At 28.5% G+C, this 57,671-nt stretch carries 43 protein-coding genes, 3 tRNA genes, 3 riboswitches and 1 other annotated feature (1 of these 50 running past the window's edge); of the genes, 11 read left to right on the forward strand and 35 right to left on the reverse strand.

Annotated features, from left to right (window positions below; genetic code table 11):
- The coding region (locus J7M87_RS00310; RefSeq protein ID WP_291647547.1) for a mannose-1-phosphate guanylyltransferase at positions 1-865 on the reverse strand (865 nt) is incomplete at its 3' end.
- A gap of 385 nt (positions 866-1,250) precedes the next feature.
- On the opposite strand from J7M87_RS00310, the gene J7M87_RS00315 reads away from it, so the two are divergent.
- A complete protein-coding gene (locus J7M87_RS00315; protein WP_291647549.1) occupies positions 1,251-3,914 on the forward strand; it encodes a cation-translocating P-type ATPase in 2,664 nt (887 codons plus the stop codon).
- 159 nt (positions 3,915-4,073) lie between these two features.
- On the opposite strand, the gene J7M87_RS00320 is transcribed toward J7M87_RS00315, so the two are convergent.
- The 4 genes from J7M87_RS00320 to J7M87_RS00335 form a co-directional block, all read right to left on the reverse strand.
- Positions 4,074-4,760, reverse strand: a complete 687-nt coding sequence (locus J7M87_RS00320) for a DUF3298 and DUF4163 domain-containing protein (protein ID WP_291647550.1) — start codon at positions 4,758-4,760, stop codon at positions 4,074-4,076.
- A gap of 332 nt (positions 4,761-5,092) precedes the next feature.
- Positions 5,093-5,869, reverse strand: a complete 777-nt coding sequence (rluF, locus tag J7M87_RS00325; protein ID WP_291647551.1) for a 23S rRNA pseudouridine(2604) synthase RluF — start codon at positions 5,867-5,869, stop codon at positions 5,093-5,095.
- A 21-nt stretch (positions 5,870-5,890) separates the two neighbouring features.
- Positions 5,891-6,886, reverse strand: coding sequence for an anti-sigma factor domain-containing protein (locus tag J7M87_RS00330; RefSeq protein ID WP_291647553.1), 996 nt, complete (start codon positions 6,884-6,886; stop codon positions 5,891-5,893).
- Between the two features lie 14 nt (positions 6,887-6,900).
- A complete protein-coding gene (locus J7M87_RS00335) occupies positions 6,901-7,491 on the reverse strand; it encodes a class D sortase (protein WP_291647555.1) in 591 nt (196 codons plus the stop codon).
- A 378-nt stretch (positions 7,492-7,869) separates the two neighbouring features.
- Between J7M87_RS00335 and ispF the strand changes: the two genes are divergently transcribed.
- A complete protein-coding gene (gene ispF, locus J7M87_RS00340) occupies positions 7,870-8,343 on the forward strand; it encodes a 2-C-methyl-D-erythritol 2,4-cyclodiphosphate synthase (protein WP_291647557.1) in 474 nt (157 codons plus the stop codon).
- Between the two features lie 365 nt (positions 8,344-8,708).
- Here the strand turns inward: ispF and J7M87_RS00345 are convergent, their stop codons facing one another.
- The 4 genes from J7M87_RS00345 to J7M87_RS00360 form a co-directional block, all read right to left on the reverse strand.
- Positions 8,709-9,986, reverse strand: a complete 1,278-nt coding sequence (locus J7M87_RS00345) for a Na+/H+ antiporter NhaC family protein (protein ID WP_291647559.1) — start codon at positions 9,984-9,986, stop codon at positions 8,709-8,711.
- Between the two features lie 115 nt (positions 9,987-10,101).
- Positions 10,102-10,208: riboswitch (SAM riboswitch) on the reverse strand.
- 350 nt (positions 10,209-10,558) lie between these two features.
- A tRNA-Lys gene (locus J7M87_RS00350) sits at positions 10,559-10,634 on the reverse strand.
- A 3-nt stretch (positions 10,635-10,637) separates the two neighbouring features.
- Positions 10,638-10,711 (reverse strand) — tRNA-Gly (locus J7M87_RS00355).
- A 63-nt stretch (positions 10,712-10,774) separates the two neighbouring features.
- Entirely contained in the window at positions 10,775-11,449 is a 675-nt protein-coding gene (locus J7M87_RS00360) for a hypothetical protein (protein ID WP_291647561.1), read from the reverse strand.
- A 292-nt stretch (positions 11,450-11,741) separates the two neighbouring features.
- Here J7M87_RS00360 and J7M87_RS00365 point away from each other — a divergent pair, with 292 nt between their 5' ends.
- Entirely contained in the window at positions 11,742-12,152 is a 411-nt protein-coding gene (locus J7M87_RS00365; protein WP_291647563.1) for an HNH endonuclease signature motif containing protein, read from the forward strand.
- Between the two features lie 319 nt (positions 12,153-12,471).
- Here the strand turns inward: J7M87_RS00365 and J7M87_RS00370 are convergent.
- Together J7M87_RS00370 and J7M87_RS00375 are read right to left on the reverse strand one after the other, a co-directional pair.
- Positions 12,472-12,555 (reverse strand) — tRNA-Leu (locus tag J7M87_RS00370).
- A 191-nt stretch (positions 12,556-12,746) separates the two neighbouring features.
- Positions 12,747-20,096, reverse strand: a complete 7,350-nt coding sequence (locus tag J7M87_RS00375; protein WP_291647565.1) for an NPCBM/NEW2 domain-containing protein — start codon at positions 20,094-20,096, stop codon at positions 12,747-12,749.
- 160 nt (positions 20,097-20,256) lie between these two features.
- Positions 20,257-20,340, reverse strand: a riboswitch (cyclic di-GMP riboswitch).
- 226 nt (positions 20,341-20,566) lie between these two features.
- Positions 20,567-20,779 (forward strand) — a binding site (T-box leader).
- A gap of 62 nt (positions 20,780-20,841) precedes the next feature.
- Between J7M87_RS00375 and thrS the strand changes: the two genes are divergently transcribed.
- On the forward strand, positions 20,842-22,779 hold the full coding sequence (gene thrS, locus J7M87_RS00380) for a threonine--tRNA ligase (protein ID WP_291647567.1): 1,938 nt from the start codon (positions 20,842-20,844) through the stop codon (positions 22,777-22,779).
- 284 nt (positions 22,780-23,063) lie between these two features.
- Here thrS and J7M87_RS00385 read toward each other — a convergent pair whose 3' ends face one another.
- The 9 genes from J7M87_RS00385 to J7M87_RS00425 form a co-directional block, all read right to left on the reverse strand.
- Positions 23,064-23,624, reverse strand: coding sequence for a sugar O-acetyltransferase (locus J7M87_RS00385; protein ID WP_291647569.1), 561 nt, complete (start codon positions 23,622-23,624; stop codon positions 23,064-23,066).
- A 123-nt stretch (positions 23,625-23,747) separates the two neighbouring features.
- Entirely contained in the window at positions 23,748-23,930 is a 183-nt protein-coding gene (locus J7M87_RS00390) for a hypothetical protein (protein WP_195266783.1), read from the reverse strand.
- A 204-nt stretch (positions 23,931-24,134) separates the two neighbouring features.
- Entirely contained in the window at positions 24,135-24,914 is a 780-nt protein-coding gene (locus J7M87_RS00395) for a ZIP family metal transporter (RefSeq protein WP_291647572.1), read from the reverse strand.
- A 529-nt stretch (positions 24,915-25,443) separates the two neighbouring features.
- Complete coding sequence (locus tag J7M87_RS00400) at positions 25,444-26,727, reverse strand: O-acetylhomoserine aminocarboxypropyltransferase/cysteine synthase family protein (protein ID WP_291647573.1); 1,284 nt, start codon at positions 26,725-26,727, stop codon at positions 25,444-25,446.
- A gap of 119 nt (positions 26,728-26,846) precedes the next feature.
- A riboswitch (SAM riboswitch) is annotated at positions 26,847-26,965 on the reverse strand.
- 55 nt (positions 26,966-27,020) lie between these two features.
- The gene (locus J7M87_RS00405) at positions 27,021-27,593 is read right to left on the reverse strand and encodes a 5-formyltetrahydrofolate cyclo-ligase (RefSeq protein ID WP_291647574.1); all 573 of its coding nucleotides are present in this window, start codon (positions 27,591-27,593) and stop codon (positions 27,021-27,023) included.
- A gap of 33 nt (positions 27,594-27,626) precedes the next feature.
- Entirely contained in the window at positions 27,627-28,037 is a 411-nt protein-coding gene (locus J7M87_RS00410) for a helix-turn-helix transcriptional regulator (protein ID WP_291647575.1), read from the reverse strand.
- 114 nt (positions 28,038-28,151) lie between these two features.
- Entirely contained in the window at positions 28,152-29,171 is a 1,020-nt protein-coding gene (locus tag J7M87_RS00415; RefSeq protein ID WP_291647576.1) for a homoserine dehydrogenase, read from the reverse strand.
- Positions 29,172-29,505: 334 nt separating this feature from the next.
- Entirely contained in the window at positions 29,506-30,456 is a 951-nt protein-coding gene (locus J7M87_RS00420) for a metallophosphoesterase (protein WP_291647579.1), read from the reverse strand.
- Positions 30,457-30,810: 354 nt separating this feature from the next.
- The gene (locus tag J7M87_RS00425) at positions 30,811-32,505 is read right to left on the reverse strand and encodes a PTS transporter subunit EIIC (RefSeq protein ID WP_291647581.1); all 1,695 of its coding nucleotides are present in this window, start codon (positions 32,503-32,505) and stop codon (positions 30,811-30,813) included.
- A gap of 1,144 nt (positions 32,506-33,649) precedes the next feature.
- Here J7M87_RS00425 and J7M87_RS00430 point away from each other — a divergent pair.
- Genes J7M87_RS00430 through J7M87_RS00445 form a run of 4 tightly spaced genes read left to right on the forward strand, consistent with a single transcriptional unit; the run spans position 33,650 to position 36,352 of the window.
- Positions 33,650-34,315: a DUF969 domain-containing protein gene (locus tag J7M87_RS00430; RefSeq protein WP_291647583.1), complete on the forward strand. Its 666-nt coding sequence runs from the start codon at positions 33,650-33,652 to the stop codon at positions 34,313-34,315.
- A 9-nt stretch (positions 34,316-34,324) separates the two neighbouring features.
- Complete coding sequence (locus J7M87_RS00435) at positions 34,325-35,254, forward strand: DUF979 domain-containing protein (protein WP_291647584.1); 930 nt, start codon at positions 34,325-34,327, stop codon at positions 35,252-35,254.
- Positions 35,255-35,276: 22 nt separating this feature from the next.
- A complete protein-coding gene (pcp, locus tag J7M87_RS00440) occupies positions 35,277-35,918 on the forward strand; it encodes a pyroglutamyl-peptidase I (protein WP_291647586.1) in 642 nt (213 codons plus the stop codon).
- The gene (locus tag J7M87_RS00445) at positions 35,918-36,352 is read left to right on the forward strand and encodes a gamma-glutamylcyclotransferase family protein (RefSeq protein ID WP_291647588.1); all 435 of its coding nucleotides are present in this window, start codon (positions 35,918-35,920) and stop codon (positions 36,350-36,352) included. The genes pcp and J7M87_RS00445 overlap by 1 nt, the downstream gene beginning before the upstream one ends.
- 208 nt (positions 36,353-36,560) lie before the next feature.
- On the opposite strand, the gene J7M87_RS00450 is transcribed toward J7M87_RS00445, so the two are convergent.
- The 5 genes from J7M87_RS00450 to J7M87_RS00470 form a co-directional block, all read right to left on the reverse strand.
- Positions 36,561-37,061, reverse strand: coding sequence for a DNA topology modulation protein (locus tag J7M87_RS00450; RefSeq protein WP_291647589.1), 501 nt, complete (start codon positions 37,059-37,061; stop codon positions 36,561-36,563).
- Between the two features lie 33 nt (positions 37,062-37,094).
- Positions 37,095-37,283 (reverse strand): hypothetical protein, encoded by a 189-nt coding sequence (locus J7M87_RS00455; RefSeq protein ID WP_291647591.1) that lies wholly within the window; start codon positions 37,281-37,283, stop codon positions 37,095-37,097.
- Between the two features lie 213 nt (positions 37,284-37,496).
- Positions 37,497-38,357, reverse strand: coding sequence for an AraC family transcriptional regulator (locus J7M87_RS00460; RefSeq protein WP_291647592.1), 861 nt, complete (start codon positions 38,355-38,357; stop codon positions 37,497-37,499).
- Positions 38,358-39,032: 675 nt separating this feature from the next.
- A complete protein-coding gene (locus J7M87_RS00465) occupies positions 39,033-40,139 on the reverse strand; it encodes a DUF4179 domain-containing protein (RefSeq protein ID WP_291647594.1) in 1,107 nt (368 codons plus the stop codon).
- Positions 40,123-40,698, reverse strand: a complete 576-nt coding sequence (locus J7M87_RS00470) for a sigma-70 family RNA polymerase sigma factor (RefSeq protein WP_291647607.1) — start codon at positions 40,696-40,698, stop codon at positions 40,123-40,125. Before J7M87_RS00470 ends, J7M87_RS00465 begins: the two co-directional genes overlap by 17 nt.
- Positions 40,699-40,947: 249 nt before the next feature.
- Here J7M87_RS00470 and J7M87_RS00475 point away from each other — a divergent pair, with 249 nt between their 5' ends.
- The gene (locus J7M87_RS00475) at positions 40,948-41,682 is read left to right on the forward strand and encodes an NAD-dependent protein deacylase (protein WP_291647608.1); all 735 of its coding nucleotides are present in this window, start codon (positions 40,948-40,950) and stop codon (positions 41,680-41,682) included.
- A gap of 35 nt (positions 41,683-41,717) precedes the next feature.
- Here the strand turns inward: J7M87_RS00475 and J7M87_RS00480 are convergent, their stop codons facing one another.
- Complete coding sequence (locus J7M87_RS00480) at positions 41,718-42,401, reverse strand: GTP pyrophosphokinase family protein (RefSeq protein WP_291647609.1); 684 nt, start codon at positions 42,399-42,401, stop codon at positions 41,718-41,720.
- A 236-nt stretch (positions 42,402-42,637) separates the two neighbouring features.
- Here J7M87_RS00480 and J7M87_RS00485 point away from each other — a divergent pair, with 236 nt between their 5' ends.
- Positions 42,638-43,621, forward strand: a complete 984-nt coding sequence (locus J7M87_RS00485; RefSeq protein ID WP_291647610.1) for a P1 family peptidase — start codon at positions 42,638-42,640, stop codon at positions 43,619-43,621.
- Positions 43,622-43,758: 137 nt separating this feature from the next.
- On the opposite strand, the gene J7M87_RS00490 is transcribed toward J7M87_RS00485, so the two are convergent.
- Genes J7M87_RS00490 through J7M87_RS00505 form a run of 4 tightly spaced genes read right to left on the reverse strand, consistent with a single transcriptional unit; the run spans position 43,759 to position 46,896 of the window.
- Positions 43,759-44,073, reverse strand: coding sequence for a PTS lactose/cellobiose transporter subunit IIA (locus J7M87_RS00490; RefSeq protein ID WP_008681058.1), 315 nt, complete (start codon positions 44,071-44,073; stop codon positions 43,759-43,761).
- A 23-nt stretch (positions 44,074-44,096) separates the two neighbouring features.
- A complete protein-coding gene (locus J7M87_RS00495; protein WP_291647614.1) occupies positions 44,097-45,284 on the reverse strand; it encodes a malic enzyme-like NAD(P)-binding protein in 1,188 nt (395 codons plus the stop codon).
- A gap of 24 nt (positions 45,285-45,308) precedes the next feature.
- Complete coding sequence (locus tag J7M87_RS00500; protein WP_291647616.1) at positions 45,309-45,917, reverse strand: copper homeostasis protein CutC; 609 nt, start codon at positions 45,915-45,917, stop codon at positions 45,309-45,311.
- 16 nt (positions 45,918-45,933) lie between these two features.
- Positions 45,934-46,896, reverse strand: coding sequence for a N(4)-(beta-N-acetylglucosaminyl)-L-asparaginase (locus J7M87_RS00505; RefSeq protein WP_008681064.1), 963 nt, complete (start codon positions 46,894-46,896; stop codon positions 45,934-45,936).
- Positions 46,897-47,145: 249 nt separating this feature from the next.
- Here J7M87_RS00505 and J7M87_RS00510 point away from each other — a divergent pair, with 249 nt between their 5' ends.
- On the forward strand, positions 47,146-48,753 hold the full coding sequence (locus tag J7M87_RS00510) for a sigma 54-interacting transcriptional regulator (protein ID WP_291647618.1): 1,608 nt from the start codon (positions 47,146-47,148) through the stop codon (positions 48,751-48,753).
- Positions 48,754-48,908: 155 nt separating this feature from the next.
- Here J7M87_RS00510 and J7M87_RS00515 read toward each other — a convergent pair whose 3' ends face one another.
- From J7M87_RS00515 to nifJ, 5 genes are all read right to left on the reverse strand, one after another.
- Positions 48,909-50,297 (reverse strand): aspartate ammonia-lyase, encoded by a 1,389-nt coding sequence (locus tag J7M87_RS00515; RefSeq protein ID WP_291647620.1) that lies wholly within the window; start codon positions 50,295-50,297, stop codon positions 48,909-48,911.
- Between the two features lie 309 nt (positions 50,298-50,606).
- Positions 50,607-51,992, reverse strand: a complete 1,386-nt coding sequence (gene pepV, locus J7M87_RS00520; protein ID WP_291647622.1) for a dipeptidase PepV — start codon at positions 51,990-51,992, stop codon at positions 50,607-50,609.
- A gap of 22 nt (positions 51,993-52,014) precedes the next feature.
- Positions 52,015-53,355: a PTS sugar transporter subunit IIC gene (locus tag J7M87_RS00525; RefSeq protein ID WP_291647624.1), complete on the reverse strand. Its 1,341-nt coding sequence runs from the start codon at positions 53,353-53,355 to the stop codon at positions 52,015-52,017.
- A 26-nt stretch (positions 53,356-53,381) separates the two neighbouring features.
- A complete protein-coding gene (locus J7M87_RS00530) occupies positions 53,382-53,702 on the reverse strand; it encodes a PTS sugar transporter subunit IIB (RefSeq protein ID WP_008681074.1) in 321 nt (106 codons plus the stop codon).
- A gap of 544 nt (positions 53,703-54,246) precedes the next feature.
- Positions 54,247-57,671, reverse strand: partial view of a pyruvate:ferredoxin (flavodoxin) oxidoreductase gene (nifJ, locus tag J7M87_RS00535; RefSeq protein WP_291647627.1) — the 3' portion only. Its footprint extends 103 nt past the window's final position; the window shows 3,425 of its 3,528 coding nt (coding positions 104-3,528); its start codon lies off the right edge, out of view; the stop codon is at positions 54,247-54,249.

The following is a 57,671-nucleotide window of genomic DNA, read 5'->3' on the forward strand; positions in this document are numbered from 1 at the left end:
TATTATCTTTCTTCTCTTCTAAATACCTGCTTAATGCTGAAAAACTTCCTATGTCATCCCATATAAAGTCACTTTTTATAACAAAACCCCTTCTGGTCTTTTGCATAACACCAAAATCTATTGATATCCCATCTATTAATGAATACTGCTCATTTATAACTTCCTCTTCATCATCTTCTCCAATGTGTTTATATATCTCCATTAATGATTTATATAATTGAGGAAGATACTTTTCTATCTCTCTTAATATTGCATCTGCTCTAAATACAAACATTCCTGAATTCCATAAATAAGTTCCTTTTAGTAAAAAATCTTTTGCAACTTCTATATTAGGCTTCTCTGTAAATCTAGCTACTTTATAAGTCGGTATCTCTGATGATTGTATTCTTTGCCCCATCTCGATATATCCATAACCTGTCTCAGCCCTTCTTGGAGATATACCAAGTGTTACTATTCCACGTCTTTTATTTGCAATATCCACAGCTTGTGATAATGTTTCTATATAAACCTTCTCATTTTCTATATGATGATCAGAAGGTAATACAACCATAACTGCATCTCCATCTCTCTTTAAAAGCTTAACAGCAGATAGACCTATACATGTAGCGGTTTCTTTGTTCTGTGGCTCTGTAAAGATATTATTAGGATTTATATTTCCAAGTTCTACTTTTATCTTATCCTTATACTCTTTGTTAGTAACCACATAAATATTTTCCTTCTTAATTAAAGGAGTAACCCTATCTACAGTGTTTTGGAGAAAACTTTTGTTATTTATTACTTTTAAAAATTGTTTAGGCTTACTTGATCTCGATAAAGGATAAAGCCTTGTGCCTTTTCCTCCTGCTAATATTAGCCCGTATATCAATAACTTTCAACTCCATGTAAATACTATAATATATCTTATGCCATTGCCTTTTATTTTGTGAAATGTTTAAAATTTGCATTTTTTATATTTATTATTGCTTATTTAGACAAATTTTATGTATTGACATTTCTTAAAAATAGATTTACAATTAATTCATAATTGAATATTTCCATTAAGAGGGAGTAGTAAAAAATATAACATCAACATTCGCGGCCTATTGGTCTGGTGCTATATACCATCTTGGTTACGAGACTTTTAATACAGTTTTTCACAAAGTGAAAATTGTATTAAGAGTCTCTTTTTGTTTATAGGCTCATATATTTCTAGTCTAATTTTTTTATTACAACACAAAATATTATTATTAAATAAGTTTGGAGGAGTTATTATGGAGAAGTTTTTTTCAAAACCCCATGACAAAGTATTAAAAAGTTTTAATGTATCTAAAAGTGGTTTAACCGAAAATCAAGTTAAAGAAAACTTAGACAAGTTTGGATATAACCAACTAACTGAAAAACAAAAACAAACTGTATTGCAAGTATTCTTAAGCCAATTTAAAGATTTACTTGTAATTATATTAATTATTGCCGCAATTATATCAGCAGCAACAGGTAATCTAGAAAGTACCTTAGTCATATTTGCTGTTATTATTCTTAATGCAATTTTAGGTACAGTTCAACACTTTAAGGCAGAAGCATCCTTGGATAGTTTAAAAGCACTATCTTCACCATCTGCAAAAGTTTATAGAAATGGTAAAAAAATAGAAGTGCAATCTAAAGAGATTGTTCCTGGAGATATATTGATATTAGAAGCTGGCGACATGGTTGCCGCTGATGGTAGAATAATTGAAAACTTTTCTCTTCAAATTAATGAAAGCTCATTAACTGGAGAATCTGAAAGTGTAAATAAATTCATTGATGTAATAGAAAAAGAAGAAATAGCCTTAGGGGATCAAAAAAACATGGTTTTCTCTGGATCTTTAGTTACTTATGGTAGAGCTTTAGTTGTAGTTACTGGTACAGGAATGAATACTGAAATAGGTAAAATAGCTCACTTAATGGAAGAAACTCAAGAAAAGCAAACCCCGCTTCAAGTTAGTTTAGATGATTTTAGTAAAAAATTAGCTATAGGAATTTTAGTAGTTTGTGCTTTAGTTTTTGGTCTTAGCCTTTATAGAGGAACACCAATGTTAGATTCTCTTATGTTTGCTGTTGCTTTAGCAGTTGCTGCTATACCAGAAGCTTTAAGTTCAATCGTTACAATTGTACTAGCACTCGGAACTCAAAAGATGGCAAAGGAAAATGCTATTATTAAAAAGCTTAGAGCAGTTGAAGGATTAGGTTCAGTATCTGTTATTTGTTCTGATAAAACTGGAACATTAACTCAAAACAAAATGACTGTAAAGAAGGTTTATCTTGATAATAAACTAGTTGATGGAGAAGATTTAGATTTAAATGACGAACTTGCAAACTACTTAGTAAATAGTTCAATTTTATGTAATGACTCTACATCTAAAGACGGCGTTGAAATTGGTGACCCTACAGAAGTGGCACTTGTTAACTTAGGACATAAGTTATCCTTAGATGAACTAGAAATAAGAAAATCTCACGGGAGATTAGCTGAATTACCTTTTGATTCAGATAGAAAACTTATGAGTACTCTTCATAAGTTTGATAATAAAAATTTAATGTTTACTAAAGGCGCTTTTGATGTATTACTAGATAGAATTGTAAAGATTAAGACATCTGAGGGTGTAAGAGAAATAACTTATGAAGATAAGCAAAATATAATAAATGCAAATAAACAATTATCTCAAAGTGGTTTAAGAGTTTTAGCTTTTGCCTATAAAGAATTTGCAAATCCTGATTATTTATCTTTAGAAGATGAAAGTAATTATACATTTATTGGTCTTATTTCAATGATAGACCCCCCAAGAGAAGAATCTGCGGAAGCAGTTAAAGATTGTATAACAGCTGGAATAAAGCCAGTAATGATTACTGGTGACCATAAAATAACAGCATCAGCAATTGCAAAACAAATAGGTATCCTTAGAGATGGTGATAGAGCTATCGAAGGTTTAGAACTTGATAAAATGTCAGATGAAGAACTAAAAAACAATATAGAACATATTTCAGTTTATGCTAGAGTTTCTCCTGAGCATAAGATAAGAATAGTTAAAGCATGGCAAGAAAAAGAACAAATAGTTGCTATGACTGGAGATGGAGTTAATGATGCTCCTGCCCTTAAACAAGCTGATATTGGAATAGCAATGGGTATAACGGGAACAGAAGTATCAAAAGATGCTGCTTCTGTAATATTAACAGATGATAACTTTGCAACTATAGTTAAATCTGTAGCTAATGGAAGAAACATTTATAAGAATATAAAGAATTCTATTAAATTCCTATTATCAGGTAATACTTCTGGTATATTATCAGTGTTATATACTTCATTAATGGCTTTACCAATGCCATTCCATGCAGTACATTTATTATTTATAAATCTATTAACTGATAGTTTACCTGCTATAGCAATAGGTATGGAAAAATCTAAAAAAGATTTATTAAAGGATAAACCTAGAGCTAGAAATTCATCTATTTTATCAAAAGACTTTATATCTGAGATTGCAGCTGAAGGATTTGTTATAGCAGTCTTTACATTAATAGCTTTCTATATAGGATTAAAAACTGATAATAATGTTGCTTCTACTATGGCTTTTGCAACACTTTGCTTAGCAAGATTATTCCATGGATTTAACTGTAGAGGTGATAGATCAATATTCTCAATTGGTTTATTCTCAAATAGATATAGTTGGATGGCTTTTGGTGTAGGTTTATTATTCTTAAATTCAGTATTATTTGTACCATTTTTACAAAACCTATTCGAAGTATCAGATTTAACAGGATCACAAATAGGCTATATTTATTTACTAGCATTTCTACCAACTTTAATTATTCAAATTGTTAAAGTTATAAGAGATGCTATTAAAGACAGAAAGCATACTAATTCATTTTCTTCTGAAGAAAAAGATGATGTTGAAAAAGTAGCATAATAACAATTGACAATTCACAATGAACATTTAACAATTAAGGTGGAAATTCATCAGAGATGAATTTCTACCTTTTTATTTATAAAAATGTTTTTGATGTAAAACTTGTGCATATTTTTGTTTATTTAAATACATTAAATAAGCTATCAATTTATATTTTCTTTATAACTTTAAATCTGTATTTATTTCAAATTCAGGCATACCAAATGCATATGGTGCTATTTCATAATAAGGAAAATGTATTATTAACCTTCCATCTTTTATATAGAAGCTTTGATCATCCTTAATTCCCTGAAATCCTTCTTTTCCTGTAAAATAATAATCTGGATGCTTATTAATTTCTTTTTGTATTTCTTCATTTATAATTTTTTTATAGTTATACCCTTCATCAAATAAATCTTTTAATTGTAACTTTTCTCCTTTATCAATACTCACATTATAAGTTTTCCTAGTAGTAATTCCATGAGCTCCACCACTAAACTGATAATAATCTATATAGAAACTTAAAATCTTTTTCTCATTAGTTAAAGTGTAATTTGCTTTCATTTCATATGGAACTGTCGGATTAAATTCTTCACTTACGTCCTTTGTATCTTTTATCCACATAGTGGTCCAATCTAATATTTCCTTGTTGATAACTTTTTCGCCATTTTTATTGCTTAAACCAATTATTTGAGGTATTTCGACATTAATATTTATAAATTCAGTGTTTTCCTTAATAGTTTTATCCACAAGTATAGGATTTTCGACAGCATTACTATTTAATTTTATCAACATCCCTTGTGGATAAATGTGGACAAGGTTTATTAAAATTATAATACCTAGTAGAGCCCTTATAACCTTCTTCATACGCAATATCTCCTATTTCTATAAATTGTATTAATTTTCAGTATTTTTTATAATTATCTTTATATTATATTATTTACAGTAGTGTGGATAATTATTAACACTACTTTCAACATAGTGTACACAACTTATCCACATGGACATGTGGATTATGTGCGTAACATACAGATTTTTACCAAAATATACCATAAACTTTTATCCCCTAGAGTTGACAAGCCCTTTATCAGAGCCACTTTAAAGCCTGTGGATAACTTTTTGGACTTTTCAACAAAAACCTTAATTTACTAATAAAAAAGTCATAGACCATTAATAATATTAGTGTCTATGACTTCCTATTAATCAAATTCTTTTGTCTTGCCAGAATTACTTATTAAATTATTTAATCCTTTAAGCTCTTTAGAAGTTAAGTTTCTCCATTCTCCTATTTTTAACTTTCCTAGAGTTATATTCATTATTCTTATTCTATTCAACTTAACTACATTATATCCTAAAGCTTCACACATTCTTCTTATTTGTCTATTCATACCCTGTGTTAAAATTATTCTAAAAGTATTTTTATTTTCTTTTGTAACAATACATTTTTTTGTTATTGTTCCTAAAATTTTTACCCCATTAGACATAGATTTTATAAACTTTTCATCAATAGGCTTATCAACAGTAACTATATACTCTTTTTCATGATTGTTTCCAGCTCTTAATATCTTATTTACTACATCTCCATCGTTTGTTAACAATATTAATCCTTGAGAATCTTTATCTAATCTTCCTATTGGAAATATTCTCTTTTTATGATTTACGAAATCCACTATATTTCCTTTAACCTTTTTCTCTGTAGTACATGTGATCCCTACTGGCTTATTTAAAACTATATAAACTAATTCATCTACTTTCTTTATGGACTTTCCATCTACTTTTACATGGGCTGATTCCTTAACCTTGGTTCCCATAACTGCCTTTATTCCATCTACAGTTACCCTACCATTTTCGATTAACTTATCTGCTTCTCTCCTTGAACAAAATCCTGTTTCACTTATGAATTTATTTAACCTTATTTCAGGGCCTCTATCGTTATGTATTATTATAAATTTATCATCATTATTCTTTTGCTTCATTTTTTATCACCTTTACAAATTTTAAGGACTTACTTTATGCTCATCTCCAGAGTTATTAAATCTAACTTGAATTTCTTGTTCCTCAATGAACTCCTCTGTTTCTGATAATGCATTATATTTCAATGGGCTTCCAGTAACAGTTATAATAATCCCATTTTCAGGAATCATATCATTGTTAAGCTCATAGTCTAATATGCTTTTTATAGAGCTATCAACAGCCGAATTATCTATCTTTAATTCATTTAACATATTAGTGCCTTTTTCTGTTTTACTGTAAGAATCTATTATCCTATTAAACTTATTTACCTCTAGTGTTATAGCCGAAGTAGCCTCTATAACTATAGTTTTGTCAATAGCTCTATAATTAAATACTACTATAGTAAGAATAACTATAATTAAACTTAACAATATTGATATTTGAAGTTTATATTTCTTTATACTTATTCCTTCTGTGCTAATAATATCTTCACCTATTTTATTATCTTTTCCAGATTTAACTTTTATAAACTCACCTTTTGAAGTTAATATAATTGCACTTTTAAATCCCTCATTAAGTATAAGCCCTCTATGTTCTGATACTTGCATTACTTGTGAAATTTCATCTACACCTAAAATATCTATTGCTTCTACAATCTGTATATATTCTTGTAAATACTTATAATTAGGATTAGAAAATATAATTACATATGCTATAATGTACTCTCTCCAGGTTTGTAAAAATTCCTTTTCAACTGGTGTTCTTTTAAGAAGTCTATTTATCGGAAACTTCTTTGTTTCACTTAAATAATCAAATAATTCAACATCTTCAATTATAAAATATGCTATATTCAAAATTTTATTTCTTATAGAGTACGACGGATCTTCATGAGCTAAATCTTTTATAAGTATTTTATAATTTAATAGTTCTTCTTTTAAATTTTCTATTTCTTCTGACCTTTTTTCAATTACATCGTCCAAAGCTACACTTGATGGAGATTTAGTAGAAAATTTATATTTGTCATTTTGAAAATCACTCATTCTTCTCCTCCACTTTATAAATCTTTAGTTTCTACAAGTTTTCCTTTTACTATAACTCTTTCTTTTGCTCCTACTGTACAAGTTATTAATGTTATAGTAGCATCATCTGTGTTATCAAGAACATCTACTCTACTTGGATCAACAATAAAGTTCTCAGTCACTTCATATTTATATTCTTTTTTATTTGCTTTTACTATTATCTCATCTCCAGCCTCAACTTTATATAAGTTAACAAAGGCTTCTGAATAATCAGATACTCTATGACCTGCAACCGCAAAATTTCCTTTTTCTCCTGGTTTTACTGAAGTCTCAAAATGTCCTAAGTAATACTGAAGAATATCATCTGTTATTCCCTCAACCAATCCTTGGGATAGCTTTATACTAGGAATTTCAATTAAAGCAATAGGCTTATATCCATTAATTGATTTTTCCTCTTCGCCTTCACTTCCCTCTTTAGGCTCTTCACTTATAACTTGTTCTAAAATATTTTGAAGTTCCTTTTGTTTTTTTGATGTCTCTACCTTTTTGTAAACAATTGATACAATTAACGCTAGTCCAACTATAATTAAAATAACTCCTATTCCTCTTCTAATCTTTTCTTTCAAATCCCTCATCCCCCAATAAACATTTATACTAATTTATCATATATTATATCATAAACACCTAGAGACTTTTACCATAATATATATTTTTTCATAGTCTATTAATATTTTAGGAGTAACTTATGAATAGAAAAGTAATTTATGTAGATTTTGTATTTAAACGCAGGAAACTTTCCTCACGAACTATGCATTTTATTTATAAGCTTAAAACTAAATTTATACTCCTTTATAATAAGATATATAAAAAGAAAAAGATAAAAATAAAAAATAGTTCCAAAGTATATCCCTTTAAAAAAGTATTATAATACTCATAAATAAAAATTTAATATAAAGCCTATATTTATGGTAAAATAATTTTATAATTAATTTAGAGGTGATAAAGTGAGGATAGGATTAGGATACGATGTACATCGTTTAGTTGAAGAAAGGGATTTAATAATAGGCGGAGTTAAGATTCCTTATGAAAAAGGGCTACTTGGTCATTCAGATGCTGATGTATTACTTCATGCAATTATGGATTCATTACTTGGTGCATCAGCACTTGGTGATATAGGAAAACATTTTCCTGATACAGATGAAAAGTATAAAGGAATTTCAAGTATAAAGCTTTTAGAAGAAGTAGGAAAATTATTATTAAGTAATGGATATTCTATAAATAATATAGATTCTACTATTATAGCTCAGAAGCCAAAAATGGCTCCTTTCATACAACAAATGCGAGAAAACATAGCAAATGCATTAAACATAGATTTAATGCAGGTTAATGTTAAAGCAACAACAGAAGAAGGATTAGGATTTACAGGAAAGGAAGAAGGGATTTCTTCACAAAGTATATGTTTACTAATGCACAATTAATAATTAATAATGTACAATTAAGAAAATAACTCAAATAAGTTAAATTATTAAAAGTGAATAGTTAATAGTGAAGAGTGAAATAGTTGCGGTGATAACTCAATCGAGTCGAGTTATAGGAAATTGAAAAATGAAAGAATGAAAATTGCATTTAAAATATGACTTTAAATATTAAATGAAATAATGATGTTATAATTTAGCCCAAGCTAAATTATAAAATTATTTTATTTAAAAATTCGGTTCACCCAAATTTCATCTTCAATTCTTTCATTTTTTTCATTATTTAATTCTTTCATAAAAAAAGTATGGCTTTTTTATTTTAGCCATACTTTTTTTCTGGTTTATATATTTAAATTTTTACAACAGCCTTATTTATTTCTCCAGTATATGTATATAGCTATTATAGCACATATTCCCATTAAATATGGATAAAATAAAAATTTCATTATTGCAAATGGTGATAATGCTGCTAGTCCTGCTGCTGATATTAACTGTGCTCCATATGGTATTATTCCTTGAAATACGCATGAAAACATATCCAATATCCCCGCAACTCTTTTTGGTTCTAAATCAAATTCATTAGAGATATCCTTAGCTATTGGCCCTACAGTTACAATTGCAACTGTATTATTAGCTGTACATATATCTACTAAACTTACCAGCATAGCAATTCCATACTCTGCTCCTCTTTTACTTTTAAAATTCTTCAGCCCCTTATTAAGAATAAACTCTATCCCTCCATTGAATTTAATAATTTCTATTGTTCCTGCTATAAGAATTGAAATTATTATAAGCTCGCTCATTCCAGATATTCCACTTGAAATAGAGTTGAATAATCCTATTATATTAAAACTTCCAAATATAAATCCAACTATTCCTGAAGATAAAATTCCAAGTAATAAAACCACTATTACATTTACTCCAAGTAATGCCGTTACTATAACTATTATATACGGTAAAATTTTAATCAAATTAAACTCTAAAGCTTCTAAATTAATTACTGTAGAATTTTTAGTTAATAACATAAACATTACTGCAGTTATTATAGCCGCTGGAAGAACTATTATAAAATTCATTTTAAACTTGTCCTTCATTTCACATCCTTGAGTTCTAGTTGCAGATATAGTTGTATCAGATATTATTGAAAGATTATCCCCAAACATAGCTCCACTAACTACTGCACCTACAGCTAATGCAGTTGCTATTCCTGTTTTATCTGCTATTCCTACAGCTATTGGTACTAAAGCAACTATAGTTCCCATTGATGTTCCTATAGATAAAGCTATAAAGCATCCTATAACAAATATTCCAGGTATTAATAAACTACTTGGTAGTAAAGAAAGACCTAAATTTACTGTAGACTCTACTGCTCCCATATCTTTTGCTACCTGTGCGAATGCTCCTGCTAATATAAATATGATTATCATAAGTATAATATTAGTATTCCCTGCACCTTTACAGAAAATTTCTAATTTCTCATCAAACTTTATTTTTCTATTCATAATCAATGCTGTTAAAGCTGCTGCTAAAAATGGAACAATTACAGATACAGCATAGAAATCTTTTGCTACTATTGACGTGCCTAAATAAACTAATAAAAATACTCCTAATGGAATTAAAGCTAGTCCGTTACCTTTGTTCTTCAAAGTCTTTTTCTCTCCTTTTATAATAAATTATTTTATATGATATAACTACCAAAATAAAAAAGCTTCTGCAGAAATACAGAAGCTTTGATCACACATATAAAAAGTTATAGTTAGCCTCTTATCTATCAGGGTTTCCTGCAGGATTTAGCACCTTAAGAATTAATTAAAACTCTTGGTTGCTGGGCTTCTCAGGGCCAGTCCCTCCACCACTCTTGATAAGACTTTTAAATTTTGCATTATAATAGTATCAATTTAACTTATAATTGTCAACATGAATTTTTTTCTTATTTATATATTATTTTGAATATTGATGTCCATAACTGTCAATACTTAAATTAGGATCTCAAAATCTCACTCCTTATGCTTTATAAAAGTGCCTTTGCGCACTTTTATTTTTTCTTTTATTTACTAAAATGATATTTAAACTTATATGAATTAGCTTGTTAAAAATAGATTTAAATTTATAAAGATCACATATCTAAACATGTCTATTCTACATAATTTTCAAATAAATATATTAATACCTTAATTTACATAAAAAAAAGAGATTAAATAAATAATCTCTTTTTATTTGGTGCGTTATCAGGGGATCGAACCCGGGACACCCTGATTAAGAGTCAGGTGCTCTACCAACTGAGCTAATAACGCATATGGAGCGGGTGATGAGAATCGAACTCACGTAACTTGCTTGGAAGGCAAGGGCTCTACCATTGAGCTACACCCGCAAATATTATTGACAATAATATTATATATTCCATAATTATTACTGTCAATAATAAATTTTTATTCTAAATTATTTCCGTAAGTGATTTTAATAAAATATCTCTAAATTTCTCTCCATCACTCTTATTTTTATCAGCTTTTTCACAAATACTTCTCCACTCAGAAATATTTATGCCAGTTCTATCTTTAAATTCTCTTTCTGTTGTTGTCATATAGCTTGAATTTATTACAAATTCACCCAAATCATTTGGAGTATTAAAAATCTTTAAATATAAAAATTCTCTATTATCTCCATACCAAGTTTTATTAAAATCCCTAGCAAACTTTTGAAGTGCTCTAATTAATTTATCCTTCGTCAAAGGCCAACAATCTTTAACCATTTTTAAATGTCTTTTCATATTATTTGCTTCTTCTTTAGATATCTTCTTATTCTTTTCTCCATCTGAAATTATTCTTTCTACTGGAATATTTGGAACACTAACAACCATTCTTTCTTTTCCATATATCCATTTATAAAATGCCTCTTGTAAAAATGAATATTGAATATATCCTAATAACATTTTTTCGTTTGGAAAATATGACCATGTATTATTAAGTCCGTTATTCTTACAAAAAACTAAGCTATGGATATATATACTTTTTTCATTAGGTAATTTATCCATAAACATATGTCCTCTTATTGTTTTATTTTCATTAATTAGTTCTTCCCAGTAATCAAATGAATCATAGCTATGTCTCACTGTATCACCTTTCTTTCAGCTCAGTAATATAATATACTATACATATATTATATAGTATATTATACCATCTTTTCAAGTATTTTTATTGAATATAACAAAGTAAACCTAAGTACATTCAAATTACAATATTCTGATAATATAATTTTACTCTTAAGTTTAGTAAAAATATACTACTTTATTATACATATACTAAATATACTATTTATTAGCTATCATAAAAATTATTATATTGTAGATTATTACCCCTAAAAAATATATAATATTATTAAAGATATAAAAAGGAGGCATGACTTTGTACCACTGTGAAATTTGTGGAGCAACAGCTGATATTCATCATATAGTTCATAAACACGAAGGTGGCTACGATATTAAGTTAAATTATAAATATCTTTGTAACTACCACCATAGAGGAAAAAACGGACCTCACAACTGTATAGAAACCGATTTAAGGTATAAACTAGAATTACAAGATAAACTTTTTAAACTATTACCAAAAGATTACTATACGGTCAAAGAACTTTATACTCTTTTAGGAATGTCTAATTCTTCTTTAAAAAAATTAATAAAAAAACTTAAATTATATAAAGAAGGATATTCAAAAAAAGATATAATAAGAACTATTATGGGTGGTAAAATTTACTCATATGTAATGCTACAAGAGCTTGAATTAGAACGTCTTTTCCATAATATTAATATTAGCTAAAACTTTCTTTTATATTCAAGTTACTATATTATTGCATAGACTTACTGAATTAATTAAATTAAATTTATATAATATAAAAAGCTCTTAACTAATATATTGTCAATAAATAAATTGGTGACAATATATTCTAAGAGCTTTTTCTTATATTAAATAATGTAAATTATCTAGTATCTTCAAAATGAGAATCTTTTCAATAAATTTAATATATTCTTATAAATCTTATTAACTAAGAAGATTGGATTCGAACCCGAAACTTTCACATTTGCAAGGTGACACTCTACTATTGAATCACTTCCGCAGATTATTCAAAATATTATGATGGTGCAGATGAAGGGAGTCGAACCCCCACGCCAATGGCGCTAGATCCTAAGTCTAGTGCGTCTGCCAATTCCGCCACACCTGCATACCTTATGCTAATATTATATAAAATATTATTTTCAAATCAACATATATTGTAAAACTTGTTTTTTTATCAACTAATATTGTAATATAATTTTTATAGATTTAATAATCACTAAGAACCTTTTTATATTAAGATCTTAGTGATTATTAATTTATGTTATGTCTTTATTTCATTGGCACTTTATATTTTTATTACTTTACATTAAATAAATAAAGTATTCTAACTTCATGGTTATCTTCTTTATTTTCATAAGTTATATAAATGCTATAAAGCCCAACTTTCAATTCAGATGTATCTATAACTATATCTCCATTCTCATCTATAGAATTTTCTACCTCTAAATTCTCATTACTTAACAAAATTTCTTTAGGTGTTAATACTTCTCCATTTTTAGAAACTACTCTTTCTTGAAGTGTAACTTTATTATTTTCTACTGTAGCCATTCCAGCTTCAATTATTTGCAGATTAGCATTTAATACTCTAAGATTTTTTAAGTTCTTTAAAGGTGATAAATCTCTTACTTCATTTTGCTCTATATTAAGTTCTTCTAAATTCTTAGCATATTCTAAGCCTTTTAAACTTGTAATTCTTCTACTACTACCAGTTAAAGTCCTTAAGTTATACATATCCTTTAATGTTATATCTCCACTTAATCCAAGAGCCTTTTGAATATCTTGTTTCAGATACTTATCTTCAATTTCAATAACTTTATTTAAATCTACTCTTTCTAAGCTATTAATCGCTTCTTTTAATTCAGTTATCATTGATTGTATTTCTTCATAAGTATATGCTTTATTTTCCATCATTTCTGTTGCTTTTTCAACAGCTTGATCTAGTACACTTAAACTTTCTTCGGTATAAGATTCTCTATCTATACTTTTAGCACTTTCAACTAATTTAGAAAGCTCTGTATAATCTATGGATTCTGAATTTGCATAATGAAGCTTAGTGTCCCCCCATGTAGCGTGATCTGATCCAATTCCATTTCTACCGTCAGTTACTACAAGTTTTAATTCTTTAGCACCATTTATATCAACTTCTACATATCTCATAGCATCTCTAGAAGTCATTACTCCACTATCAAATTTCTTTTCTCCATCTACATATACTTCGAAGGAAACTGATCCTACTGAACCAAACATTTGTCTATCTACTCCAACATATGAGCTGAAGAATGCATAATCCTTGTCACTTAAATCATATGTTATTGTTGAAGTTGCATGTGCACCTATGCCTCTTTCAAATGATACTACATTATTATCTTCATCAGTTAATCTTAAAGCATTATTACTTGTAGATATATCCTTCTTAGGAGCAGCATAGCTATTTTGAGTAGATTTCCAATCATATTCTGTCAAATACGTATAATCTTCCATGTTTACTACTGCAACAGTTCTTGATTTAGTTACTTCATTACCATCACTATCTACAACCTTATAAGTTATTGGATATTTCCCCGGCTTGTCAAAGTTCACTTCACCAGTTATCTTAACATCCTTAGTTATATCTCCATCTTCTGCATCAATTGCTGTAAATTCTTCATTTAATTCTAATACTTCTCCAACTTTTGTAGATATTGATTTTGGAATGGTTAATTTCGGTTTTGAGTTTGTTATTAAGAATTTAGCATCTCCAAAACTTCCATGATCTGATGTATTTCCATTTCCAGCATTATTAACTATTAATTCTAATTTATTAACACCTTTAACTGGTATTCTTACAACTTTAGCTTCTGTGTTATACTTCATAAGTCCGCTATTATAAACTTCCTCACCATCAGCTAATACTTTAAATATTATACTTGAATTATTTTGTTCTGCTATGTTTCTATCTACACCTATATAAGTTTCAAAATACTCATAATTAGTATTCTCTAAGTTATACACTATTTCTGAATTAGCATGTGTTCCTATACCTTTTTCAAACTCTTTAATTTCTCCATTTACTAGCAACTTTATACTGCTATTGGATGAAGACTTATCTTTTCTAACTGTTTCATAATCTGTTCTAGCTGATTCCCAATCAATGTCACTTAAATACTCAGTAGAGCTATATACTACTATTTTTCTTTCCTTAGTTGTAACATTATTATCACCATCTGTTACTGTATAAACTATAATATATTCTCCAGTTCTATTTAAATTCAAGTTATTACTATTAACTTGAACATCTTTAGTTATATCACCATCTTCTTGGTCATTTGCAGTAACACCCAAAGTTAAATCAAAATCACTATTTAATTTAACATAGGTTATATCTTCAACATCTATTGTTGGGAACTTAGCTCTTATTATTTCTTCAGCTTTAACTAAATCTTCTTCAAATAAGTTAGCTGCTGGATGATCTTTAACTTCTTCTCTTAAAGCTTGCACCTTTTCTAATGTATTATAGCTATCAGAAACTTCTGTTTTGGTGCTATCTGCAAATAAATTTTCCATTTTATCAGCTAATTCATCTGTTTTATAGAAAGATATTTCTCCTATACTCGCCCAATTTTGATTAGCCTCTATAAACTTAAATTTAACCCTTCTTGCCTCTGTTTTAGCTATTTTAAATTCAACAACATCATTAACATTTCCATTATATTCACCTTTACCAGCTAATATAAAATCATTACCTTCTGCTTCATTTGAAACATATATTTCAAACTTTTTGGCAAACCCTTTACCACCATTTCTTGCTTTATAGGCTATTCTATTGATTTCCTTACTCTCACCTAAATCAAATATAATTTCATTTTGGAATGTCTCACTGTTTTGGTTATAAGTTTCCCAGTGTGTATTTATATTACCATCAATGGCATTTCCAATAACAGTTCCTGGGTAATTTCCACCATTGTTAGTTACTGAAACTACTGGAATCTTAAATTGTTCATTATATTTATCCAAATTATCAAATTGACCAAACTTAGACTTAACAACTGTAAAATCTTCATATACTGTAACATAAGATTTCTTTTCTGTAATATTATTATCACTATCAGTTACTCTATAAACAACTTCAAACCTTCCAAGTTTATCTTTTTCATAAGAATTTGATATTATTTCTATATTAGATGTTAAGCTACCATCTTCAATATCACTAGCTGTAATACCATATTTAAAATCAACTTCTTCGCCTAACTTATAAACTTTGTCCACTGTATTTATAACAGGTTTTGAGCTCTTTTTAATAAACTTAGCATCTGCCCATATAGAGTGATCATAAGTATTTCTACTAATATCTGCATCTGTTGTTATAAGTTTTACTTCCTTAGCTCCACTTACATCAACCCTTACATATTCAGAACCTGTATCGTGCTTGAATACTTTACTATCGAACTTCTTCTCTCCATCTACCCATACTTCAAAAGTAACTGATGCTGCAGTACCTTTAACAGATTGATCTACACCTATATAACTTTCAAAGTAATCATAGCCTTTATTTTCAATATTATAAACTACTTCTGAGTTTGCATGAGCTCCTATACCTTTACTGTAAGTAAAGTCACTTCCATCCTTTAATAATGTAATAGTTCCACCTTTAATAGATTTATCCTTACGTAGTACACCATCCCCAACTCTTGAAGATACTTCTTGTAAGTCTGATACATAATCATATTCGCTTACCACTTCAACTTCTACAATTTTTTCTACTACAATGCCTTGATCATTTATTTTGTACTTAACTTGATATACACCTTTTTTACTTGTATCTACATTGTTTGTAACTTCAACATTAGAAATTATATTATTTCCTTCATAGTCTAATACTTTTATATAATCCATAGGATTAAATTCTTCTCTTAATCCTAAAGTTATCTTATCATTTTTAATGCTCATACTTGGCGTAAATGAATAAATCTCTGCAGCATCACCAGTTCCTAAATTAATGTCATAAGGTATTACTTCATATTTTGAATTCTTAGTTTTATCTGCATTTATATCTATAAAGGAATTATCTCCAGTAAATCCTATTACCTCACCATCTCTTAATATTTCATATCCTAGTAAATCCGATTTAACATTGTCATTTATATTAAATGTTAATTTAATTCCACTTTCTACTCTATTTAGTAAAAGTTCTAAGTTAGTATCTTCTGTAAATCCATTTCCTTCATAATTAACCTTCTTGTTATTTAGATACCATATTTTCTTATCTGGTTTTTGATATTTACTAGTTTCTTGTTTAGTTTCTTCATTAACTTCAAATCCATGTCTAGCAAAGTATTCGCTTAAATCTTCTCCTACTACTTCTGATGAGAATTTAATTAAATATTGCATTTTAACATTATTAGGATTTTCATTTCCTAAGCTAACATTTCTTTCCCTATATAATTTATTTAGCTTAGCCCAATAACCAGGCTTGTACATTTCTAATTGCCAATATACAGCTAAATTCTCAAAGTATTGACCTTCTGTATATTTATTTGAATTTTCACTTATTACATTTTTATAAATATCAGATTCATATGGTATTCTATTATCTATTTTATTGTAAAATGCAGACATATGCATAGGTAACATATTATTTGTAACTTCCCCATATAATCTTGTATTTACATCCATTTTATGACCTATTTCATGAGTCAATCCCCAAGATGGTCCTCTCTCCTCGAATGGAACTAAGTGATTTGCCATTACATCTCTCTGTACCCCTATATGACCAGTATATGCATACATATATCCAAATGGTTGTGCTAATCTAACATTTTCTCTTATATATTTAGGGTCATTTTGTTCATTACTTCCATCCAAACCATAGTATTTAAAAATTTCTTCCATATGAGTATTGTAAGATTTTATTGTATCTAAAGGATTTACACCTTGATCTATATAAGCTTGATATGCACCAGTTGCAGTGCCTGTCCAAACTATATGATCACTTACAAACTCAAAAACATCTAATACCTCTCTGTCTAAAACATTAGGATTTTTTTCTATATCTGCATCTATTGCCTGCTTATATTCAATTAAGTAATTTTTAAATTCTTCTATATTAGTATCCTTTGTAAGGAACGGGAACTTATTCCCTGAAGCAAATCTTAAAACTGGTGCCTTATATTGCTCTTCACTAGTATAAGGATTTACTATATATACTGCTCCACCTCTAGTTACATCATGATTATACCAATTATCTTTTGGTATTTCAGGAACTGTTATTACATTCTTACCTGGCTTTAAACTTACAGTTCTTACCCAGTTAGCAAAACTTCCCTCTTGTTGAGAAAATGCTAAGCTTGGTAGTGGCTGAGTTGGATCTGCATCTACATAAACTGTTATTTCATCACCTGGCTTTGCAGATATTCCTGTTGGTTGATTGTTATTACCAAATCCAAATTTTAAATTTTTCTCCGCATGCTGCACCATATTTCCATGTTGCTCTGCGGTAATAATTTTTACTGTCTCTAATTCACCATTAAGTATTTTATGTGCTAACTCAAATGATTCTGCAAATGAGTTTTCTAAAGGATGTCCCTTCACTTCATTTTCAAATGCCTGTAACTTATAAATAGTATTAAATTCTTCTGATAATTCATTCATTAATGCATTTGTAAATAAACTATCAACTTTATCACTTACTTTATCTTGTTTATAGAATGCTATTTCTGATAATGTAGCCCAGTTTTGATCTGAATTCTTAAACTTAAATTTTATTCTTTTAAATTTAGTTGGATTAAATTTTGCCTCAACTAATCCAGATACTTTATTATAACCACCAGTTGCTACAAGCTGATATGTATCTCCTTTAGATGTTGTAGATCCATATATTTCAAATCCCGTAGCAAATCCCTTATTATCGGATTTTCTTGCTCCGTATACTACTCTATTTAATTCGACAGTTTCTTTAAACTCTATCTCTACTTCATTTGTAAAAGTATTGTTATTAGATTTATTAGTTTCCCAATAAGTATCTAAATTACCATCTATCGCATTGGTTATTACTTGTCCTAAATAATGATTTCCATTATTTTTAATACTTTCTATATTGTCATTACTCATTTTAAATAAATTTGAATACTCTTCATTAGAATAGTGCTCAAATTGTTTTGTGGTTGCTACTGAAGCTTCTACTTTTTGTTGATTTAATAATTCTCTTGCATTTATTATATCTTCTTTAAAGTCTTCATAAAATGGATGATTTTTCACTTCTTTTTCTAAAGCATCTATTTTGTCAACACTATTAAATTCTTCACTAACAATACTCATTGTGCTATCAGTAAATAATCTTTCAATTTTTTCTGCTAATTCATCTTGAGTATATAGTCCAAATTCTGCTGCACAGGCCCAATCCTCATAAGCTTTTCTAAATACAAATTTAACTCTCTTAAATTCTGTTGGATTAAATCTAATTTCTACAGAATCTTGAGTTAATGCTGATGAACCACTTGATACTAATTCAAAAGTATCTCCCTTAGAAGTTCTTGATGTATATATATCAAATTGCTCTGCAAATCCTCTATTTGTTCCACGTGGTGCAGTATATACTATTCTATTTAATGTAGTAAGTTCATTTAGCTCTATTACTACTTCATTAGTAAAACTTGTACTATTTCTATCGTTTGAATGCCATTTTGTATTTATATCTCCGTCTATAGCTTTATCTATTGAGTTATCCGAATACTGACCACCATTTGTTGTTATTGATTTTATTTTACTAGAATCAATTTTATAATCTTCATTGTATGATGGAATTAATGCACTATTCATATCTTTAAATTTCGATACTTTTGCATCAGTATAGATAACTTCTTTATTTTCTATAATTAACTTTGCATTTTCTACATCTTCTTTAAAATCATTATATAATGGATGATTTTTTATTTCTTCTTCTAAAATATTTATCTTTTCTACACTGTTAAACTCTTCACTAACTTTACTCATTGTATCATCAGTAAATAACCTATCCATTTTGTCACTTACTTCATCTGTTTTATAGAACATAACCTCTGATGCTGAAGCCCAATCTTGATTAGCTTTTTTAAATACAAACTTTATTCTTTTAAACTTTGTTTCATTAAATTTAATCTCTACTACATCACCAGTAGATCCTGTATATTTACCAGTACTTACTAAAGTAAAGTCATCTTCTTCATCAGTTAAGGATCCATATATTTCTAACTCCTGAGCAAAACCTTTACCTTTAGCTGATGATTGCCTAGCTGCATAGACTATTCTATTTAAAGTAGTTTCTTCCTTTAATTTAAATACTAATTCATTTGTAAATTCAGAAGTATTTCGGTTACCTGTTTCCCAATGTGTATCAAAATCTTCATCTATAGCTTTATCAATAGTAGAACCTGGATAGTTCCCTCCATTGCTAGTTATAGATGCTATATTTTGATTGTCCATTTTGAATGCTTCATTATAAGACTCAAAATTATTACTATTGTGTAGGTTGAATTTACTTATAATAGCATCATTTACTCCATTAATAGATGTATTTTCTGCTATTAAAGTTTGATTTACTGATATCTCATCTGCTAAAACCTTTACTGCTGCAGATGATAAATTGGTTATTAGCGCGGCCATCAATATGATCGCTATTTTTTTCTTGTTCATACATTTACCTCCTGGTTAGTATTGCCTAGCCTTAGAAGTACATAAAAAAAGCTACTCTAAAAGAGTAACTTTATACACCTTAATAAATTAAATATCAATTATTAAAAGTAACTAATATTTACAATTAATTAAGCTTTAAAACAAAAAGTATAATGTACTCTTTGGCAACTGGCTGACTTAGTTATAAACCTTAGTCCCTATAGCTTTGCGTCCTTAGATTTCTCTAAGTTTGCCCTTTAATTTGAAATAACATGAATTTTAATATAAATTTTAATTATTTTAAAATTATATATCCTTATTTTAACATATCATTGAATATTTATCCATATATTTTAACAACATTTTCCCTGATTCTATTCTTTTTTTTACATAAACTTATCGTTAATATTCGTATTTTAAGAAAATTATTTTAGTCAATTCTTCATATTGACATTAATTAATTAAATAATTATAATAATATTTATAAATATTTTAATACGATGAAGAGAAGAGTAAACTAACTTTCATTTTCAGAGAGAGATAAGCTTGGTGAAATTATCTTATTTGAATCTAGTTGAAGACCACCTCTGAGTGACTCTAATAAAGTCCGTTTAATATCACGTTACGATATATTAAGAGGCCTTATTATAGGCAATTAAGGGTGGAACCGCGGGAAGTTTAGAACTTATGCTCTCGTCCCTTCTATTTATATGGAAGGGATGGGAGCTTTTTTATTTTTATTTATTTTAAGAAGGGAGTAATAAATATGATTAAAATTACTTTAAAAGATGGATCAGTAAAAGAATTTGAAGCTGGTATTTCTGTTTTAGATATAGCTAAATCAATTAGTGAAGGCTTAGCTAGAAATGCTTGCTGTGGAATAGTTAATGGAAAGGTTGTTGACTTACGTTATACAGTAAATGAAGATAGTGAGCTTGCTATCTGCACATTTGACTCACAAGAAGGAAAAGATGCATTAAGGCACAGTATATCTCATGTTTTAGCTTATGCAGTTAAAAGACTATATCCAAATGCTAAATTAGCTATAGGACCTGCTATAAATGATGGTTTCTACTATGATTTTGATGTAGAAAACTCATTTACTGCTGATGATTTAGTAAAAATAGAAGATGAAATGAGAAAAATAGTAAAAGAAAATCCTTCAATTGAAAGATTTGAATTACCAAGAGCTGAAGCTATCAAGATTATGGAAGATGCTAATGAGCCATATAAAGCTGAATTAATAAATGATTTAGGTGAAGATGAAGTTATTTCATTCTATAAAATGGGTGACTTTGTAGATTTATGTGCTGGCCCTCACCTAATGTCTTTAAAGCCAGTTAAAGCTATTAAGCTTCTTAGAAGTGCAGGTGCTTACTGGAAAGGTGATGAAAAGAACAAAATGCTTTCAAGAGTATATGGAACTGCATTCTTAAAGAAAGCTGATTTAGATGCTCACTTAGAAGCTTTAGAAGAAGCTAAAAAGAGAGACCATAACAAATTAGGTAGAGAACTTAAAATCTTCACTACTGATGAAAAAGTAGGTCAAGGTTTACCTCTTATAATGCCTAAAGGTGCTAAAATTGTTCAACTTCTTCAAAGATGGGTTGAAGATGAAGAAGAAAAAAGAGGCTATGTATTTACAAAGACTCCTTCAATGTCTAAAAATGACTTATTTAAGGTTTCAGGACACTGGGATCACTACAAAGATGGTATGTTTGTTTTAGGTGATGAAGATCAAGATCCAGAAGTTATGGCATTAAGACCAATGACTTGCCCATTCCAATATACAATTTACAATGCAGAACAACACTCTTATAGAGAACTACCTATAAGATATGCTGAAACTTCTACTTTATATAGAAATGAAGCATCTGGTGAAATGCATGGATTAATTCGTGTAAGACAATTTACTTTATCAGATGGTCATATAGTTTGTAGGCCAGATCAAATTGAAGAAGAATTTAAAGGTTGCGTTGAATTAATAAATCATATAATGTCTACTTTAGGAATAGATGGAGATATATCATTTAGATTCTCTAAGTGGGATCCAAACAATACTGATAAATATATAAATAATCCAGAAGCTTGGGAAGAAACTCAAGTATTAATGAAAGGTATCTTAGATCACCTTGAAATTGATTATGTTGAAGCTGAAGGTGAAGCTGCATTCTACGGACCAAAACTTGATATCCAATTCAAGAATGTTCATGGAAAAGAAGATACAATAATAACTATCCAAATTGACTTTGCTCTTGCAGAAAGATTTGATATGACTTATATAGACAAAGATGGTAATAAGAAACGTCCATATATAATTCACAGATCTTCAATTGGATGTTATGAAAGAACTTTAGCTATGCTTATTGAAAAATATGCTGGTGCATTCCCAACTTGGCTTGCTCCAACTCAAGCAATAGTTCTTCCTATTTCTGATAAATACAATGACTATGCAGAATCAATAGTTAAGGACTTTAAGAATGCCGGAATAAGAATTTCTGCAGACTATAGAGCTGAAAAGATTGGTTATAAGATTAGAGAAGCTAGACTTGAAAGAATTCCTTACATCCTAGTTGTTGGTGAAAAAGAAGCTGCTAACAACGAAGCTTCAGTAAGAAGCAGAAAGAACGGAGAAGAAGGTGCAATTCCAGTTTCTGAATTAAAGAACAGATTAATTCTTGAAATAGCTAATAAAGACAAATAATCAATGTATAATTTATAATTTATAATGTAGAATGGTGGAAAAAATCCTCTGGTCGGATTTTTATAAATTAAATAATTTTTGATAGAGAACCCTAAAATTTTTTTAGATTTTCAGGGTTCTTCTTAATTTATAATGATTTTTAATTATGAACTTCTTTTTTCCATTAAAATCATACTCCTTATTTTATATATCTCTATTATTATAATTTTGTAAAACTTTAAAGCAAAATAAATTCTTTTGTTCCCATATAAACTATTTCTTATATTTATATTTTTTATGAATTACTATTCCTTATCTAATTTTTTTATTACTCTACATGGGTTACCAACAGCTAGTACATTATCTGGAATACTCTTAGTTACAACACTGCCCGATCCAATAACTGAATTTTCTCCAATTCTTACTCCTGGATTAATAGTACTTCCCCCTCCTATCCATACTCCATCACATATTTCTACCGGCTCTGCATATTCTAAATTTTCTATTCTCTCCCTAGGTGAAAGTGCATGATTAGCTGTAAATATATTTACATTAGGCCCAATCATAACATTTTTCCCTATAGTTACTCTCCCACAATCTAATATTGTACAATTATAATTTGCAAATGAATTTTCTCCCCAATAGATATTGTAACCATAAGCACATCTAAAAGGTTGCTCTATAAAGAACTCTTTAGGTGCATAACCAAATAACCCTTTAAGTAATTCCATTCTTTTTTCTACTTCTTTTGGATGCATTGAGTTATATTCAAACATAATTTCATTAGCATGTTGCCTATCATTAAACAATTCATCTCCTAAAGAAACATACCAATCTCCTCTTAGCATCTTTTCCTTTTCAGTCATAATATTCTCCCCTCACCATAAATATAATATTTACTTATATAAAATACATATTATAATCATATTACTACTATTAAATAAAAAAAATCACTTTATATAAAATAAAAAGCCCTCATTCAAGGGCTTTTACTTATTTTCTTCAATAAGTTTTTTCATCTTATTTTGAAGTAACCATATTTTCTTTTGCTTTCTATTATAAGCAACCATCTTATCCTTATTATTAGTACTAGCTTCTAATTGCTTCGTAGTTTTTTCTTCATACATTTTTAAAGCTTCATTAAGAATTTGAAGTTCCTCTTTATTAAACATAAATACACTCCTTACATCAATGTAAATTAGTTTACTAAGTCTTAATCATCATTTTATATTATATTTTATAAAGAGCTTCTTTGCAATTAACCTCATTAAAATGAAAAGTTTATTTATATCATTCACTTATTAAAAAATTAAATTTATTTATAACTATTTTTCTAATCTTATAATTTTTAATTATAAGATTAACAAATTTTACAACTAAGACAATGCTACATCTAAAATCATCATAATTACAAACCCTACAGAAAAAGCTATTGCACTAATATCTGAAAAATTATCTTCTGCTGCCTCTGGTATTAATCCCTCTACTACAACAAAGATCATAGCTCCTGCCGCAAAAGAAAGTAGATATGGCATTATCGGTGTAATAACACTAGAAAATATTATTGTAATTACTGCAGCTATAGGTTCTACTATTCCAGATAAAGCTCCATAAATAAAGGATTTATTTTTGCTTAAACCTTCGCTTTTAAGAGGCATTGATATTATTGCACCTTCTGGAAAGTTTTGAATTACTATCCCTATAGAAAGAGCAATAGCTGAAGCGAGAGTTACTACATTAGTCTCATTCATAACTGCTGCAAAAACAATTCCTATTGCCATTCCCTCCGGAATGTTATGAATTACTACTGACAATACAAGTTTTGTAGTTTTACTTAATTTATATTTTTTTGTTCCTTCTTCCTTTTTACTATCGATATGAATATGCGGAACAATTTTGTCCAAAGAAAATAAAAACAAAATCCCTACAAGTACTCCAACTGCTGCTGGAATAAATGATAATTTCCCCATATTCTGAGACATATCTATAGAAGGAATAATTAATGACCATACTGCTGCTGCCATCATCACTCCTGATGCAAATCCAAGAAGTATTTTATTAACCATTTTATTCATTTCTTTCTTCATTGCATAAACACAAGCCGCCCCTAGAGACGTACCTAAAAACGGTATTAAGATTCCAATTAAAATATTCATTCCCATTCCTCCTTTTATAAAAACCATCCTCTGTTAAATTTGAATCTGTAAAATCATTATCATTATTTATATTATTGATTTTATTTTCTTATGAATCTGAAGAAACTAAGTCTATTTTCTTATCATTAACATGTCCCTCTTTTTTCATTTATTACATTAATGTAGCCACATATGAATAATCAACATATACCTAAAATATAAATAATACTTTTAATAAACTTACTCATAAACTTTTCCCCTATATAATTGACTTTCTCCTAATTCTTATTATATCCAAGTATATTTTAACATATTTCTACTTAGTATATTCTATTTTAATTTCTATATTGTTTATAAATTTAAAACTAACAATATAAAAGCTACTATTTTCTAATATCAATTAAAAATAGTAGCTTTTAACAAAAATATTATTCTAATTTATTAAAATATCATATTTTTCAAATGGGGCACGAAACGCGATCCCCTTTGAAATAAAATTTTAAACAACATTGATTTTTTTATTTTCTTATTAGTTTTTTATTATTCATTATTAACTGTTAATTGAGTTTAGTGCTTGTTCAAAATCTGCAATTATATCTCTTATATCCTCAATTCCAATTGAAACTCTCATCAAATCAGGTGTTACTCCACTTGCTATTTGCTCTTCTTTTGATAATTGACTATGTGTAGTTGTTGCTGGATGTAAAAGACAGCTTCTAACATCTCCTAAAGTGACTACTAATGCTACTAAATTTAATGATTTTGTAAATTTCTTTGCTGTTTCTATATCTCCTTTTATTCCAAAGGTTAATAATCCACTTCCTCCGCCTTTTAAATATTTCTTTGCTTTATCATACTGTGAGTTTGTTTCAAGATATGGATAATTAACCCACTTTATTTTAGGATGTTTTTCTAACCATTTTGCTAGTTCTAAGGCATTTTGTGAATGTCTTTCCATTCTTAAATGAAGAGTTTCTAAACCTAAATTAGTTAGGTAAGCATTAAATGGACTTTGACATGCCCCAATATCTCGTCCTAATGTAACTCTTAATTTTGTAATATATGCAGCATCTCCAAATGATTCTACATATTTTAATCCATGATAACTTGGATCTGGTAGCGTAAATTCTTCAAAATTTCCATTTGCCCAATCAAAATTTCCTCCATCAACTACTATTCCCCCAATGCTCTGTGCATGTCCATCTGCATATTTAGTAGTTGAATGTACCACTATATTTGCCCCATGTTCAAATGGATTACACAAATATGGAGTTCCTACAGTATTATCTACTATAAATGGAACCTTTAACTCCTTTGCAACCTCTGAGAACTTATCAAAATCTAATATATTTAATCCTGGATTACCAATTGTCTCTCCATATACTGCTTTAGTATTTTCATTTGCACATGAAAGAATTTCTTCCTTACTTGCTTCTGGATCAACAAAGGTTACATCTATCCCCATCTTTTTAATATTAACTGTAAATAAATTAACTGTTCCACCATATAAAGATGATGCTGATATTATATGATCCCCAACCTTACATATATTTAATATTGAATATAATACGGCTGCTTGTCCTGATGCTGTAGCTACTGCCCCAACTCCCCCTTGAAGTCTTGCAAACTTATCTTCTAATGCACAAACTGTAGGATTAGATATTCTACTATACAAATGCCCCTCTGCTTCTAAGTTAAATAAATTTTCTAAGTGATCTGGATTATCATACTTATAAGTTACTGTTTGAAATATTGGTAATACCCTAGGTTCCCCAGCCTTTGGTGTATAACCTCCTTGAATACATATTGTCCCTTTTCCCCATTTTTCTACCATATTGAAAGCCCCCTTATTTAATATTATTGCTTATTGCTTTTTTATAAAATAAAAAAAGTTACTTCAAATAAGAAGCAACCTAAATATACTAAACTATTCACTAATAAACTTAATGAAATACCTTATTTGCCAAGCAACTGCTTGCAGGATTTAGCACCACACTAATTTATAAATAATATTATATTTCGTAGGTTGCTAGGTTTCATGGGGCCAGTCCCTCCACCATTCTTAATAAAGTCTTTATTTATTTAATTTATAATCCATTATACACTATATTTTCCCTTTTTCAACTATTATTTTTCTATAATTTGGCTATTTGTTATTATATAGTCTACTTTAATATCATGTGATTCTGATTCAATTTTATTAACTATCTGCAAATCATAAGCTAAAGCTATTTTATTTCTTTTAGATTTTATATCACTTAAATACCTATCGTAGTATCCTCCCCCATAACCTATTCTATTGCACTCATTATCAAAAACTACTCCTGGTACTATTATTAAATCTATATTTTCTTTTTCAATAAAATTAGAATCGTCTATTGGCTCTAATATTCCCATTGAATTTTTCTTTAACTCATTAAAAGAATTTAACTTTATTGCTCTCATAAATTTATCAGCTTTATAAACTTTAGGAATAAACACATTTTTCTTATCTTTAAAAGCTTTTTCTATTATATCAATAGTATTTATTTCATTGCTAAAACTTATGTAAATAAATATATTAACAGCCTTTTTATATAATTCTGTATTTATTAATTCATTAAATATTTTATTATCCATTAATTGTTTTTCTTCGTTATCTAGTGAATCTCTTATTTCTAATATTTTATTTCTTAAAACCTTTTTTTCTTCTTTATTCATAATATTCTCCTAAATATATTTTTGATTACATATCTAATTTTTAATCCCTTTAATAATATAGGATACTCCTAACCCTAAAAATGCTGCTACTGTTCCTAACATAAAGTTATCTGTAATAAATCCAAGTGCAGTTCCAGCAATAAATCCTCCTAACATTATTAATTCATCCTTTTCCTCTAAATCTTCACTTTCATCGTTTATTTTAATTTTATTATTATCTTTACTTTCACATTCAGTATCTTTATCCTTTAATAGATCATCCAATGTTATTTCAAATAAATCACTTAAAACTATTAATTTTTCTATTTCAGGGTATGTTTGACCAGACTCCCACTTTGAAACTGCTTGTCTAGATACAGATAGTAATTCTGCTAATTTTTCTTGAGATAGTCCTTTTTCCTTCCTTAAAATTTGTAATTTTTCTGAAAAAATCAATCTTATCACCTCTCTTAAAGAATATTTAATACTAAGTTATTATGCTACCAATCACAGTTTGCTTTTTGTCAACTTAAAGTTGCTATAAGATACTTTGGTATATTTGCTATTATATTCGCAATTCTATTTACACTTTCTCTTTGATATATTTATTATGTCTCTTAATATTGCTGCAGCTGCATTTATAGTTCCTGATGCACCGCCTATTACACTAATGTCTCCTAAAGTATCTGTACTATAAAGCACACCTTTATTTTTACCATCTACAAAATATAGAGGGTGACTTTTACCTATAACTTCTGGTTTTACATGTGCTATTATTTCATTACCCTCTTTATATGCTCTTCCTATTAATTTAATTTTATTGCCATTCTTTTTTTCATTTATTATTAACCTTTTATCTAATAAATTTATTCCTTGTATCTTAATATCATCGATGGTTAAACTAGAATTCATAATAACATTAGCTAGTATTAAAATTTTTGATGCAGTATCATATCCTTCTACATCTAGATTATAATTTGCTTCTGCTATTTCTAAACTTATAGCTTTGTTTAATGCTTCGTCATAATCAACTCCATTTTCATACATTTCAGTTAAAATATAATTACTTGTTCCATTTAATATACCTTCAATTGACAACACATCTGATCCTGCTATATCAAAAGTTCCGACATTTATAGATGGAAGTGCCCCGCCTGTTGTGCACCCTATCCCAAGCTTTACATTATTTTTATCAGCTAAGTTTTTTAAGCTTTTATATTGTAATAATATTGGTCCCTTATTACCAGTTACTACGTTAATAGAACTCTCTAAAGCTAATCTTATATGAGTTAAACCCGGTTCCCCTGTTTCTATATTAGTGCTTGTTAACTCTACAAGCATGTCTATATCATTATTTTTTATTATCGTATTTATATTTATGTCTTTTTCAAATTGTAGACTATCTAGATTTAATTTAAAATCATTGCTTATAATTTCATCTAAGTTTATTCCTGAGTTATTATAAATTCCGCCATTACTTTTTATTATGTATTTAACCTTTATATCAATTCCTAGATTAGATAAATATTCATTTTTATCTTTTAAGAGTTTTATTAAAGCTTTGCTAACTCCTCCAAATCCTATTATACCTATATTCATAATACATGCCCCCTTTATATTATTATAGTATATCATTTTTATATTATATTTTTTCTTTTTCATATGCTTTTCACTATATCAACTAAAAACCTACAATAATATAAACCTTATATATCACCATTTATATTTTCATCTAAAAACTTTTCTATATTGTCTTTTAGATACTTTTGATATATATGTCCAACAATAATACATTTATTCCATTAATAAACTTTACCCAAAAATTCATTGAATCTAATCTTAGAAGATCTACTATTTCTTAAAAAAATTAATCTTTAAATAAAAAGAAACTCAAAATTTAAATTTGAATTTCTTTTTATATTAGTCAAGTTCATCAATTAGAAACTTCTGTACTAAATATCCATTCTTTATCTTTTATATTTCTACCTCTAATAATAACATTATTATCACTTACCTCAATATAAACTCCTTTAATATAATCTGCTTCTCTTCTAAAACCCTTTTCTTCATTTAAATCAGGTATAACAGTATAATGAATAGCTCCTGTATTAACTATTGTAAATGGTTTATTTAAAACTACACTACTTTCATTTAAATCACTATGAGTATGTGATGCAAACATAATCACTTCTGGATATTGCTCTAATATCTTCTTAATTTCCTCACTTTGCTTTGATCCAATCCATGGATTATCTCCATAGTCTAAATGTTGATGTAAAAATACAAATATAGGTTTTCCCTTTTTATAGTTCTCAGATAACTTTTCTTTAAACCACTCTAACTGTTTGTCAGATATAAATGCTGTTACTGAATTTATAGTTTCAGAGTTACCATCTTCTGATCCAAGAGATATAAAATGATATCCACTCACCCATTTATCATGATATACTTTCTCTTCTCCTGAAAACTTAAGATATTTATTTATAAACATTTGAACCCGCTCTGGTGAATTTGATTTAATATTATAATCAAAAAATTCGTGATTACCAATATTTTTTATAATAGTTTTAGGCAATAACTTTTTATTTTTATTTAAGGTCTTTTCTACTGAAGCGTATTGATCATCTAACCCTTGATCTACAATATCCCCATTTAACACTAATGCGTCCATATTAGAATTTATTTCATATAAATCATTAATAGCTTTTTGAAAGTGATAAATATTCTCATGAACATCTCCTAATACAGCAAAAGAAAGATCTGGATTTGATTTTGATGTTACCGTTTTAGCATTTGAATTTGACTTAGATTCATTAATATATGTAACTAATATTGATCCTAAAAGAATTATTGTAATTATAATAGTAGATTTAAATTTTTTCATCTTTAATCACCTCCATATTAACCTAAACAAAATATTAATAACCCTATTTTTTTCTATAATCTTTGTAATATTCATTTTTATTACTTAAAATTTTCTTAATTTAATATACTCTCTACTTATCTTTACTACTAATTGAGCATCTATCAGTAATTATGCCTAATGCTTAAACTCAATATATACACTGTTTAAAAAGCATATACACATTAAATTTAAGCAAATGAAAATTATATAATTAAGATTTATTGTAATAATAAAACAAACTATATATTTAACATTGTAGGCAAAAAAAATCGTTAATTCTGTTTATAAGAACTAACGATTTTTCTTTTATTTAAAAATTATATATTCTAAATATTAATCCATATCTAAGATATTTTTAATTTCGTTCTTGTATGCATCTGCTTTAGCGCCGAAGATAGCTTGAATTCCATTACCAACTTCAACAACACCAGCTGCACCTAAAGATTTTAACTCATCTTTATTTACGTTTGCTTTATCTTTAACTTCAACTCTTAGTCTTGTTATACAAGCATCAACGCTAACTATGTTTTCTTCTCCACCTAAAGCTGCTAAAACTGCTGGAGCTTTTTCAACTATTTCATTTTTTCCAGCCTTATTGTTACCAGACTTTTCATTTATATCAGCTTGAGTAATACCTGCTTTTTCTTGATAATCAGCTTTTGAATAAAGTTTAACTTCTTCTTCGCTTTCATCTCTACCAGGAGTCTTTAAGTTGAACTTCTTAATTAAGAATAAGAATAAGAAGTAGTAAACTACTGCATATACTATACCAACTAAGATTAATCTCAACCAGTTTGTTGGAACTCCTGCTCCTGCTGGTAATAGACCAAATAATGTAAAGTCTATTAATCCACCTGAGAATGTCATACCTATGAATACATTTAATATATCCATTAACATGAATGATAACCCTGCTAATACACAGTGAACTCCATATAATACTGGTGCAACAAATAAGAATGTAAATTCGATTGGTTCAGTTATACCAGTAAGTAATGCTGTAACTGCCGCTGATGCTAATAATGAACCAACAGCTTTCTTTTTGCTTGGAGCTGCTGTCTTATACATAGCTAAAGCTGCTGCTGGAAGACCAAACATCATGAATGGGAACTTACCAGCCATAAATCTTGTAGTACCTGCAACTACTGTAGCCATATCTGCTGATGAAGCTCCAACTAAACTACTCATGCTTGATAATTGAGCAAAGTAAGCTGTATTAGCTCCTGCAACTGTTTGCCATACACCATCAACTAATATTTGTCCTTCAACAAATGATCCATACCAGAATGGTGTATAGAATACGTGGTGCAATCCAAATGGAATTAACGCTCTTTCAATAACTCCATAGAAGAATGTTCCTATAGCACCTGCATTTCTAACTAATTCAGAAAGTACCCCTATACCATTTTGAACTACTGGCCATATAAATGCTAGTAAAGCACCAACTATTGCCATGGCTAAAGAAGTTACTATTGGTACAAATCTTGATCCTGAGAAGAATCCAATAACTTGTGGTAATTGTATTGTATGATATTTATTGTGTAATATTGCTGTAACTATACCTGTTATGATACCACCAAATACTGACATATTTAATGTGAATATACCTAAGTTAGTAGTAACATAAGTACCATATTCACCAACTGCATCTGGAGTAACAACTCCTAATTGAGTTAATCCTAATGCTAACATTGAAGATATAACTTGGTTCATAACTATGAAACCAAATATTGAAGCTAAGCCTGCAGTTCCTTTATCCTTTTTAGCAAGTCCAACTGCAACACCTACTGCAAATAGCAATGGTAGGTTTCCAAATATTATATCCCCTACGTTTTTCATTATTGTTAATATTGCTGTAACTACAGGAATATTAACAAATGCTATTAATGGTTGATATACTGCTGGCGGATTAGATAATCCTGATATACCTAGTAAAGCACCACCAACACCTAATAAAATACCTGCGATTGGTAAAGCTGCGATTGGAAGCATGATAGCTTTACCGATTCTTTGTAATTGTTGTAGCATCTTATAATTCCTCCTTAAAAATATTTATATAATAAAAAATAAATTACTACAGTAGTATGTGCTACTATGGATTTATTATCTCCTTTTTATACAATAGTTATGAAAATTATTTAAATCTATTGTAAAAAAATAAAAAAGGACCAAAAGCTTATAGATATAGTAATATCTATAATATTTTTAGTCCTTGCCTGCATAACCAGTAACACACTACGTATTTAATTATGTGATTATGATATCATATCACTTTTTAAATGTAAATGATTTTTTATTATTTTACTATTTTATTTTTTTCCATCAATTTATTTATCATATTATTGAGTAACTTATATTGATTCATATCTTCATTTTGTCTATTCATAAAACCAACTCCCTGTTACTTTATTATTATATATGTTATAGATGAAAATTACCAATTTTATTATAATTCAAATTCTTTTCTTTTAATCGATTAAACTTTGTAATAATTTACTATGTATATAAATCTTATTATTTCTTTTTAAAATAAATTTTTTTGAAATAGTATTATCTATATACTATATATTTATAATAACAAACTATTTCCTTTACGTTTAAATAAACTCTTTTCACCTGTTTAAACTTTCATAAACTTGGACATAAATTAAATGAGGTGATATTTTGGAAAATAATACTAGCAATGCAAGTTCCTTAAGAATAGATTTATCAATTATTTTATTATTAACGTCTTTTTTATTTTTTTTAATATACTGTGTTAGCTTATAATAAAATTTTATAAATACGCAAGAATAGTATGAATAGATTCCAAAATCTACATACTATTTTTTTATTATCAAATTAACAGTAAAATAATATAATTATTATCTTGAACTCATCAACAGTTCACATTTTTTTAAAATTTCATTGCAAATTAATGCTTTTTTCAATATCTCATCTTTATAACAATTCTACTTATACTTTGGTATTAACCCTATTTTACTTATAATTAATCTTTAAATATACAATTAACACTTTGTTAACATTCAGAGTTTCTCTTTTATATTTATCATTTTTATAGCATGATTTACTATAAATTATCAGATTTTTCTATGGATTTTATACAAATCTGATTGTATAATTATAAAAAAAATACTTAATTTACTACAAATTTCGAAAGGATTCGATAAATATGGCGTTAATAGGAATATTAATAATTATTGTAGGATTTGCATTAAAGTTTAATACAATTGCTGTTGTAATTGTATCTGGATTAGTAACTGGACTAGTTTCTGGTATGAGTATTTCAGAAATCCTTACCACTTTAGGACAAACCTTCGTTCAAAAAAGAGAAATGTGTTTATTTTTACTTACTCTTCCTGTTATAGGAATATGTGAAAGATATGGATTAAAAGAAAAAGCAATAATGCTTATAAAAAATGTAAAAGGCTTATCTACTGGAAAAATTATATCTGGATATTTATTTATTAGAGAAGTATCTATTGCAATGGCAGTTAAACTTGGTGGACATCCTCAGTTTGTAAGACCACTAATTAATCCAATGGCTCAAGGTGCTGCAATTTCAAAATATGGTGAATTAGATGAAGAAGATGAAGACTTAATAAAAGCTCACTCTGCTGCTGCTGATAACTATGGTAATTTCTTTGGACAAAATGTATTTATAGCAAACTCCGGTGTTTTACTTATCGCTGGTACCTTAGAAACTTTAGGATATAACGTGGATACGTTGCAAATTGCTAAAGCTTCAATTCCAATTGCTATAATAGCTTTCATTTTAGGAGCTATTCAAAATTATTATCTAGATAAAAAACTTGCTAAAAAATATAAAAATAGGTAGGTAGACTTTATGGATATTAATATTTTTTCAAATATATTATTAGAAATATTTTACATTATGGTAGGTTTATTTTTTCTACTTACTATGATGTTTACATTAAAAGATAAAAATCATAAAACTAAATACGGTACTTCTCTTTTTTGGGGAATACTTGGAGTTATATTTATATTGGGTGAAGTTATTCCTCCAATGATAACTGGGTTACTTATTATTGTTATAGGTATATTAGCTGCATTTAATCAAATTAATGTTGGAACCATTAAGCAATTAGATACAACTTTTGCAAATTTAAAAGCAACTAAAATTGGAATCAAAATATTTATTCCATCATTAATTATAGCTTTAGTTGCTTTAGGCATTGCTCAATTCACATCAATATCAGGGGTAACGGCTGTTGGTATTTCTGCGATAATAGCACTAATTGCAACATTCATAATAACAAAAGCTAAACCTAGTGAATTTATTGAAGATAGTAATAGAATGTTTCAATCTATAGGTGCTACTGCAATATTACCTCAGCTTCTAGCTGCTCTTGGAGCATTATTTACCGCTGCTGGTGTTGGTGATATTATCTCAAATATGATTTCAAACGTTATTCCTGAAGGAAACATACTAATAGGAATAAGCGCTTATTGTATAGGAATGGCTATATTTACAGCCATCATGGGGAATGGCTTTGCTGCATTTTCCGTTATAACAGTTGGAATCGGAGTACCTTTTGTATTTGCTCAAGGTGGAGACCCTATTGTTGCATCAGCATTAGCCATGACAGCAGGTTTCTGTGGAACATTATTAACACCTATGGCGGCAAACTTTAATGTATTGCCAGTGGCTTTATTAGAAACTAAAGACAAGAATGCTGTCATAAAAGCACAGGCTATATTTGCAATTGTATTACTTGCAATTCATATACCACTTATGTACTTTTTAGCATTCTAGCATTGTAAGGGAGGCTTTATATATGAAAATATTAATTACAGGATTTGATCCATTTGGTGGAGAAAATATAAATCCAGCATTAGAAGCTGTGAAAAAATTACCTGATACCATTTTAAATAATGAAATAATAAAACTAGAAATTCCAACTGTATTTGGAAAATCCATAGAAACAATTGAAGACAGTATAATAAAACATAATCCTGATGTAGTTATATCAGTAGGACAAGCTGGCGGAAGATTTGGCGTTACTCCAGAAAGAGTTGCAATTAACATAGATGATGCAAGAATAAAAGATAACGAAGGTAATCAACCAATAGATATATCTATTTTTAAAGATGGTGAAACTGCTTATTTCTCAAACCTTCCTATAAAAGCAATGGTAAAAGAAATGACAGAAAACGGAATACCAGCTTCTGTATCTAACACCGCTGGTACATTTGTATGTAATCATGTTATGTATGGAGTATTATATTTAATTGATAAAAAATATCCAAATATGAGAGGTGGTTTTATACATGTACCTTATATACCTTCTCAAGTAACTACAAAACCTAATATGCCATCTATGTCTATTGATGATATATCTAAAGGACTAGAACTTAGTATCAAAGCTATTATAGAAAATTCATCAGATATAAAAACTGTAGGTGGAGCTATTTGCTAATGAATAGGAAACTCAAGATTTTTGTATATGGTAGCTTAAGAGAAGGCTTTTTTAACTATGACCTTTATTTAAAGGGAAAGATTAATTCTATAAGACCTGCTGAAATAAGCGGATTTGAATTATATCATATGCCTTACAAAGGATATCCTGCCGTACTACCTGGAAAAAATACCATAGTCGGTGAAGTTGTTGAACTTATAAATTATGATTCAACACTTAAGCCTATGGATGAAATGGAAGGCTTCTTAGGCGAAGGAAACCCAAATAATGAATATTCAAGAAAAGTTGTAAAAGTAAAACTAACTGATGATGAAAGCTTTGAAGATTGTTATTCTTATTTCTATAATAAAGATATAGATCCAAAATTCCAAGATGAAGCTATTTATATTGAAAATGGCGATTGGAAAGAATATATGCTAAAAGAAGTGAAATAGTGAAAAAATGAAAGAACTAAGGTAAAACTCAGCTATATGCTGAGTTTTTTATTCTTCATTATAAATATCCTTTTCTTTTCATTTATTATATCTTCTTACTGCATTAAATACATCTTTCTCCACTGAGTCCCTGATAATATAAGACAAAATAACTAAGAAAATTATGCTACCTATAAATCCTAACGCCATTATTCTAATTCTCATCTCCTTATAAGTTTTTTACGAACTCATTACATTCTTTTCTATTTTTAAATATGTATATCTGCTTGTCTTTTTCTTTTTGAAGAATATTGTAAAACTTATCTCTATGTTCTTTATTAAAATTCCATATCCATTTTAGAAACTCCAAATCAAATCTTTCTGAACACCCATCTGCCATATCTGGACGTACTTTACCATAACTTAATAATACTCTTTTTATAACACCAAATAAGCAAGTCATCCTTGGATAATCTAAATAGATTACAGTATCACACATTTCAATTCTTTCCTTTATTGTTCTATCATAATTACCATCTATTATCCACTTTTCCTTTTTTAATTCTTCTTTAAGTAAAACATTAAACTCTTCTCTTGATATATTTATCCATCCCGATTTCCAAAATAACTTATCAAGATGAACTACTGGTAAATTAGTTTTCTTAGATAAATTTCTAGCTAATGTAGATTTACCACTTCCTCCACATCCAATAATTAAAACTCTCTCCATATCTATTTATCTCCTGAGTATATTACAATATATTTATTTTATATTCTTATTTTCTTCTATGCTGTTATCCGTTACTTCTTTTAATTCCTCAATACTTCTAACATGATTGCCACAGTTATTTCCAAAATAAATTCCCTTCTTAATTGGTGCAATTAAAAAACCAGCTACAACTCCTCCTAGAAAGCATGTTAAACATAATAATATCTTTTCTTTATTTTTCATTTAATTCCCACCATCCTTTTATACACTACTATACTATTTCTCTATAATATATGTTTATATAATTGTATTATATAAATATACATTTTTATCCGTATAACCCATTATTCTATTATTAAAATCCTTATCAATATACTAAACTAAGATCTAATTATGAAAATTTAATGGAGCTATAGCATATTAAATTTTATATTATATACTATAGCTTCACCTTATTTATTTCTTTTCAACAGGTATCCATATTTCACAAAAGCACTCTGCTTCATTCTCTTCTTTATAAAACTCAAAATCAATATCATCTAACATAATATAGTCTGAGCTTGGTAAAAATTCATTAAATATTCTATTCCACATTTCACCAATGCAATCTCCATTTTCCCCTATACATTTAAAAACTCCCCATAATGTTGGCTTTACATCCCATACCTTAAACTCTTCTGGTACATCACCACCATCATATTTCATAGCAATTCCATAATCGAAGTATTTACTTTCTTTAGATATAGGTTTACATACACCATAAATATCATGATTTGTTGTGTTGCTTTTTAATACATCAAACACACCATTCTCTGCGCATTCATTCCAAAAGTTAGGTATATCTTCATTATTATCTTCTGAAATTGATTCTACTCTGAACTCCTTAACCTTTACTAACAGTTTGAAACTTTCTTTTTTTACAATTTTATAATCCATAACTGTTCCACCTTCCAATGAAATTTTTATTACAAGGCGATTAAAAGATTTCAATTCCATTCCAGATCGTCTTGCTATATTAGGTGTTACTCCATGGAATCTCATAAATGCCTTTGAAAAACTCTCTGGAGAATCATATCGATATTTTAATGAAATATCTAGAACTTTAGCATCTGACATAGAAATTTCTTGTCCAGCCATAGACAAACGTCTTTTCCTTATATATTCGTTAGCTGTTATGCCTGCTATCATGCTAAATAACCTATGAAAATGATAATTTGACATATAAACATGCCTTGCTACATCTTCATAATTAATATCCTCCAAAATATGCTTTTCCATATAATCAATTGATTTTTGTATGCTTTGAATGCAATCCATCTTCTTCTCACCTCATATATTCATTGTAAGGTATTAAAATTTATAATTCCTAGCCAAGCTTGCTCAATTTTGTCCGAGTTAGTTTACCTAATTATACCATAATATATAAATTAATATAATTCAAAAAGAGTGTCTATCAAGGCACTCTAATTTTAAAACTTATTCATTTTTTAATGATGTTATCTTACTTTTACACTTAAATACTTGAACTAAAAAAGTAATAATTATAATAATTAATAGGATAATTAAAAAAAATAATAGATCTGACTTATTCTTATCATAACTATTCATTTCATACACCAATTTTAACACCGCTAGCAATATATAATAAGTTGACTCTGTTATAGGTATTCCCATTTTTAATTCACCTCTCTATATATCACCATCTGATATATTAATTATATCACTATTAAGTTTTTATAAATATATACCAAAAATTCTCAAATATTTTTCTACTACCAATTCAATCTCTAATTATTAAAACAAAAAGTGCCTAATAGTAATATGCTCACATTATAGTAGACAGTTAAAATAATAAAACTGTTCTATAATAGGAGCATATCATATCTAGACACTTTAACTACTTGATTAATTAAGTTTCTTCCCTTATTTCTTCGCTTATTTCATACTAATCTTGTTTTTATAGCCATTATTTAATCATCATGAATATCAATCCTAATTGAACTCAATTTCTGTTCCATTGATAATCATTCTTTCTACCATTTTCCAATCGAAAGCTTTTGTAAATCTAAAACTATTTTCTATCATATCAGTATCTGGACTATGTCCAGAACCACCACTGCCAGCAAACCATTCATCATTAATTTCACGTATGAAATCAACACCTTCTATAAGATTGCTTTGCTCAAGAGTGTTTTTAGAAACATTAACATTTGTTCTTTTGCCGTCTATTATAATTGTTTCGTTATAATTTTCTTGATTTTCATTACTTGTATTTGATTTTATCGAAGTAATATATCTATCATAAGTGTTAACAAAGTTTATTACATCACCATTTTTTAAAACAAAGTCTATTTTCATATTCTCATAAGATTCATTTTCTTTTTCTATATTGCCAATGATAGTGAACCCTAATTTTGAATATACGATAGAGTTATATTCAACTGGATAATATCCTTGCGCAGCAACACTAATATCTTTTTGAAAGCTACTTAAAGTTTCTTCTAAGGGGATCTTTATCATATCTTTCATGCCATCAAAGGTGAAAACTAAATTATCTAAGTTTGTAACAAGATGATTATATTTATTAATTGGTCTCGTAAATGATATAGAAAAACATCGTTTGTTGTCCTCATTATATTGCTCTAACTCTCCTATTCCATATCCAATGCCAAAATGACCAAACTTATCATAAATCTTATCTGTTATAAAACTTTCTTTTGCTAAATTTGAATTTGCAGAAACTGACAAAGTGACTTCTCCATTCACACCATCATAAATAAAATCTTCCACTGTCATGCTATAATCTTTATTACTAATAGTTTCTCCAACAAGTAGAACTTCACCAGTCTCAAAGCCTAAAATTTCTCCAATATAACTTCTAGCAACAGGTCCTGCAAGTGCATAAGTTGTGACACTCGATATGGTAATAAAAATAACCAAAGATGCAGCTACCCCAATTATTTTTTTTAAAATGAATCTATTATCTCCTTTTTTAACCTTGTTCATTGTTAATTTCTTTATTTTATTTATGTCAATTTCAAAATCACTATTGCTTATAAAAATCTTATCTTCATTCATTCTATCAAATATTTTTTTCATACAATCCTCCTTCAATTAATAATTGCTTTAATTTTTCTCTTGAACGATATAGTTTAGATTTAACAGTAGAAAGAGGTAAATCTAATTTATTTGCAATATAGTTAAGTTTAAATTCATAAAAATAATAACCATATAGTATTTCCTTTTCCGGATTACTAAAGCTATTTACAACTGTTTGAATCTCTTCAATCTGTTCACTTGTAATAAGATCATCAACAAATATACTGTCTTCAATAATACCATCTAAGTTTTCAATCATTTGTACAGATGCATTTGTAAGTTCTCGTAATTTATTTTTTGTTTTATTTCTTGCAATTTGAGCCAAATAAGGTTTTATATCTTCATTGACTCTAAGTTTTTTTCGACTTTGCCAAATAGCATAAAAGGTATCAGATATAATTTCTTCAATATCCTCTTTTGATAAAAAATGACCACCTAAAGAAAAAACTATTTTTGAAACATACGGAATATATTTATCCATTAGTTTATTCAAGTATGTGTCATTTCCCTTACAAATGCCTTTTAAAATTAAGGTATCTTCCGCTTGAATCTTAACCATATTTTTTCTCCCTCTACATAACCCTTCCTGTTTTTATTAAATATCAATTATGCATAATATTCTATTCACTCTACTATACACCTAAAAAAACAGAAAAGTTTCAATGTTAATAAATTATTTGAAAGCCATCTGTAAAAAAGATACAGCTTAACAAATAATTTATAAATCTTCTTCCCTATTATAATTCTATTTTCTATTTATTTGTGCCATAATATAAATATAGAATATAGTTGTTATGGAGATGATTTTATGAGTATTGAAATAGAACAATTAACTGAAATAATAAAAGCGAGCAATAATATAGTCTTCTTTGGTGGAGCTGGAGTTAGTACTGAATCAGGAATTCCCGATTTTAGAAGTTCTAACGGTCTTTTTAATGAAAAGCTTAATATTACATTTACTCCCGAGCAATTAGTTTCCCATAGCTTTTATATTAGATATCCTAAAGAATTCTTTAACTTTTATAAGTCTAAACTTATATATCCTGAAGCTAAGCCTAATAAAGCTCATATTGCATTAGCTAAGCTTGAGGAAATAGGTAAATTAAAAGCAGTTATAACTCAAAATATAGATGGTCTTCATCAAACTGCTGGAAGTAAAAATGTTTTTGAATTACATGGATCTGTTCTTAGGAATTATTGTAGTAGTTGTAATGAATTTTATGATGAAAAGTTTATACTAGAATCTAAAGGTGTACCTACTTGTAATAAATGTGGTGGAAGAGTTAAACCTGATGTGGTTTTATATGAAGAAGGATTAGATGATTCTGTAATCAGAGGTTCAATTAAAGCAATATCTGAAGCAGATACTTTAATCATAGGTGGAACTTCACTTGTTGTTTATCCTGCTGCTGGACTTATAAATTACTTTAAAGGTAAGAATTTAATTCTAATTAATAAGAGTACAACTTCTGCTGATAATAATGCAGATTTAGTTATTCATGATTCTATTGGCAAAGTATTAAGTGAAGCAATTTTAAGTTAAGCTGTCATTGTGACAGCTTAATCTTTATCCTTATATTATAACCTTTTTTCAATTCTATTTCGTATCTCTTCCATACGTTTATCTAAAGTTGCGCTAATTTCTGAACACTCAAGTAACTCTTTACTAATAAATTCAGTTTCCTCTAGAGAAATATTTTTCTTATATCTTAATTTATGTTCTAAGCTTGCCCAAAAATCCATAGCTATCGTTCTAAGCTGCACCTCTACCTTCATGTACCTCTTTTCATTCTTCAAGAAAATTGGTACTTCGATAATTAAATGTAAACTTCTATATCCGCTTTTTTTCGGATTCTTTATATAATCTTTCTTTGCAATTAACTTAATATCATCTTGACTTAATAAACAGTCCGCTAACATATAAATATCTTCTGGAAATGAGCAAATTACTCTTATCCCAGCTACATCATTTATATTTTCTTGCATTGCTTCCAGTGAAAAAGGTAACTCTTTTTTCTTAAGCTTTCTTATAATACTATCAGTAGACTTCAATCTAGACTTTACATTTTCTATTGGATTTCTATCATACTGTAATGAAAATTCTTCATTTAATACATTAAACTTTGTTTCAACTTCCATAATTGCACAACGATAGTAAGCCATTAATTCATTCATTGGCATTATATTTTTTTGTATAGCATCCAAAAAATCCTCATTTATTATTCTTTCTCTAAAAATTTTTTTACCAACATTTTTTAACATATAATCATCCTTTATTTTAGCTAATTTGAATATATTTTTATATTAACATTAGCTAAATATAAAAGCATCAATCTTAACTATATATTAATAATTTATTTTAAATATTCTAAATAAATAATATATATAATCAATTTATATATAGCTTTTATATAAATTAGTATTAATTCTTAAATCTTTAGTATGTTATAATTATATGGAAATAATTAATAAAATAGGTATTAAAATGGGAGATATAAATGAAAACAGGAAGATTAAATAAAATTACTGATGTTAAAGGAATAAAGGTTGGTCATAAAACAATTGATAATGGAGATATTCATACAGGTGTAACTATTATTATTCCAAGTGAAGATAATATATTTCAAAATAAATATGTGGCATCATCTTATGTAATTAATGGATTTGGAAAAACGAGTGGTTTAATTCAAATTGATGAACTTGGTACTTTAGAAAGTATTATAGGTCTTACAAATACCTTAAATGTAGGCACTGTTCAGCAAGCTATTGTAAAGCATATGTTAAAGGATAATCCTGATATCGGTAAAGAAACAGGAACTATTAATACTGTTGTAGGGGAATGTAATGATGGTTACCTTAACGATATTCGTGCTTGTGCTGTGAAAGAAGAAGATGTCTATGAAGCTATTCATAATGCAACTATCGACTTTGAACTTGGTAGCGTAGGGGCTGGTAGAGGGATGTCATGTTTCCAAATGAAAGGTGGTATTGGATCTGCTTCTCGTATTGTTGAGCTAGATGGACAAGAGTACACTGTAGGTCTTCTTGTATTAAGTAATTTTGGATTAAAAAAAGACTTTATTTTCGATAATATTAGTTTTTCAGATATTGATGATGAAACTTTAGAAAAAGGTAGCATTATGATGATACTTGCTACTGATATACCATTGTCATCACGTCAACTAAAAAGAGTTTGTAAAAGAATGAGTGCTTCATTAGCAAGGTTAGGATCATATTTAGGAAATGGAAGTGGTGATATCGTAATAGGATTCTCTACTGCTAATATAATTCCTCATTATCAAACTACTGATATAATTAATATAAAGGAAATTCATGAAAATAAAATTGATATAGTATTTAGAGCTTCTATTGAAGCCTGTGAAGACGCAATTATGACCTCATTATATAATAATAAAACTCTTATAGGAAGGGATGGAAATAGTAGACTTTCACTAATAGACACATTAAATAATAAATTTTAATATATAAAAGATCTCTATATAAATAGTATACAGTAAAACCATTTATATAGAGATTTTTTATCTATATTTTTATTAATTTATTTTATCTATAAAATCTTTCCTAAATTTATGTTAACATTTAATCTGATATTTAATTATTATTTATTTGAATACTTTTTATGAGTTAAAATAACTTCCTTTGCCATTCCTTTTAAAAGTTCTGTTGTCATTAATTGATCTTCTGCATGCATTAAAAGTAATGATATTTGCACCTTATCTCCTGATGCTTCTTGCATAATTAGAGAACTATGTGATTCATGTGCTTTTATCAATGAATCTTCTGCATCCCTTACTAATTTATCTGCTTCTTCAAAACATTCTTCTCTTGCAGCTCTCATAGCTTCAAATAAAGCTGATCTTGCTTCTCCTACATTACTAATTAATTGAAATGATACTAATTCTAAATTATCCATTTATTCCATCCTCCACTATTTATCTACTTTTGCACTTTTACTACTTTGGCTACCTTTGTTTCTACTGCTGCTTTTTTTACAGCCTCTGCTACTGCTGCCCCAACACCTTTTTCAAATGCCTTTGGAAGAATTTTTTCTTCACTTAACTCTTCTATTGAAACAAAATTTGCTATAGCATAAGCAGCTGCAATTTTCATCTCTTCATTTATTTCTGTTGCCCTAACATCTAACGCTCCCCTAAATATTCCTGGGAAAGCTAATACATTATTTATTTGATTTGAATAATCCGATCTTCCTGTTCCAACTATCCTTGCTCCAGCATCCTTCGCCTCTTCTGGAAATATCTCTGGAATAGGATTTGCCATAGCAAATATTATAGCACCTTTATTCATTCTTGATACCATATCCTTAGTCAAAACATTTCCAACTGATACACCAATAAATAAATCTGCTCCATTTATAACTTCACCTAATTTACCTTTTTCATTATTAGGATTCGTTATGGAGGCTAATTCTTTTATTGATTCATTAGGATAATTCATCCCCTTATATATTGCTCCATCCTTGCCACAAACTATTAAATTTCTTATTCCAGATGATAACAACAATCTAGTAATAGCACTACCTGCTGATCCATCTCCATTAACAATAACTTTTAAATTTTCTAATCTTTTTTTAACTATTTTTAATGAATTTACTAAAGCCGCTAAAACCACTATTGCTGTTCCATGTTGATCATCATGAAATACTGGTATATCTAATTTTTCTTTTAATTTTTTTTCTATTTCAAAACATCTTGGTGCTGATATATCTTCAAGATTTACTCCACCTAAAGTAGGAGATATTCTAACTATTGTTTCAACTATTTCATCAGTATCCTTTGTGTTCAATACTAATGGAAATGCATCCACATCAGCAAAATTCTTAAATAGTATACTTTTTCCTTCCATTACTGGTAATGCTGCTAAAGGTCCAATATCTCCTAAACCTAAAACTGCAGTTCCATCAGATACAACTGCTACTGTATTCCACTTTCTTGTATAAACATATGCCGCTTCTGGGTCTTTATGTATTTCTCTACAAGGCTCTGCAACACCAGGAGTATATGCTAAACTTAAGTCTTTTTCATTTTCTATAGCTACTCTTGAAGTTATTTCAAATTTTCCTTTTACTTGTTTATGAAATTCTAAAGATTCCTCATATATATTCAAGTATATCACCCTTCTTTCTTTTCACTAAACAACTTTAGTACCATGAATTTCTTTAGCTCCAGTATATTCTAAAATATACTCTCTATTATCTTTATTAACACCTTTCCCCGGCATAATTATTATTCTATCTTCTGCATAATCGACTAATTCCTTAAGCTTATCTTTTCCTTCTAGTGCATTTTCACATCCACCTTTAGTTAGTATTCTATCTACTCCAAGCTTTACTAAATCATCAATTGCAGATTTTTTATCATCAATACTATCAAAAGCCATATGAAATGTTACTTTCATTGGTTTAGCTGCTTCTACCATTTTTTTAGTTAAGTCTAAATCTATTGTGTTTCCTTTCAAAGCTCCTATTACTACACCATGTGCTCCTAAATCTTTACACAATTTAATATCTTGTATCATTATATCAGCTTCATCTTCAGAATACTCGAAGTTTCCACCTCTTGGCCTTATAATAACCATTATTGGAATATTTAACTTTTCTACAGCTTTTTTAATTGTTCCAAAACTAGGTGTTGTTCCGTCTTCCAAAAGATTATCACAAAGTTCTATTCTATTAGCTCCTAAATCTTCAGCTCTAACAGCCTCATTGTAATTTCCAACACAAGCTTCATATATACTCATAAAATTACTCCTTACTTTAGTCAAATGTTATAGGCGACTTAATTCTCTTTAAATAGGCATCTAACCATTCTTGACTTGCTACTTCATAAGTAGTTTTTCCATTTTCTTGTTTATTACACACGTAGACTGTTGGTTCTAAATCTTCTGTAACTACTGAGAATGAGAAACCTTCAATATTTGTAGCAACTCCAAATTCTCCTTTATTATTTAATGCTACTACTGATAAATCACCAGCCTTACCTCTTCTTCTTATAAGCTCTTTATCTAATTTTTCAACTGCCATATCAGCTGCTTCTTGAGGATGATGCCCTTCTTTCATTAATCTTACTATCTCATAAGATATACATCCCTTCATTAAATCTTCTCCAAGGCCTGTTGCTGTAGCACCACCAACTTCACTATCTACATAGAAGCCTGATCCAGATAAAGGTGAATCCCCTACTCTTCCTTTTTTCTTCATAAATAAACCACTAGTTGATGTTCCTGCTACCATTTTCTTATTAGAATCAAGTGCCACCATTCCAACTGTATCATGTCCATCATATGGGCTCAACCCTTCTTTTGCAATTTCTCTTCTTTTCTTTTCATAATGTAATTTTGCTCTATCTGTAAGCATATTAACTCTTTCAAAACCATTTTTATGGGCAAATGCTTCTGCACCTAACCCCTGTAAAAAGCAATTCACTTGCTCATTGCTTAATTTTCTTGCTATACTAATTGGGTTCTTAAAATCTTTAATTCCAGCTATCGCACCAATTGAAAGGGAATCACCATCCATATAAGCAGCATCTAGCTCAACTTCACATTCTTCATTTGGTAATCCACCATATCCTACTGATTTATAGAAAGGAAAGTCTTCTACCATTTTTATTGCATTTTCTATTGCATCTCCTGCTGATTTTTCATCCCTTAATAGTTCTGCTGAACTAGTTATTCCTTCGACTGCCATTCTCCATGTTGCTATCATTGCATATTTCATAAGTCTCTCCTCCACTTCAATTAACTATGCAATTATTAAAAGCAATATCTATGCCAACATTGTATGTAAGTAGTATTTTAAAGAATATTATAACTATTAATTGCCTTTGCATATAAGTGTATTGTAAAATGATACATATAATAATAATTTAATTTATTTTTAATACAGTAACTTAAATTTTTTAATAATAACAATACAAATTACATATATCTTCTATACAAACAATAATCTTATAAGAAGGGATCACTTATGAAAAGAATTGATTTAATTTATAATACTGTTAAAAAGCTTGATAATGGTGATGGTATAACGACTTTAGATATAAGTAAATATCTTAATTTGGAGCGTTCAAATGTAAGCAAAGATTTAAATATACTATTAAAAAATGGAAAGCTATTTAAAAATAATAGTCGTCCAGTAAAATATTTTTTTAATAATCCTAACGCTACTGATTTTTCTAAAAAATCTTCAATGGATAAACTAAGTTATTTATATCCATCCCTTGCTCCTGCAATTAAATTAGCTAAAACTGCAATACTATACCCTCCAAATGGTATGAACTCCTTAATAATCGGTGATACAGGGGTTGGTAAATCCATGCTAGCAAAGCTTATGCATGAGTATTCTAATTCTTTAGATGATACAAAAGATATGCCTTTCATTCATTTTAACTGTTCAGATTATTCAAGTAATACTCAACTATTAAGTGCTCAGTTATTTGGAGTAAAAAAAGGTACATTTACAGGAGCTAATGAGGATAGACCTGGATTAATAGAAGAAGCAAATGGCGGTATTTTATTCTTAGATGAAATTCATAATCTACCAAGTGAAGGCCAAGAAATGTTATTTGTCTTTATGGATACTGGATATTTTAAGAGATTAGGAGAAGTATCTAAAAGAATTAAATCCTCTGCTCGTATAATATGCGCTACTAACAAAGATATAAATTCATCATTATTAGACACATTTATAAGAAGAATCCCTATAAAGATAAATTTACCTGATTTAAATGAAAGGCTTTTAGAAGAACGATTGACCTTAATAGAATCTTTTATTAAAGAAGAAAGTATAAAACTAGATAAACCTGTACTTGTATCAAAAAATTCAATGTTATGTTTATTGTCCTATGATTGTCCGTATAATGTTGGACAATTAAAAAATGATATTATTCTTGCTGTGGCTAATGCTTATTCCGAGTATTTTATAAATAATAAAAAACATATAAAAATAAATAGTCCAGATTTACCTTTGGATATTAAAAGAGCTCTTAATAATCCTTTAGATCGAGAAAAACTACTTATTGAATCTCTTAATTCAGTAGATGGATACTTTGTTTATGATAAAAATACAGAGATAACAAGCCATTCATTTTTAAAACAAAAACATATGATTTTATCAAGCTACAAGGATTTTATAAATAATATAGATAGTGCTATACATCATAAAGAAAATTGTACAAATTTAATTATTAATTATTTTACTAAATATATCGATTCAGTAATTGAAAATAAGGCTAATTATAATTTCAATTTTGAACAATCAGCATATGATGAACTATTATCTAAACTATTAGGATTAGATTATAATATAAATGAAAAACTTTCTAATAGTGATTTTAAAACTTTCTTTAACATTCATATCGATATGATTTATGACCGAATCGATCTTATGGATTACTCTACTCTACCTTCATTAAATAAACTAAAGTCTATATATAAAGACTATTGTCCATTAACTATGGAAATTAAATCTTTAATTGAAAAAACATATAATATAAATTTATCTGACTTAGAATTTATTTTCTTAATGACATTTACTATATACTGCATTAATAAATTAGATACCTCTAAACTATAACTTGCAGATTAATTTTTAGATTTTCAAAATAAAAAGCACCTAATAAGATGTGATTATTCTTATTAGGTGCTTTTAATTTATCATATAATTTATTTAATTTTCAAATAAACCAAGCTATTACTTTTAGAACTAGATACTTAGATACAATATCTTTATTAGCTTACTAAGTTTATCATATCTTTAATATTTAATATCTTACTTACTTCATTTTCTTGCATACCACATTCTTCAATAGCAACATCCTTAACATATCTTTCTGTATTTAAGGCCTTCTTAGCAATATATGCAGCTTTTTCATATCCCAATACTGGTGCTAAAGCAGTTACAATTCCTATACTTCCATTTACAAGGTCATTACATCTTATTTCGTTAGCCTCAATTCCCTTAATGCAATTTTCTACAAATGTTTCTATACCATTTGTTAATATTATTATAGATTCATATATGTTATGCATGATTATTGGATAGAAAGCATTTAACTCTAATTGTCCACTTTGAGTTGCCATAGTTATTGTTAAATCATTTCCCATTATTTGAAATGCTATTTGCTTCATTACTTCAGGCATTACTGGATTAACTTTTCCAGGCATGATTGAAGAACCATTTTGCTTTGAAGGTAATTTTATTTCTCCAAAACCAGTTCTTGGACCTGATGACATCAATATTAAATCACCTGAAATCTTACTTAAGTTAACAGCACAAACCTTTAACTGTGAAGAAATATCAGCATACTTATCAAGATTTTGAGTTCCATCAATTAAATCTTCTGACTGATTTATATCTTCTCCAAATAATTCTGCTAATACCTTCGTTACTTCTTTTATATATCCCTTAGTAGCTGTTATTCCTGTTCCTACAGCTGTTCCCCCTAAATTCACTTTTAATAATGAGTCCTTAACATTTTCTAATCTGTTAGCATCTCTACCTATAGCTAGTGAAAATGCTTTAAATTCAGAACCTAAACTTATAGGAACTGCATCTTGCATTTCTGTTCTTCCCATTTTTATAATATCAGTAAATTCCTTAGCCTTTTCATTTAATTCACTTTCTAAAACTTTAATATTTTTTATGCATTTAACTAATAACTTATATGCCGTTATACTAGCTGCTGTAGGAATTACATCATTTGTTGATTGTCCCATATTTACATGATCATTTGGGTGAACTGGATAATACCCACCTTTTTTATATCCTAATATTTCATTTGCTCTATTTGCTATTATTTCATTTATATTCATATTCATTGAAGTTCCAGCTCCACCTTGAATAGGATCTATAATAAATTGATCAAAATATTTTCCATCACATATCTCATTACAAGCTTTAATAATAGCATTACTTAACTCTTTTTTTAATTCTCCTGTTTTCTCATTTGTGATTGCACATGCTTTTTTTACTATAGCTAAATTCTTTATAAATTCTTTATTTATATTTAATCCACTTATTCTAAAGTTTTCATATCCTCTTAAACTTTGAACTCCATAGTAAGCATCCTTTTCAACATATTTTTCGCCAATAGAGTCTCTTTCTTTTCTATATTCCATCTTAATACCTCCTAAGTAATAAATACCTTTAAATATTTTCTTACTATTTTAGAAAGCAATATATATGCCAAATATATTAATATTGATTTATAGTTACTTTTTATAAAATATTTATTCACTACCAATAACTGTATTATTTTTCTTTGACTATTCCACCACTTTTTATACACTAAATTTATTTTGCAATTTATTTAACACACTAATTTGCAATTCATTCTTTTTTTACACTCTATTTAAATTTATTTATGATTACAACAATAAAAAAATCTTAGAATAATTTTAAATTATTCTAAGATTTTTTTCATTATATTATTTTGCTAGTTCATAAATTGCCCTTGCATATGCTTCTACACATTTCCTAAGCTGATTTATTTCTATATACTCATTTTTTTGATGGGCTAAATCAGGTTCTCCTTCATTAAGAGGACCAAAAGCTACTGTATTTGGCATTAATTTAGCATAGGTTCCTCCACCTGAAGCTAAAAGTTTAGCTTCTTTCTTGAATGCCCCTTCATAAGCTTTCTTTAAGCTTTTTATAAGATTATGATCTTTCGGAAAATGTAATGGATAATTATGATTTCCCATAATAAAATTTAAAGTACTTAAGTCTACTTTTTCTTCAACTTTTTTAACTATTTCCTTAAAATCAATAGTTACTGGATATCTTACATTAAATCTCATTCGTATCTCTTCAGAATCTCCATTAACAATCCCTAAATTCATAGTTAATTTTCCTGATTCCTCATCTTCAAAATTAATTTCTAAATTTTCTCCATTATAGCCTCTTCCAATAAGATTATTAAAATCCCTTAAAAATGCTGTAAAGTCATCATTAAAATTTAAAGCTTTATATAAATACTCCATCATCTTACATACTGCATTATCTCCTTCTTCTGGAGTGCTAGCATGAGCAGATTTTCCAAAAGATTTTATTAATATTGAATCTTCATTTTCTAAAGTTTCAATATTATATACCTTATTTAAATCTTCATTATTGAAATTATTTAAAAAGCTTTTATCTTTAAAAGATATTTTAACTTCACAAATATCTGGAACTATATTAGACTTTTTACCACCCTTAATATATTCAAGTTTATATTTTTCACTTGGAGATACTTTATGAGTAAGTTCAAAGGTTAGTATTCCTTTTTCTGAAGTAACTATTGGGAAGTATGCATCAGGTGTAAAACATAATACTGGCGGCTTCTCTCGCTCCAAATAATAATCTATATCCTCTGTTCCTGATTCCTCATTAGTTCCAAATATAATTCTAACATTTTTAGATAACTTAATATCTGAATCCTTCAATAACTTTAATGCATATAATGAAGCAAATAATGGTCCCTTATCGTCTACTGCTCCTCTTGCATATAACTTTCCTTCCTTGATTACTGGACTAAAAGGATCTGTGTCCCATCCATCTCCAACAGGAACTACGTCTATATGTCCAAGCACACCTACATAATCTTCACTATCTTCATTTTTATATTCAGCATATCCAATATAATTATCTAAGTTTGTAGTGTTAAATCCATAACTTTTACATATATCTAATATACATTCTAATCCTAATTTTATGCCACTCCCAAAGGGAGCAGCATCTTGTTTTTCACTTTTCACTGTGTTTATTTTAAGGATTCTAAATAAATCATTAAAAAATTCATCTTCTAACTTTAGATTATCAAATAAATACATAATTTATTACCTCACTTTTATATTATAGTGAGAAATCAAAATCATCATCATCTTCTTCAGCTTCTTTTACTTCTAATTCATATTGCTTCTTATCCATCATCTTAATAAATGGATACCATATTCCCATAACAACAAACATATCAAATAATTGTAATAATGCTCCCCTTATACTTCCAGTAATTAAGTATCCTTGAATTATTGGAGGAGTTGTCCAAGGTAAGTAAATTCCGTTTGGTTTTGGTACTATTCCAGTACTCATTGCAAAGTAATTTATACAAATAAGAACTACTGGTGCTAATATTAATGGAATAAATGCAATTGGATTTAAAACCATAGGTAATCCAAACATAATTGGTTCATTAATGTTGAATATACCTGGTACTGTTGATAACTTACCAATTTCCTTGTATTGCTTTGATCTAGCTCTTAATGCTAAGAATATACAAACAGCAAGTGTTGCTCCTATTCCCCCCATATATACTAAGTCATAGAACTGTTCAGTTAAAATATGTGGAGGTTGAAGCCCAGCTTGAATTGCAGCCATATTTTCTTCTTGTAATTGTAACCAGAACGGTCTTACAACACCATTTAATGTTGAAGTTGCATTAACTCCTAAGAACCAGAATAAAGTAGATAACACTGCTAATCCTATAGCTCCAAATATATTATTTCCAACTAAAGCTTGTGCTGGAGCTGCTATCATTGTATAAATCATATCAAATATTGAACCATATGAAGTCATTTGGAATAATGTACGAACTATTAGCATTAATGTAATAATAACAAATCCAGGAATAAGTGCTGAGAAAGCTTTTGAAACTGCTTCTGGAACACTTGGTGGCATCTTAATTGAAATATTTTTCTTAACAAATATATTAAATATTTCTGTAACTGCGATACCTACAAATATAGCAACTATAATACCTTTAGCTCCTACCCAGTTACCAATTTCAATCATTCTTCCTACATAATGTGAAGTACCTTCTATTTCAATATACTTATCAAATGGCATTAATATAATGAAACTTGCTATACTTATTAAAGATACTGTAAAAGCATCTATTCTATATCTCTTTGACAGGTTATATGCTATAGCCCCTGCTATATAAACAGCCATAAAATCAAAAGTTACTCTTACAGGAGTTTTAATTAATTGATAAAAACCCTCACCAAAAAGTTTCACCTGTAGATCTTCCCATCCTGGTATAGGAAAATCAGCAATTATCATAAATACAGATCCTATTATTAAGAAAGTCATTATTGTTGCAAAAGAATCACGGATAGCTCTTAAATGCCTTTGTGCAGATATCTTTTGAGCTATAGGAATAACTTTTTCTTCTAACATTGCTTCAAACTTATTCATTTTATACCCTCTTCTCCTTATTGAGCTTATTGATTAGCTCTTATCATTTTTATTGCTTGCTTTAATACCTTTTCACCATTCATTGTTCCATAATCAGCTGCGTTTATAACATCTACAGGAATATTTTTTTCTTTACAAGGTCCTTCTATATCTTTTAGTAAGAATTTTACTTGAGGTCCTAAAAGAACACAATCTACTTGTTTTTCATTTAATGTTTCAAAAGACTTTGCAAAAGGAAGCGCTTCTATGTTAACATTTACATTATGCTTAGTAGCAACCTCTCTCATTTTTGTTACTAATAAACTTGTTGACATTCCTGCGTCACAAAATAAAAATATGTTTTTCATAATAATTCCTCCCAAATAAATTTAATTTATTAATTATACAATTATACTAAGCAAGTTTTATACCAACTTTTTAATAATTCTCCAATCTCTTTATTTTATTAATACTTTTCTAATATATTGAGGGTATAAATTTATAGTTCCTTCCAGTGTATTGTATCTTAACACACTCATTTTATAATTTTCTAATTAATTTATACTAGTGTATCATTTTTTTAATTTATATATACAATAACTATTATCCTAGAATACAATTAGAAGATTTCTTCTATGATATATAATATCAGCTTTCATAATAAAAAATATAGCCTTAATCATTCTTAAAATTTCCTGTTGTATTACAAGTAAATCTATAGAACATATTAAAGGCTATATTCATAATTTATTTTTTTATTTTTAAATTTATATTTCTGCCTTCACCTATGTAGTACACATCATTTTAGAACTCATTATTATTTTACTTAATATTATATAATGTGTCTACTTATCTTATACTAATTATTATATTGAATAATATTCTAGCAAACTATAATTATTTATAACAATCTTATAATAAGGCATCTTGAGAAAGCTTCTTATATCTTTCATATCTTTCTTTAGCATCTTCTTCTGTTTTAGCAAATAATTCTTCTGCTATTTCAGGGAAAGCTTTTGCTAATGAAGCATATCTTACTTCTCCCATTAAGAACTCCTTAAGACTGCTATTTGGTTCTTTTGAATCTAAGCTAAATGCATTCTTTCCTGCAACCTTAAGGTCAGGATTATATCTGTATAAATGCCAATATCCAGATTCAACTGCTCTCTTTTCTTCATATGGGGTATTAGACATACCCATCTTTATTCCATGACTTATACAAGTTGAATAAGCTATTATTAATGAAGGTCCATTATAAGCTTCTGCTTCTGCAATTGCTTTAAGTGTTTGATTTAAGTTAGCACCCATACAAACTTGTGCTACATATACATAGCCATAAGTCATTGCTATTAAACCTAGATCTTTCTTCTTTGTTCTCTTTCCTGTTGCTGCAAATTTTGCTACTGCTGCTTGTGGAGTTGATTTTGATGATTGACCACCTGTATTTGAATATATTTCTGTATCAAACACTAAAACATTAACATTTTCACCTGATGCTAAAACGTGATCTAAGCCACCATATCCAATATCGTAAGCCCAACCATCTCCTCCAAATATCCATTGAGATCTATGAACGAAGAATTCTTTATCTTTTAAAATTTCCTTTGCAATTTCAGAATTGTCTTCTTCTAAAACTCTTGTTAAGTTTTCTGCTCTTTGTCTTGTTCCTTCTCCACTATCCTTATGGTCTAACCAATCCTTTAATACAGCTTTTGTATTTTCAGGCATATTACCTTCTAAAGCAATCTTAATGTTATCTGCAATTCTTTCTCTAATTGTTTTAACACCTAAATACATTCCTAAGCCGAATTCTGCATTATCTTCAAATAAAGAGTTTGCCCAAGCAGGACCATGACCATCATAATTTGGTCTATAGGCTGTTGCTGCTCCTGATGCTGCCCAAATTGATGAACAACCTGTAGCATTTGCAATCATCATTCTATCTCCAAATAATTGAGTAACAAGTTTAGCATAAGCTGTTTCTCCACAACCTGCACATGCTCCTGAGAATTCAAGTAATGGCTGCTCAAATTGACTACCTTTAACAGTAGTTTTACTCATAGGATTTGTCTTTTGAGTAACTTCTTCAACAGCATAATTCCAAGCTTCTATTTGATCACTTTGTGTATCCATAGGCTTCATAACCAATGCTTTTCCTGGTGCAGGACAAATTTGAGCACAGTTTCCACATCCAGTACAGTCTAGAGGAGTTATTCCTATTGTATATAAATATTCCTTATCTCCCTTAATTCCATTAGCCTTTAAACTCTTATAGCTACTTGGTGCATTTTTAACTTCTTGAGGTGTAGCTAAAAATGGTCTTATAACAGCATGTGGACATACAAACGAACATTGATTACATTGGATACAGTTTTCTGGAATCCACTCTGGAACATTAACTGCAATTCCCCTCTTTTCAAAGGCGGTTGTACCAGACATGAATGTACCATCTTCTGCTCCATATTCTATAAATTTAGATACAGGCAAGTGATTTCCTTCTAATTTATTTATTGGAATACATATTTCCTCAACGAATTTAGGAACATCCATTTTTTCTTCTAATTTATCATCTTCAGCATTTTTCCATTCTTCAGGTGGATTTATCTTAACTAAAGATTCAATACCTTTATCTATAGCTTCGTAGTTCATGTTTACTACTTTTTCACCTTTTTTACCATAAGATGTAACAACTGCTTCCTTTAAATATTTAACAGCATCTTCAAGTGGAATTATATTAGCAAGCTTAAAGAAAGCTGATTGCATTATCATATTAATTCTTCCACCAAGGCCTATTTGTTGTGCTATTTTTATTGCATTAATAATATAAAAGTCTATATTATTTTCAACTATATACCTCTTAATGCTTGCAGGAAGTCTATCATTTAGCTCTTCTTCAGTCCAAATTGTATTTAAAACAAAGGTACCATTTTTTCTAAGTCCTTTTAATAAATTATAATTATACACATAAGATTGATTATGACATGCTACAAAGTCTGCCTGATCTATTTCATAATGTGATTTTATTGGGGTCTTACCAAATCTTAAGTGAGATACAGTTATTCCTCCTGATTTTTTAGAGTCATAAGCAAAATATCCTTGAGCATACATATTTGTATGGTCACCAATTATCTTAATTGCACTCTTATTAGCACTTACTGTTCCATCTGATCCTAGTCCCCAGAACTTACATGCTGTTGTTCCTTCTTCTGCAACATCAATTTCTTCTTTTGGTGAAATTGATAAATTAGTAACATCATCTTCTATACCAATAGTAAATCTGTTCTTTGGCTTATCTTGACTTAAATTCTCAAATATTGCTGCTATATGTGATGGATATGGGTCCTTTGATCCAAGTCCAAATCTTCCCCCATATACCTTAGGTACATTATCCATTTCACTTACTGCTCTAACAACATCTAAGTATAATGGCTCACCAATTGATCCTGGTTCTTTTGTTCTATCTAACACTGCTATTTTCTTAACAGTCTCTGGTATAACCTTTAGTAATTTTTCTATTGAAAATGGTCTATAAAGTCTTACTTTTACAAGTCCAACCTTTTCCCCTTTTTTTCTTAAATAATCTATAGCTTCTTCTGCAACTTCCATTACAGAACCCATAGCTACAAGTATTCTATCTGCTTCTGGATCTCCATAATAATCAAAGCAGTGATATTCTCTTCCTGTAAGCTCTGTAATTTTTGCCATATATCCTTCAACTATTTCTGGAATGTCATCATAATATTTATTTAATGATTCACTTAATTGGAAATACGTGTCTGGATTTTGTGATGTTCCCCTTACAACTGGATGATCAGGATTTAATGAATTTTTTCTAAAATCATTAATTGCATTATAATCAACTAATTTAGCTAATTCTTCATATTCTAAAACTTCTATTTTTTGAATTTCATGAGATATTCTAAACCCATCGAAGAAATTAAGAAATGGCATTCTGGCTTTAATTGCAGTTAAATGTGCAACTGGTGCTAAATCCATAACTTCTTGTACTGACCCTTCTGATAATATTGCAAAACCGGTTTGTCTTGCAGCCATAACATCTTGATGGTCACCAAATATACTTAATGATGATGTTGCTATTGCTCTAGCTGCAACATGTATAACTGCTGGAAGTCTTTCACCCACCATTTTATACATATTAGGAACCATTAATAATAAACCTTGAGATGCAGTAAATGTAGTAGTCAAAGCTCCAGCTTGAAGAGATCCATGTACTGCCCCAGCTGCCCCAGCTTCTGATTGCATTTCTACTATATTAACTGGTTTTCCAAAAATATTTTTTCTTCCTTGTGCTACCCATTCATCCATATGTTCTGCCA

It is taken from the genome of Clostridium sp., from assembly GCF_017888565.1.
Classification (GTDB): Bacteria; Bacillota; Clostridia; order Clostridiales; family Clostridiaceae; genus Clostridium.

Bases quoted from the DNA above. Each gene is read 5' to 3' on its own strand.
- J7M87_RS00405 (WP_291647574.1), bottom strand. From the start codon at position 27,593: ATGAATAAAGAAGAAAAAAAGGTTTTAAGAAATAAAATATTAGAAATA.
- J7M87_RS00330 (WP_291647553.1), bottom strand. From the start codon at position 6,886: ATGAGTGATTTTCAAAATGACAAATATAAATTTTCTACTAAATCTCCA.
- pepV (WP_291647622.1), bottom strand. From the start codon at position 51,992: ATGTATTTATTTGATAATCTAAAGTTAGAAGATGAATTTTTTAATGAT.
- J7M87_RS00475 (WP_291647608.1), top strand. From the start codon at position 40,948: ATGAGTATTGAAATAGAACAATTAACTGAAATAATAAAAGCGAGCAAT.
- rluF (WP_291647551.1), bottom strand. From the start codon at position 5,869: ATGAAGCAAAAGAATAATGATGATAAATTTATAATAATACATAACGAT.
- J7M87_RS00420 (WP_291647579.1), bottom strand. From the start codon at position 30,456: ATGAAAAAATTTAAATCTACTATTATAATTACAATAATTCTTTTAGGA.
- J7M87_RS00415 (WP_291647576.1), bottom strand. From the start codon at position 29,171: ATGAATATAGGTATAATAGGATTTGGAGGAGTTAGCAAAGCTTTAATA.
- J7M87_RS00530 (WP_008681074.1), bottom strand. From the start codon at position 53,702: ATGAAAAACATATTTTTATTTTGTGACGCAGGAATGTCAACAAGTTTA.
- J7M87_RS00455 (WP_291647591.1), bottom strand. From the start codon at position 37,283: ATGAAAAATAAAGAAAAGATATTATTATGTTTAACATGCTTTCTAGGA.
- J7M87_RS00320 (WP_291647550.1), bottom strand. From the start codon at position 4,760: ATGAAGAAGGTTATAAGGGCTCTACTAGGTATTATAATTTTAATAAAC.
- J7M87_RS00450 (WP_291647589.1), bottom strand. From the start codon at position 37,061: ATGGAGAGAGTTTTAATTATTGGATGTGGAGGAAGTGGTAAATCTACA.
- J7M87_RS00385 (WP_291647569.1), bottom strand. From the start codon at position 23,624: ATGACTGAAAAGGAAAAGATGCTAAGAGGAGATTGGTATGTTTCTTTA.
- J7M87_RS00525 (WP_291647624.1), bottom strand. From the start codon at position 53,355: ATGAATAAGTTTGAAGCAATGTTAGAAGAAAAAGTTATTCCTATAGCT.
- J7M87_RS00315 (WP_291647549.1), top strand. From the start codon at position 1,251: ATGGAGAAGTTTTTTTCAAAACCCCATGACAAAGTATTAAAAAGTTTT.
- J7M87_RS00445 (WP_291647588.1), top strand. From the start codon at position 35,918: ATGAATAGGAAACTCAAGATTTTTGTATATGGTAGCTTAAGAGAAGGC.
- J7M87_RS00435 (WP_291647584.1), top strand. From the start codon at position 34,325: ATGGATATTAATATTTTTTCAAATATATTATTAGAAATATTTTACATT.
- pcp (WP_291647586.1), top strand. From the start codon at position 35,277: ATGAAAATATTAATTACAGGATTTGATCCATTTGGTGGAGAAAATATA.
- J7M87_RS00510 (WP_291647618.1), top strand. From the start codon at position 47,146: ATGAAAAGAATTGATTTAATTTATAATACTGTTAAAAAGCTTGATAAT.
- J7M87_RS00515 (WP_291647620.1), bottom strand. From the start codon at position 50,297: ATGGAATATAGAAAAGAAAGAGACTCTATTGGCGAAAAATATGTTGAA.
- J7M87_RS00470 (WP_291647607.1), bottom strand. From the start codon at position 40,698: ATGGTTAAGATTCAAGCGGAAGATACCTTAATTTTAAAAGGCATTTGT.
- J7M87_RS00390 (WP_195266783.1), bottom strand. From the start codon at position 23,930: ATGTTTAATAAAGAGGAACTTCAAATTCTTAATGAAGCTTTAAAAATG.
- J7M87_RS00465 (WP_291647594.1), bottom strand. From the start codon at position 40,139: ATGAAAAAAATATTTGATAGAATGAATGAAGATAAGATTTTTATAAGC.
- J7M87_RS00430 (WP_291647583.1), top strand. From the start codon at position 33,650: ATGGCGTTAATAGGAATATTAATAATTATTGTAGGATTTGCATTAAAG.
- J7M87_RS00500 (WP_291647616.1), bottom strand. From the start codon at position 45,917: ATGAGTATATATGAAGCTTGTGTTGGAAATTACAATGAGGCTGTTAGA.
- J7M87_RS00375 (WP_291647565.1), bottom strand. From the start codon at position 20,096: ATGAACAAGAAAAAAATAGCGATCATATTGATGGCCGCGCTAATAACC.
- J7M87_RS00400 (WP_291647573.1), bottom strand. From the start codon at position 26,727: ATGGTAGAAAAATGGGGAAAAGGGACAATATGTATTCAAGGAGGTTAT.
- J7M87_RS00425 (WP_291647581.1), bottom strand. From the start codon at position 32,505: ATGCTACAACAATTACAAAGAATCGGTAAAGCTATCATGCTTCCAATC.
- J7M87_RS00395 (WP_291647572.1), bottom strand. From the start codon at position 24,914: ATGAATATTTTAATTGGAATCTTAATACCGTTTTTAGGTACGTCTCTA.
- J7M87_RS00460 (WP_291647592.1), bottom strand. From the start codon at position 38,357: ATGGATTGCATTCAAAGCATACAAAAATCAATTGATTATATGGAAAAG.
- J7M87_RS00490 (WP_008681058.1), bottom strand. From the start codon at position 44,073: ATGGATAATTTAGAATTAGTATCATTTCAATTAATTAGTAATGTAGGA.
- J7M87_RS00480 (WP_291647609.1), bottom strand. From the start codon at position 42,401: ATGTTAAAAAATGTTGGTAAAAAAATTTTTAGAGAAAGAATAATAAAT.
- J7M87_RS00485 (WP_291647610.1), top strand. From the start codon at position 42,638: ATGAAAACAGGAAGATTAAATAAAATTACTGATGTTAAAGGAATAAAG.
- J7M87_RS00505 (WP_008681064.1), bottom strand. From the start codon at position 46,896: ATGAAATATGCAATGATAGCAACATGGAGAATGGCAGTCGAAGGAATA.
- thrS (WP_291647567.1), top strand. From the start codon at position 20,842: ATGATTAAAATTACTTTAAAAGATGGATCAGTAAAAGAATTTGAAGCT.